The sequence below is a fragment of the Rhizobium sp. SG_E_25_P2 genome (assembly GCF_029892285.1).
Taxonomy (GTDB): Bacteria; Pseudomonadota; Alphaproteobacteria; order Rhizobiales; family Rhizobiaceae; genus Rhizobium_E.
Map to the genome: position 1 here is coordinate 1 of NZ_JARXVM010000030.1, position 43946 is coordinate 43946.

Below are 43946 nucleotides of genomic sequence, written 5' to 3' on the forward strand. Positions count from 1 at the left end.
GCCTCATCCCATCCCCGAAAACACCACCTGAACGAGCAGACCAAAAAACGCGAAAACCCGCCGGGAAAAACGGCGGGTTTGTCAGCGGTCTGAGGTAATGCAGATGCATTACTTGCGCAAGACCTTTGCTAACGCCCGCTTCACCCTCCCGCAGAGTTTCGCCGCCGCAGGTTGCAAAACGCGCTATAGCATCTGCGACTGCCATTGCCATCACGTTTCCCTTTTCAGCCGCAGGACCGCCGAAGCCCGATGAGCCTCTATCCTCAACTCGATCCCGTAAGACCAGCCCAAAAAGGGCCAGGCGCGGACTGGCGAGCGCTGGCGCGACACTGGCTGCGCAGGCTGGCGAAGGCGGTTTTCGTCGTTGCGATTCTGACCGTCCTCTGGCGTTTTTTCTATCCCATCTATTCCTGGCGACAGAAGATCGAGGTGACCGTCAGCACGCCGCAGGGAAAGGTCAGCGGCTCCTCGGTGATGGCGGTGACCTGGGGAGACAGCCCGGACATCCTGCCCGATCCCCCGCATGTCTATCATCATTCGAGCGGCGAGGCCGTGGTGATGGAGTTGCCCGGCAATCGCCATCTGTTCGCGTTGATGACGAATTCGGACAGCCTGGCGCTCAGAGTGTTCGGCAAGGACAAGTTCCCGAAGCAGACACCTTATGCGACCGACTCCCTGCTGCCGGCGGCGGAGGAGGTGAACGGTCATTTCGGCGAAACCCGCAGCCTCACGCCTGATCAATACCCGCTGCTGGTCACCTTCGGCGACATCAACGACCCCGCCAGCGTGCGCCGCGTCGATCCCGCAAATCTCGCCGCCAGCTTCGGCGCGGGCTACCGGCTGGAGGGCATCACCATCACCATCACAGACGAGCCGTTGACGGAGGGCAAGGTGGAGGCGGTGCTGGGGTGGTGGACGAAATACGTGGATTCCAAACATCGCATGATTTCACTCCGGTATCCGAATTCCAGCCCAAGGGGCTATGACACGCTTACCCCTCTGGACTTTTGGTCACTCAACAACATCCCGAAGTAGAGGAAAATCCTATAGCAATCGATCCAGATCCGTTCATGGCTATGCTTTCCGTGGACGCATACAACAGAGATTACTTGCCTTGATCGAGGACGGAACGTTACGTCGTTACGGGCTGCCTGACGGATTGGGCAAGGCAGCCCTCCCGGCGGCTTTCATGAAAGGAACGCGATGAAACGATTGTTTGCGGTTTTGGCCATATCGCTCTTGTCGGCGCTGTCTGGCTGCGCAAAGCATCTTGAGTGGCGTCAGAAGATCAGCGTGATGGTGCAGACGCCGGACGGTCCCAAAGCAGCGTCGAGCGTGGTGTCGGCGCTGATGACGAACACACTGGGCATGTGGGTTCCGCCTGAGGGGAAAGGCGTTACCTACAAGATCACCGGCGAAGCTGCGGTTCTGGAATTGGCGCCCGGAAAATACCTGTTTGCGTTATTGAACCTGCCTTCCGCGCCGTCGGTTTTCCTGCCGGACGCGCCGCGTGAAGAGGCGATTGCACAGATTCCCTCTATGATCGGCCAGACCCGCAGCCTCAGGCCCGATCAATACCCGCTGCTGGTCACCTTCGCCGACATCAACGACCCCGCAAGCGTGCGCCGCGTCGATCCCCAGAATCTCGCCGCCAGCTTCGGCGCGGGCTACAGGCTCGAAGCTATGACTATGACCATAACCGACGAACCCGTGACGGAGGGCAAAGTGGAGGCGGTGCTGGGGTGGTTGGGCGAATACCCCGAACCCAAACTTAGTCCCGCTACGGGCAGAACCACCGATATTCCATTTTCTAGAAAAGTATCCCACGGCGATTTTATTCGGAGATAGTAATGATCGCTTCTCCAGAATTGTTTGTGATCAACTATTCAATGGATGGCTGCAACCGAGGCTATGGCGCTGGCATTGGCGGTCTTGCAGAGGCTCGTCTGTCAATCGAACGGCCAGACAGTGATATCATTCTTGGGCTCGGATTCGTCTGGCGGGATCGCCCGTGGCGCGTGATCTTGAAAGCGTAAAGGGGCGCTAAAGATGAGAACAGCACTCGGCTTCATCATTGGGATTATCGCTCTCCTCGGACTGCTCTATCTGTCCGGGACCCGGTTTGCCGCGCATCAGAAAATCACCCTTTCAGTCGCCACGCCTGCCGGCGTGAGGAGCGCGTCGGCGGTCCAGAAACTGTCCTTTGAAAAATCGCTGCCGGATTGGGTGGTTCCCGGCGACGCCGGGGGAAGCAGCATCTGGCTTTCCGGCGAGGCCGTGGCGCTGGAGATCGCTCCCCAAAAGTATCTCTTCGCCCTGCTGACAGACACGCCGCGAGCCTGGGATGTGTTTTTTCCCCATCAATCGCCGGCATCCGTCGGGCCGGTCATGGCCGCCAGCATCGGCAAAGTCCAAACCCTCACCCCCGATCAATATCCGCTGCTCGTCACCTTCGGCGACATCAACGACCCCGCCAGCGTGCGCCGCGTCGATCCCGCCGATCTCGCAGCCAGCTTTGGCGCGGGCTACAGGCTCGACGCCATCACCATGACCATCACCGACGAACCGGTGACGAAGGGCAAAGTGGAGGCGGTGTTGGGGTGGTTGGAAACAGTAGGACGTACCCGTCCTAGTCTGAAAGGTAGGCCCGAGAATGGCCTCGTAAGCCAACAGCCCGACCCAGAACTATACATGATTACGTCTGGCGACTTCTCAACAGAGCTTTTCAAATGACCGTTTCTCCAGAATTGTTTGTGATCAACCTTTCAATGGATGGCTAAAACCGAGGCTATGGCGCCGGCATTGGCGGTCTTGCAGAGGCTCGCCTGTCAATCGAACGGCCAGACGCTGATTTCATACCGGGGCACGGACCTGTTGAGTCTCAACGCAATCAACGACGCCTCGTCGGGTTGGCTTCTTGGCGCCAGCGGCGCCTCACATCCCCGCCCGGCGCTCCAGCGCTTCGACCCGCTCGGTCAGATCGCTGAGCGCGATCGTGTTCTGAAGACCGCCCTGCAGCGCAGTCAGAATATCATTGTATTGGCTGCGGAGCTCGATGCGCATCTCGCGGATATGCTCCGAATTGCCGTCGATTGTGTTTTCGATTTCCTCCATGCGGTGAAGAAGCGCCTCCAGACGGTGCACGAGCGCCTCGAAACGATGCGTGATATCCGTCTGAAACTGCGCGAAATCCGACCGGAATTGTGCGATCTCCGACCGAGTCCTGGTGTGTTCCGATTTCATCTCGAGCACATCGCTCCGCACTTGCGTGTTCTGGCGCGACAGTTTGGTGAATTCCGACTCGAAGCGCCCGATGGCGCTGATGTTTTCGGAAATATTGCTGTTCAGCGTCTTCATGCCGTCGAGAACGGCAGAGAACTGGTGGATCAGGCGCTTCTGAAACTCAAAATCTTCAGACATCGGGCGATCTCGGCGTTGACGAAAAGGATCATACAACGTTGCGATGATCGAGACAACAAGGACAACCGGCCGAGCCTCAACACCACTCGAACCTTTTCGCCCGCCTCCCTCCCCCTTGCCCCCGCCCCGCATTCGCTCTATCCAGCCCGCTCCCCTTTCCCCCGCCCCGGAGGCCTAGACCATGCTCCCCTGGATCACCCTGGATACGGCCGAGATCCCCGGCGGCGGCGAGACGTTGCGGCTCAAGCAGCGGGGGACGGAGTTTTCGATCATGCTCGGGGCCAATGAGCTGATGAACAGCCGGCTCTATGGCTCGGAAGAGGCGCTTGCGACGCTGTCGCTCGACAAGCTCACTGGGCGGCCCAAGCCCAAAGTGCTGATCGGCGGGCTCGGCATGGGGTTTACGCTGCGCGCCGCGCTCGGGCGGTTGGGGCCGGAGGCGAAGGTCGAGGTGGCGGAGCTCGTGCCGGAAGTGGTCGACTGGGCGCGCGGGCCGATGGCGGCGCTGCATCAGGGCGCGCTCGATGATCCCCGGGTGACGATTACGCTGGGCGATGTCGGCGCGGTGATTTCGGGCGGCAAAGCCTATGACGCCATCCTGCTCGATGTTGACAACGGCCCGGATGGCCTCAGCCGCACCGCCAATGACGCGCTTTACAATGCCCGCGGACTGGGGCTCGCCAAGGCGGCGCTGACGAAAGGCGGCGTGCTCGCCGTCTGGTCCTCGGGCCGCGATCCCGGCTTTACCCGCAGGCTCACGCAGGCGGGATTTCAGACCGAGGAGAAGATCGTACGCGCCACCGGCAAATCGGGGGCGAAGCACATGATCTGGCTGGCGGTGAAGCCGTAGAGCGCTGCCTCAGAAGATGAAATCGCTCGCCTTGAAGTCGGCGAGCTTGACGTTTTCGATCGTCACCTGGTCGTCGCCGGGCAGGTCGATGATCACATTCTTGCCGCTCTGGCGCATGGAATTGGTGTTGAGATCGACGAAACTGTCGAAGGCTTCGTTCTCGGCGAAATCGCTGAGATCGATGCGGTCGTCGCCCGTCCCCGAGATCTGAAAGCCGCGGATCCTGTCGGCGCCGCAGTCGAGGCTGAAGATGAAAGTGTCGCGCGCGCCGTCTTTCGCCGAGCCGCCGATCAACAGATCGTCGCCGCGGCCGCCATTCAGCGTGTCGGCGCCGGCGAGACCTTTCAACGTGTTGTCGCCGCGATTGCCGGTGATGAGATTGGCGGCGCTGTTGCCGACGCCCTTGAGCGCGTCGCCGCCGCGCAGGGTCAGGTTCTCGATATCGAGGCCGAGGGCGGTATTGCGGATGACGGAGAGCGTATCGGTCCCCTCGCCGCCCGAGACCTCGATATCGACGGCCCCCATAAAGATGAAATCGTCGCCGGCCCCGGTGGTCGCATCGCCGCCGACCACGCCGGCGAGAAGCTTCAGCGTGTCATTACCGGCGCCCAGATCGACATCGCCGGTGATGACGCCGGTGTTGATCATCGTCGCATTGCCCAAGGTTTCGGTGATCGAGCCCTGGATCGTTCCGGAATTGACGATGCGGGCGATCGCGTCGGTCTCGCCCGAGATCTGCGCCGCCACGCCGCTGTCCACCGCGATCACGCCGGAATTGTTCAGCGACAGGCCTGCGCCCGACAGCTGGACGGCGACGCCGCCCGAGGCGATTTCGCCGCTGTTGGCCACCGCGCCCTCATCGCCGAACAGGGCTACCCCGAAGGAGGCGCCGGTGATCACGCCGCTGTTGACGACGGTGTTGCCGGTTCCCGCCACATTGACGCCGCCAGCGCCGGTGATGGCGCCGGCATTTGTGAGCTTGAGGACATTGGCGTTGCCAATGACGCCGTTATCCGCCGCCAGGATGCCCCCGCCAGCGCTGATCATGATGTCGTCGCCGGAACTGAAGATCGGGTCGAAGGTGAACTCGTCGAAGGAGCCCAGCGAGACGCCATCGTCGCCGCCCGACACGATCCGTCCGTCGATCAGCACATTGCGCCCGACAAAGGCGCCGGCAAGCTCCACCGCGTCGAAAGACGTGATCAGCGATATGCCGGCGGCGACCACCAGCGTGTCGGAACTGCGCGTGAGACTGACGGCGGTGGTGGAATTGGCGGTGAGGACGGTGATGGCCATGGATCAGCTCCGGTGAATTTGCTGGACGGCAAGACGACAGGCCGCTTGCCATCGGATTAACAAACACTAAATTGAAAACTCAGCGGGCTTCAAAGCCCAAAAATGGGGGCATCCGTCCCAATTCTGGGCGGACCGGACGGCGAGAGGCGAGATGGACCAGATGAACCGCAGTCTGCAGCCGGACACGCTGCGCGCCCGCAGCCAGGCGCTCGCCGCCCATCCCGGCTTTCTCGCCGTGGCCCGGGCCGGCGCGCAAGGGCTGCTGGCCATGTATGACCAGCACCCGGCTTTGGTGCGGCTGATCGGCAATCACCAGAAATGGCTGCTGACCGGGCTGATCTACGGCGCCTATCTCAAATCGGTCGCGCCCGGGGCCTTCCGCCCCTTCTGCGCCGCGCAGGTGATCGAGGATGCGCAAGCGGCTGACATTCTCAGCCGCAACACGGTGCAGCAGACGCTCGATGCGATGGCCGGCTATGGACTGCTCGGCAAAAGTGAGCATGGCGACGACGGACGGGTGACCTTGCTTCACATTCCCGACCATATTCACGGCTCGACGCGCGGCTGGGTGGCGCTGCATTGCCAGGCTCTGGATGGGCTGGACGGCGGCGACCGCGCATTGCGCTTCACCTCCCAACCAGACCGCTTTCCCGCCATTCATCGCGGCCTGCTGGCCGGGCTGACCCTGCCAGGCGGCTGGCGCGATCCGCCCGAGGATGTGGCGCTGTTTCTGGACGCCCGCCACGGTTTCCTGATCGCCGAACATCTGGCGGCGACCGCCGAGCCGGATGGCGAGCGCTATATCGTCACGGGCCTCAGCCGCAGCGGCGTCGAACGTCGCTACGGTATCGGCCGCTCCACCGTGCACCGGCTGTTCCAGTCGGCGGAGGCGAAAGGGCTGATGTCGCCCCTCGACGGCGGCGTCGCCGTCTCGGGCGACTTCATGGCCAGTTACGCCGGCTGGCAGGCGCTGAAATTCGCGGCGCTCGATCTGGCGGTGGAGGCGGCGCTTTCCGGCTCCGCCTGATCCCTCACCAGGAGGTCAGCGCCCTCAGCGTCGGGGTTTTCTTGAAAACGTGATCGTCCATGCGGGTGAACAGCCGGTCGATCAGGCCGACGGCCTCGACCACGGCGGGGCCCTTGTTGAGCATCACGCATTCGGCGCGGGCGGCCATGGCGGCGTCGGTCATTTCGCCGCGCGAGGGCACGCCGTCCTTGACCAGATCCTCCAGCACCTGGGTGGCCCAGATCACCGGGGTGGCCGCCGCCTCGCAGATCCACAGGATCTCCTCCTGCATTTCCGCAAGCCGCTCGAAGCCGATTTCGGCGGCGAGATCGCCGCGGGCGATCATCACGCCGAGGGGCCGGCGGGCCCGGGCGATCAGCGCCGGCAGATTGCGCACCGCCTCCGGCTGCTCGATCTTGGCGATCAGCGCGAGCGGCCGGGCCGGCTCGCCGGCGCGGATGAGCGCGTCCTCGAACAGGTCGAGATCGTCGGGACGGCTGACAAAGGAATAGCCGATCATGTCGGCGATGCCGATCACGGTGCTGAGATCGCTTTCGTCCTTGGCGGTCAGCGGCGACAGACCCAGCGCGGTGTCGGGCAGGTTGACGCCCTTTTCCGCCTTCAGCTTGGCGCCGCCGGCCTTGGCCTTGACGACGCGCAGCAAGACTTCGCCGTCGCGCTTCTCCTCCACCACCGCTTCGAGCTTGCCGTCGTCATAGCGGACGCGATGGCCGACTTCGAGCCGGGTGACGATGTCGGGCAGCGACACCGAGGCGGCGAAGCGGGCGCGGCCGTCGATCTCGGGCGCATCGATGGTCAGGCGGAAGAGATCGCCGGGAGCGAGTTTTCCGGCTTTCTTCTCGGACACCACCGTCTCCACCCGGATCTTCGGGCCGGCGATGTCCATCAGCACGGGAATGTCGCGGCCAAGGCTCTGGGCCGCAGCGCGGACATGGTCGGCGATGGCGCGCCAGACATCGGGGCCGTCATGGGCGCAATTGATGCGGGCGACATCCATGCCGGCTTTGGCCAGCGCCAGCACGAAATCGGCGTCGCCAGCCGCCTCACTGGGCATGGTGACCATGATGCGGCCGCGCCGATAGGATCGCGGCGCGCCGAACAGCAGGTCGGTCGCCTCGATCAGCCTGGCTTCGCCGGAAAAGAACTCCTCTTCAGACGGCGCGGCGTGTTCGGTCAAACCGCCTGAAAGCGCGGCAAGCGCATGCGCCACCGCGTCCAGCGTCGGCAGCACCCGGCTTTCCATGCGCCCGAGCGAGGAGAGGCCGCGCGCCATCAATTGGCGCTGCAGCGGCCGGAGATCGCGATGGCGAATGGCGAGATAGGCGGCGAGATTGAACAGTTCCGGCTTTGCGGCGGCGGGATCGAGGCCGAATGCGGCGATAAGACCGGGGGCGGCCTCAGCCGCTTCGCGCCTGACAGCCTTGATCTCGTCGAGAAGGGCGGCGTTTTCAATGTCTTCGGGAGCAATGTCTTTGGGGGCGATATCGACCTGGGCGTCCATGGCTTGTTTGTCCTCGTGGCTTTGGCCGGCATACTAGCTATGCCCGATGATGCGCCCATGACAGGGATCAACCGGCCGGGACGAAAAAGCCGGCGCATGATGACGCGCGCAACCGGATTTTCCAGCTTCGCCATTTGCTTGCCCCGGAATCAGTGTTAACCCTCGCGGAAGTAGTTCACAGGATCGCCCGCCGTCGATGTTTCGCCTGCCCTTCCTCGTCGCGCTCGCGCTCCTCGCCGCTTTCGGCCTCGGCATCGGCTCGACGGTGATGATGCTCGACGCCTCCTCCGGTTTCGGCGCCATCCGCATCGGCGCCTGGAAGGCCTTTCCCGAAGCGCAGACGGCGGATGCCGATCCTTACGCCCGCTCGCACCGCGCCCGCGCCGGAAGGCTGCTCTATGGCGCGGCCGAGGGCCTGACCTTCACCGCCGACAGCGACGATAGCGGCCAGGGGCTTTCTCCCGCCTGCACCTATCGCATCACCGGCCAGACGCCGCCGGCGCGCTTCTGGACGCTCTATCCCGCCGACGCCAAGGGCGAGCCGATCGCGGCGGATGCGGCCCTGCCGGGCGCGCTGAATTCGGCGACGGCGCTCCGGCGCGCCGATGGCGGCTTCGACATCCTCGTCTCGGCCCGGGCGCAGCCGGGCAACTGGCTGGCTGCCCCCGCCGACCGGCCCTACCGGCTGGCGCTGACGCTGTTCGACACGCCGGCGGCCGGCTCTTCCGGCCTGATCGACGTGGTCATGCCCAAGGTCGCGAAAGTGAGCTGCCCATGATCCGCGCCTCGCTGTTTTCGCTTCTGGTCGGCGTGGTGGGGGCGGCGCTGCTGCATGTCATCATCGTCCTGGCCCTGCCCGCCTTCACCGGCATCGACGCCTATACCAAGCTGACGGCCTATGACGCCGACCAGCGCTTCGTGCGGTTCAGGGCGAAACCCGACGCCATGGGCTTTTCCAACGGCGATCCCTTCCTGCGCGTGGCCGCCTGCCTGGTGTCGGTGGCGCAGCGGCCGGTCAGGCTGACGGCGCCGGCGGGGCCGGTGTTCTGGTCGTTTGCCGTGTTTGATTCCGATTCCAACGAGATCTTCTCGATGAACGACCGTTCGCAGGCCGGCGGCGGGCTGGACGCCATCATCGGCTCGCCCGAACAACTGGCCCGCATCCGCCGCGACAATCCCGACGCGGTCGCCGACAATGTGCTGATCGAAATGCCCAGGCCGGAAGGCTATGTCGTTATCCGCGCGCTGGTTCCGACGCCGAGCCAGGAACAGGCGGCGCGAGACTTTCTCGACGGCGCGACCTGCGAAGGCGCCTGAGCTGGAGGGCAAAGCAAGCCCTTCGACCAGCCAAACCATTGCTATCATATGATTTTTTTAAACTCAAAGTTAATGCGCAATAAACTTTTGAGACTTGTATAAACTATTTTGGCACATCTTCTGATACCACCAAAAATGATCAGGCCAAACATAAATTCTGGAGTCCTTTTATAAGAAACCCTTAAGAGTCGGCATCGCTAATAAAGCCATCGAACGAATTACTGATGTTTGAGGCGGCCGACAAACGCTCCCTTCAGGCCCGGTGAACAGACTCCGGAAAATCATTTCCGTCAACGGCGCGACATCATGTTTCGCCGACAGCTTGGCTATGGCCGCGTGCAAGCGCGATGCCTAAGCCGCCTTGCTTCGTTGCGGCGATGACTGCCGCTCGCGCTCCCCAACATAACAATTCTTGGCAAGCCGGTCTTTCAACAGACGCGGCGCGAGCACCTGCGCATAGGAAAAACCCATGACGACCTATAGTGAAATCCTCACCCTTCTCGGTTCCGGCAATTCCGTCGATCTGCCGGACGACGAGGCCTCGATCACGTTGGAACAGGCGATCTCGCTCGCCGACGCAGGCGTCAGCTTCGACGAAGGAGACGTGCTCACCGTCGCCGACACCGCCGCCAACCTTGAGCTGATCGACGATGAGGGCATCGCCAAGATCTCGACCTTGGGCGTGTCGCTGATCAAGGCGACCGACAGCGCCCTGACGCTGAGCCTCGCCCAGGTCAATGCGCTTGCCGCCGCCGATATCGGCGCGGGCTACAGTTCCGGCGAATATTCCTGGACGTCGGACAGCGACACCAAGGTCGCAACCACATCATCGACCTATGACTCGAATGTGACCGCCCTGACAGGCGGCGGCTATGTCATCACCTGGGCGTCCTACGACTCGTCGGAAACCGGATATGTCAACTATTTCGAGATCCTGAATTCGGACGGCTCGGTTGCCGGCGAACCGACCGTCATATCCAGCACGTCCTCGAATGGCGGTTGGGCGTCGGCCGAAACGGCGGCGCTGGCCGATGGTGGTTTCGCCATCGTCTGGACCGATTATACGACAAACGAGATCAAACTGGGGACGTATACCGCCGACGGCGTCAGCGATTTGGTCGTGACGGTCGCCGATGCGTCGTCGCAATATTCCTACTCGTATAACGATGTCAGCGTTCTGCCCGACGGAAACCTCGTGGTGAGCTGGGCGGACTACACCAAGGACGGCTCCAGTTACGGCGTCTACATGAAAATCCTCGATGCGTCCGGCGCCGAGGTGCTCGGCGAGACGAAGGTCAACGATTATACAAACAACAGTCAATACAATCAGAAAGTGACGCCGTTGGAAAACGGCTCCTTCGCGATCGTCTGGACCTCCTACGGTCAGGACAGCAGCGGCGAAGGCGTCTATATGAAGATCTATTCGGCGGATGGCGCCGAGATCCTCGGCGAAACACGCGTCAACGAATATACGACCAGCGCGCAATATCTCCCGCGCGTCATCGCGCTCGCGGAGGGCGGCTTCTCCGTAACCTGGTCGTCCGAGGGGCAGGACGGCTCGAGCTATGGCGTTTACACCAAGGTTTACGACAATAGCGGCAGCGTTGTGCTCGGCGAAACCCGGGTCAACGACACGACAGAAGGCTACCAGTACTGGTCAGACGTCACCCCGCTCGCAAATGGCGGTTTCGTGTCGACCTGGATGTCCTATGACAACTCCTCCAATTATGAGATTTTCTGCAAGCAATTCGCAGCCGATGGCACGACGGTCACCTCAGAATTCCAGGTCAGCAGCGGCTCCAACACCTATGACATTTATCCGTCCGTGTTGGCACTGAGCAATGGCGGCTATGCCGTCGCCTGGTATTCTCTCACATCCGGGACCTGGATACCCACGGTTCAGGTCTATGACGAAGACGGCAATGCGATCGGCGGCGCGATGCCGTCGTCACTCACGCATTCGGCGACGGATTGGGGCTATGGAAATGGCGAGGATTACGGCGTCAACCTCGTCGAACTCGACAATGGCGACATCGTCGTCGCCTGGGGCTCTTCCGACGGCGTCTATACACAGACATTCGAAATTGGCATCGAAGCCCCCAGCCTGAGCGAGCCGGCCGCGACGATCGACAACCTCTCGCAGTCCGACGTCGCCGACCTGATCGAACTGGGCGTCAAGACGATCTATGTCACCGACGCCGGCGACGTCACGCTGTCCACCGATCTCGCGACTTCGCTGATAGGCATCAGCGGATTGACGATCCTGGAGGCCGCCTCGGTGACGGTGTCGGCCGAAGGCGGAGCGCTCGATGATTTCAGCGACAGCGACATCGCCAAACTCGGAGCAATGGGCGTCACCGCCATGGACGCCACCGACGACGCGGCGACACTGAGCCTTGACCAGGCCAACGCCTATGTGAGTGCGGAAATCTCCTTCGCAGACGGCGATATGGTCACGGTGCAGCTGGCTTCAACGGATCTCGCCGAACTCGACGCCACCGCCATCTCCGCCCTCACCGGCATCGGCGCCGATGTCTTCGATCTCACCGACGACGCCGCCACTCTGTCCACCACGGGCGCGCAGACCCTGATCGACGCCGGCGTCACCTTTGCGGACGGCGACGCGATCACGGTGTCGGGAACAGCCGCCGACCTCGACGCCTTCATCGCCGCCTATGTCGAAGGCGACGCGACATTCGTCGACATGTTCGACGTGTCCGACGACGGCGAGGTGACGCTGACCGTCTCCGAATGGCGCGCCTTGTCGGATCTCGGCGCGGCTTTCTCCGAGGGTGACTCCGTCGTGATCGCCGACGGCTCGGAAGGTCTCGACACGCTGACCGCCGACGATATCGACAGTCTCGCCGATTTCGGCGTCCAGACCATCACCTTCACCGGCGGCTCGACCAATATCGATGGCGACGTCGTGCGCGAAATGGCGGTCAAGGGCCTGGCCTTCGCTTATGACGACGCCTCCGTGGTGCGCATGACGGTGAGCGCCGAGGATATCTCCGGCTTGACGACGGACAGCATCGCCGACCTTGCCTCGGTAAAAATCGATGCGTTCTTCGTCGAAGAATACGCCAGCGTGTCGATCGACCAGGTCAACGCCCTGGTGGACAATGGACTGAGCATCTATTCCACCGCTTCGCTGGCGCTGTCGATCAGCGTGGCCGAAGCGACAGACTTCGACGCCTCCATCGTCGAAAAAGGCGAAACCATCGGCGTCAACGCTTTGGAGATCTCGGACTCCGCCGCCGAACTCGCCACACTCTCGAGCCTTTCGCCCGAAGCCCTCGCTCCGCTTGACGGCGCAACATTGAATGTCACGGGCGGCAGCGGCGTCTTTACCCTAACCCAGGCGGGCGACCTGATCGACGCCGGCTTCACCTTCGTCGACAGCAACACGATCGTCGCCACCGTGAGCTTGGCCGAAGCCCAGGCTCTGGCGGCGGAAACGGCCGAGACGCTGGACGCCGGCGGCGTCGACATCATCGAACTCGAGGCAGCGCCCGACGACATCAAGGCGCTGAGCGTCACCGATATCGCGGCGCTCGGAGAGGCGGGCGTCGACGTGGTCGATCTCGACCCGGACCGCGTGTTGCTGAGCGCGGCCCAGATCGCCGCATTCACTGCCGCCGGTATCACTTTCAATGATGGCGACACGGTCGTCGAATACGCCGCCCTCCAGTCGGCGAGCGACGCCACCACCGTCACCGAACACGCCGCCGCCGAGGTGGATGTGACGGCCAACGACACCGTCACCGACGGTTTCGACATCGACGTCACCGCTGCGGTGATCTCGTCGGGCGACGGCGTCGTGACGCTCAATGACGACGGCACATTGTCGGTCTCCTATACCGGCGCCGATATCGACGGCTCCGACACGGCGGTGGTCAAGGTGACCTACACGGCCACCGACGGAGAAACGACCGCGTCTTCTGAACTGACCGTCACCTTCACCGCCACAGCCGAAGCCGGCGACGACATTGTCGGCACGCCGAAGGCCGACACGCTCACCGGCACCAGTTCCGGCGAGCGGATCTTCGGTCTGGCCTCCGATGACGTCCTGTCCGGTCTCGGCGGCGACGACACGCTGTATGGCGCGGCGGGCAACGACACGTTGAATGGCGGCGAAGGCGACGACAGTCTCGACGGCGGCGAGGACGACGACAGGCTCGTCGGCGGCGCGGGCAACGACACGTTGGGCGGCGGGGCCGGCAAGGACCAACTCTATGGCGACGCCGGCAATGACACGCTGGATGGCGGCAAGGGGGTGGACAAGCTCTATGGCGGCGCCGGCAAGGACAAGCTCTATGGCGGCACCAGCGACGATATTCTCTCCGCAGGCGCCGGCAATGATACGCTGACCGGCGGAGCCGGCGATGACGTTATGTCCGGAGGAAGCGGCGCGGACACCTTCGTGTTCATCAAGGAAAACGGCGGCCATAAGGAAATCGTCACCGATTTCACCGCCTCCGGTTCGGCCCATGACGTCATCGATCTCTCCTATTTCGACATTGCCAGCTTCAAGACCCTGAAGGCGATGATGGACGAGGACGGACAGAATACCGTCATCGAGTTCGAGCCGGGCGAGACCATCACACTCAAGGGCGTCGACATCGGCGATCTCGGCAAGAGCGACTTCCTGCTCTGAGAGCGGATCAGCAACCAATCGCAAACGCCGCCCCGCGAACCGGGGCGGCGTTTGACCAGAGACAAGAGATCGACCTCAACCGGAATGGGCGCGAAACAGGCAATTGTTGAAAAAATCGCCTTGAGCAAGGGCTACAACCTTTCGATCTGCTTAACACTCCCAATAATGATCAGTTTTTGGGCTATATTTTTTGTTGCGCAAACGATGAATCACGCGTAATTTATTCTTGACCTTGCAGCGAACGACTTATTTATACAAGCTTATGCATATGCGCCGATGCCGTGCGCAATACGGGTTCATGAAGGCCTTTTCATCACGCCGTTTGGATGACCTAAGCCTTTTCATTCTTTTTCCTATCCTGCGCGGTTTCGCGCTCCTCCATCTGCTGATCGACGAGACGCGCCGTGCTTAGGGGCGCCGTGAGCCTGTCCGGCCGAATGGGGTCTGTCGGACAGGCTCCTTGCCTTCACGGCAGGCCTGCCGCAGCGCCGCGCATCACGCGATGGCCGGAGGCGAGACCTCGGCGCGGCTGACGCAAGGTCGGACATTTGAGCGTGTCTCAGTTTTCCCACTGTAATTTTAGCTATTCAAAATACACTGTTCATAAACGAAGACTTTGTAAGGTTTTCCAGCGACATGATCCGAAATGCGAAAGGCGCGTAGTCGGCCCATTTCAACCATGGCGGACGCCGACGCCTCGCGCCGACCGAAGCGGCGCGCAGTGAGTGTCATGTCCCGTCCAAGCTGCGGGCTTTCACGACGGGATATGCAGTTGAAACAGAGGCCTGGGGCGATGTCTTCATTGCTCTGAATCGGGCTGGCGCGCGGGGGCGCGCGTGAAAGTGGGGAATTCGATGCTCGACGGATTGTTTGCAAAACACGGCAAGGCCAAGCTCGCCGCGCTTGATGCGCTCGGCGCCAATGTCATGCTGGCCGACGCCCAGCTCAACATCACCTATATGAATGACAGCGTGCGCGACCTGTTGCAGGAGGCCGAAAGCGACCTCAAGAAGGAATTGCCGCGCTTTGCGATGTCGACGCTGATCGGCTCGTCCATCGACATCTTTCACAAAAACCCCAGCCATCAGCGCAACATGCTGTCGGCGCTGAAAAAGCCGCACAACGCCACGATCTGGGTCGGCAAGCACGCTTTCGACCTGAAGGTCACGCCGTTGGTCGACAATGGCAAGACCTTCGGCTTCGTGGTGGAATGGGCCAACGCCAGGGAGCGTCTGCTCAACCTCGATTACAACAACCAGATGACAGCGCTGAGCCGCGTGCAGGCGATCATCGAATTCACCGCAGACGGCAAGGTCGTCTGCGCCAACCAGAATTTCTGCGACGCGCTCGGCTACCGGCTGGACGAAATCGCCGGCCAAAACCACAGCCTGTTCGTCGACAAGGATTACGCCGCCACGCCCGCTTATACAGAATTCTGGAATGCGCTGCGCCGCGGCGAAGCGCAGATCGCCGAATTCACCCGGGTGGGCAAAGGCGGCAAGAAGGTGGTGATCAACGCCTCCTATAATCCCATTGCCGACGCCCAGGGACGGGTGGTGAAGGTGGTGAAATTCGCCACCGACGTTACCGAACGCGTCCGCGCCGTCGACGAGATCGGCGAAGGCCTGGGCCGGCTGGCCGGTGGCGACATCTCCTTCGAGATCACCAAACCTTTCGCCCCGGATTTCGAAAGCCTGCGCATCAATCTCAACAATGCGCTCAAGCAACTGTCCGACACGCTGGGCGCGGTGGCGCAATCGACATCCGAAATCGACGGCGGCACGCAGGAAATCTCGCGCAACGCCAATGACCTCGCCCGCCGCACCGAACAGCAGGCCGCCTCGCTGGAGGAAACCGCCGCCGCGCTTGACGAGATCACCGCCAATGTCACCAATTCCTCCAAGCGCGCCGAGGAAGCCCGCCACGCCGCCGGCGAAGCCAATGACAGCGCCGCCCGCTCCGGCAAGGTGGTGGCCGACGCCGTCGGCGCCATGGCCCGCATCGAAGCCTCGTCCAACCAGATCTCCAACATTATCGGCGTGATCGACGAAATCGCCTTCCAGACCAATCTGCTCGCCTTGAACGCCGGCGTCGAAGCGGCCCGCGCAGGCGACGCCGGCAAGGGTTTCGCGGTCGTCGCCCAGGAAGTGCGCGAACTCGCCCAGCGCTCGGCGCAAGCCGCCAAGGAGATCAAGGATCTGATCCGCAACTCGTCTGAAGAGGTGAAAACCGGCGTGCGGCTGGTCAGCGAGACCGGCGAGGCCCTGAAGACCATCGAGACCAATATCGTCACGGTCAACACGCATATGAACGCCATCGCCATCGCTTCGCGCGAGCAATCGGTCGGCCTGTCCGAGGTCAACACCGCTGTCAACCAGATGGACCAGACCACCCAGCAGAACGCCGCCATGGTGGAGGAATCCAACGCCTCCAGCGCCACGCTGGCCAGCGAGACCGAACGTCTGCGCTCGCTGATTTCACGCTTCAAACTGTCGGGCTCGGCTATGGCCGCCCCCCGCGCCGCCTCGCGCGCCTCCCGTCCCGTCGCCTCCCCGGCCCGGGCGCTGACCGCCAAAGTCGCCCGCAGCGTGGGCGGCGGGGCCACAGCGGAAAAATGGGACGAATTCTGAGGCGCCCAGCTTCCCGGAACAGACAGACAAAGGCCGGCGAACAAAAGTCGCCGGCCTTTGAAATTTCAGCTTTGTTCACCGCCGCCCGCTGTCAAGCGGGGCCGGAACGTTCGGTCCGGAGTGCGGCGATCTCGTCGCGCAGCGCCCTGATCTCGCGCAGCAATTCGGCATTGTCGACATGGATCGTCTTCAGCTCGGCGTCGGTGTCGGCATTCTGGTCCTGCATGGCCGAGACGATCACCCCGATGAACAGATTGAGCACCGAATAGGTGCTGAGCAGGATGAAGGGCACGAAGAACAGCCAGGCGTTGGGGTGCTGCTCCATCACCGGCCGTACGATGCCCATCGACCAGCTTTCCAGCGTCATGATCTGGAACAGCGAATAGAGCGAGGCGCCGAGACCGCCGAACCAATCGGGGAATGTCGCGCCATAGAGATTGGTGGCCATCACCGCCGACACATAGAACAACAGCACCATCAGCACGATGATCGAGCCCATGCCGGGCAGCGCCGCAATCAGCCCGCCGATCACCCGCCTGAGCGACGGCACGACCGAGATCAGTCTGAGCAGCCGCAGGATGCGCAGCGCGCGCAACACCTGGAACGGCCCGGTGGCCGGAATGAGCGCGATGGCGACGATGCCGAAATCAAACAGGCTCCAGGGATCGCGGAAAAAGCCCAGCCGGAAGGCGTAGAGCCGCATCAGGATTTCCAGCGCAAACAGCGCCAGGATCAGCTGATCCAGCCCATGCAGCAGCGGCCCGGCCGCCGCCATCGCCGCCGGATTTGTCTCCAACCCCAGCGTGACGGAATTGAGGAGGATGAGACCGACGACGAACCGCTCCCAGCGCTCCGACGTCAAGATACCGATCAGTTTTTCACGCATTAACGACCCCTGGTTTCAGCCGGCAGGAATTGCCGATGCCCTGGTCTCCGTCAAGCCCCCCTTCCAGCCTGGCCTGCCGCACGATTGCACGTTCCACGCCCGCCGACCGGCGCATGCGCCTGCCCTTGGCGTGAAGCGGCTTCACGGGCGGGATATTCGATGCAGCCGCTGCGGCGCGGCGCGAGGTTGCGCGCCCACTATTGACAGTATCGTCCATGTTGCTACCTTCACCGAAAATGGAGACCGAATGTATAGAATGGACGAACTCAGACAACGAGCGGCGCACAAACAGTCGACTGCGGATATTCCGGTGTTCACACACGCGATCACGATAGATCTTGATGAGAAGAACAGCGCGACACTGCAAGACTACGGTGTGAAAATTGTTGGGGCTGGGTCCGGAAATTCGATCACTCTCGAAAAGGATCAAAGGGCGCTCGATATCCAACTCGAATTCGCCCAGGCTTCCGACTGCCATGTGGTTCTCGGCCGCAGCAAGCCGATTTCGCTTCGGCTCACCGTGCAGGGCAAAGACAATCTCATCTGCCTTGCCGGCGTCAGCGATCGGCAGTCGCATAATCGCGTCACGGCCTTGATCAAGGGCAACCGCTCATTGCTGCATCTGGGGTCGGATTTCACCAGCGTGAACTCGACCCTCGCCTTGTTCGGCGAGGACCGGATCATGTCTTTCGGGCCGGATTGCATGCTGTCCTGGAGCATCCACATGATCAATTACGACCAGCACACGCTCTTCGACATGGAGACGGGGGACGTGATCAACGACCCCACGGATATGAGGATCGGACGGCATGTGTGGATCGGCCAGGACGCGCTGTTCACGCGCGGCGTCTCGGTCGGCGACGGATCGATCATCGGGGCGCGCGCGCTGGTCGCCTCCGACATCCCGCCGACATCGCTGGCGGTCGGCGTTCCCGCGAAAATTCTGCGCAAAGGCGTGTCCTGGACCCGCGCCTGGATGGGGCATCGCCCGTCGATCGAGGAGACGCGCACCCTGCTGATGGGCCAAATCGATGGAACCGGGCAGGTCGCGTCGGGGGAAAATCTCAAGTGATGTTCACATATGCGCCAGGGGTCTATCCCATCACTCCATCCAATGATGCCCCGCCGCCAACAGCTGCGCCTTCGCCGGGTCTATGGCGGCGCGCTTGACCAGCAGATGGTCGCCATCGAAGGTGGAGACGACGAACACGCCCAGCCCCGCATTCGACAGCGGCGCGACGACCGACAACACGACGCCCGTCTCATCGAAGGCGAAGGGCCCCTGAAGTTTCAGGCAGGCCCAGCCGCCATCCTGCCGGATATCAGCGGGAACCCGTTCGGCGCGGCAGAGGATCGACAATTCCTCGTCCGATCTCGATATGCTGACGAACCCCTCGCCATCCGCCCAGGCGGGGATGGCAGCCGTCGGCGACAGGCGGGAGACGACGTAATCGCCGTCGAGCAGCTTGAGCGTCACGGAAGGCATGGTCAGGCGCTCTTCTTTCTCGCCGGCTTTTTCACCGGCCCCAATTGATAAGGGCTGGTCAGCACCGACGCCGCGCCGAAATGATGCGACCAGAGTTTCGCGCCGAGTTCGCCGGACACGTCAAGCGAAGAGCCGACGCAAAGCCATTTCAACAGGGTCGGACGCAAGCCCGCGTCGAACAGCATGAAACCCGCCGCCAGCACGCAAGTTTCGGCCTGGATGCCGCAGACGAGGACCTGTTCGACGCCCTCCTCGCGAAAATAAGCGATCATCTCGGCGGGCGGGCAATAGCCGTGTTTGACGAAGACGCGGTCGGTGTTGATCAGCGGATTGTCGTTCGGGGCCGGCTTCCAGCCCAGTTGCGCCTCGAACGGCGTCACCGTCTCGTCATGCCGCTCGACGGTGGCGACGCTCAGATAGCCGGGCGCGAGGTCGCCGATCGCCTTGACCTGCCAGGCGGGCGGAATGAACGAGGGTTGGACATCGACGATCAGCAGGGCTTGTTTCATGGCGGACCTTTGCGGACAGGGCGACTTGCGCAGCGGGAGGAACGGTTTACACTGCATACTTACGCCAACTTGCTTACAGTGTAAACATAGATGACACCGAAACAGGATCTCAGGACAAGCCTGCTGGCCGAGGCCACCGCCCTGCTCGAACGCGGCGACGCCGAGCCGAGCCTGCGCGAAGTCGCCCGCCGGGCCGGCGTTTCCGCCATGGCGCCCTATCGCCATTTCAAGGACAAGGCGGCGCTCATGGACGCGGTGGCGGAGGCGGGTTTCACGCGGCTGTCGGCGGCGCTTGAGGCAGCGGACGCCACGGCGGAGGGCCGCGCCGCGCTGACGGCGCAGGGCCTCGCCTATCTGGCTTTCGCCGAGGCGCAGCCCGCCGTCTTTCGGCTGATGTTCCAGCGCGCGCAAAACGCCGCCGATCGCGACAGCCCGGCTCGCAAGGCGGCCTATGACGCGCTCGCCCGACGCGCCGCGGCGCTTGCCCCTGATAAGCCAGAGGCCGCAGCGCTCATGGCCTGGGGGCTGGTCCATGGCCTGGCCGACCTCCGCCTCAACGGCGCTCCCGCCGCCGCGCGCGCCGAAGACGCGGTCCGGCTGTTGGTGGAACTGCTGGCCCCCGGCTGAGACCTGCGATCCCCGGCAAGATCCCGTCCGGCCGAGGTCAGGCCGGCGCAGACGCGATCCAACGGCGCGTGGCGTTCAGCCGCTCCTTGTCGCGAAACGCCTGGTCGAGATCGATGTCGTAGCGATTGGCGATGGCGCAGAGGTAAATCAGCAGATCGGCGAGTTCGCCGCCGATCGACAGCATCACGCCGCCGGGCTCGATCGGCATCCCTTCCTGCTTGCGCACCGCCTTGAACAATTCGCCGACTTCCTCGCCAAGCAGCAGGCATTTCTCCACCGCCGACTGATGCGAAAAGCCGCGCTCGACCTCCAACTTCGCGACATAGGCCTGCAGCTCGCGCAGGCCCGCCGCTTTCATCAACGCATCGGTCATGACGGGTTTCTCCTTCGCCATCATCATCAGCGCCGCTGAGTTGCGCCGCCAATGTTGCTGGCGTGTGACAGCGGCGGCCGCGCCATTGCCGCGCGCCGCGCGCGCCCTTGACATCAGCCCTGTTCGAGCGCATTTCAGCCTCGACGGCGCAGTCCGTCAGTCTCAAAGGAACCCTCGTCATGGACCCCGACAGTCGATTGTCGACATCGCATAACTCGCGCGCGCGCTGACGGGACCGCTCCCGACGGCGCTAAACGCGCCCGAAGGAGAAGACAATGCTCAGGACCTATTTCCGGGCGGATGACCGCCTGCGCGCCGCAGCTCTGACCGCCGACGCCGCGCCCTCCCCTGAAACCATCCTCGCTGCAGAGACCCAGCCGGCCGTGATCTGGTATGATCTCGTCGATCCCTCGCCGGCCGAGAGCCGGCATGTCGAAGCCTCGCTCGGCGTGACACTGCCGAGCCGCGACGAAATGGAGGATATCGAGCTGTCCGCCCGTCTCTACCAGGAGAACGGCGCGGAATTCATGACCATGACGGCGCTGACCAATCTTGATGGCGATGAGCCGATGAAGACGGCGGTGACTTTCATTCTCACCGATGGCGCGCTGGCGACGCTGCGCTATGGCGAAAGCCGGCCCTTCGCCGCCTTCGCCGCCCGCGCCGTGCGCGGCAATGGCCAGAGCTTTCAGAACGCCGAACTGGTGATGCTCGGCCTGATCGAGGCGATGGTCGACCGCATGGCCGACGTGCTGGAGCGGATCGGCAACGAGATCGACGGCATTTCGCGCAACATCTTCCGGGCGAAAGCGGCGCGCTCCAACAAGAAGCAGCAGGACCTGCAGTCGCTGATCGAGCAGTTGGGGCAGAAGGGCGATTTTCTCTCCGGCATCCGCGAAAGCCTGGTGTCGATGACGCGGCTCGTCGCCTATCACGCCGCCACCGAAAATCCCGGCCGCAAAAGCGGCAAGGAAGCCCGCCAGATGATCAAGCTGCTCGGCCGCGACGCCACCTCGCTCGGCGACCACGCCGCTTTTCTGTCCGGCAAGATCAACTTCCTGCTCGACGCCACACTGGGACTGATCAATCTCGAGCAGAACCAGATCATCAAGATCTTTACCGTCGCCTCGGTGGTGTTTTTGCCGCCGACGCTGGTGGCCTCGGTCTATGGCATGAATTTCCAGCTGATGCCGGAGCTGCAATGGAGCCTCGGCTATCCCTGGGCGATCATGCTGATGATCGCGTCCGCGGCGCTGCCGTTTCTGTATTTCAAGCGGCGGGGGTGGTTGTGAGGGGGCCTCGTCGAAAGATGAAGCATTGCTCAAATACAACCAAATGGGCTTTTAGGAGTTTCGTAAAAGTAGCAGTCCGCCTATCATGAAGCGGTTGCTAGATGAGAATCATATCTCACTAGCCACTGCAAGGACGCGCCCTTTCCCGATTGAGGGCAGACGCGTCAAATTGAGTTCATGACCGTATCAGCGAGACACATGTATGGGTAAGATCAAACTGTATCAGGGCTTTTTCCCCTCGAGCAATTTCCTCGACAAAGCCAGCTTCCGGCTGCGCGAACACGACGCAGACGAGATGCAGTTTTCCGACAAGCGCGGCGCGCATGTCGAGATCCAGGGCAAGGATTTCGCCTACAGCAAGGGCGAACTGGTTGGTGGCATCATCACCGCCATGCAGATCTACGACAAGGAGGGCGACATCACCCTCAGCGCCCGCAATATCAGCATCAAGAGCGACGTATTCAGCTTTTACTATGATCGCGATGGGGCCGGGGCCTTTGATTACGTCCATTCCCTGGGCAAGGACACCGTCATCGGGTCGTCAGGCGACGACATGGTGGCGGGCGACGATGACGATGACGTGCTGTTTGGAAAGGGCGGAGACGACGGTCTTTACGCGCAGTTCGGCACCGACACCCTACATGGCGGGGTCGGAGACGACCGCTTCTACTTCAACTACCGAATATTCGACGACGCTGTGATCGCCGATTTTGACGACACCGGCACGGTTCAGGACACAATGATCGTCAGCTATAGCATGTATAAAAACATGAAGATAAAGCAAGTCGGCCACGACACGGTGCTGCATTTCGACAAACACGACGTGACGCTGCTGGATTTTAAAGCTGATGATATTAATAAGGCTGACTTTGATTTTGCACAGCAATATGGCTGAAGACAGCCGCAGCAGATAAAACTGCCTCAACCAAGCTCGTCTGCGCGCTCGATGCGGAGGATTTTGCGCTAAGACACTGCGGCCTGACCGGTGCTTTCGACAGGCCCGGTCTCGCGCCGCTGATCCCGCAATCGCATAGCTATGTCGGCGGACGCCCGACATTGTGGACGGTGACGGTGGAGCGATAGGGAATGAGAGGATTTCATCGGACCATTTTCTTGCACCAAAGAATGTGTTAGCCGTGCGCTGACACTGTCCGGTTTACACAAATTTCAGATGTGTAAACGAGTGCCGGATCGTCTGCATAAGCCTTAGCCTCAGTATCCAGAACTCTATGTTTCAGGTAAGCCAATGGGAAAGATAAAAGTATTTTCTGGTTATCTTCCATCGACCCTTTTTCAAGACGAAGATCGGTTTAAACTCGGACACCATGATGAAACGACCATTTTTTTTGGAAATGAAAGTCGCGATCACGTCGAGATAGATGGAAAAGGATTCGCCTTCAAAAAGGGGGAACTCGCAGGGGGCACAATTACAGCGATGCGTCTCTACGGCAATGACGGGGATCTTCTGGTCGATGCCCGCAACCTCTCCATAAAGAGCAGCGTCTTTAATTTCTACTATGATCACGACGGCCAAAAGGCTTTTGACTATGTTTTTGCTGTGGGCGCAGATGTGATGGTAGGATCTGACGAGGACGATGTCTTGATGGGTCACGATAAAAATGATCGCCTTTACGGAAAAGGCGGGGACGATTTTTTCTTTGCCCAAGGAGGCGCAGACATATTTTATGGAGGCGAGGGTTCAGATCAGTTTTACCTCGATAGCCACTTCAAACGAGCTACCGTCGCCGACTTTGATGATGCTGGAAATGTTCAGGATCGATTATTTACAAATAAATCAATGTATATACATATGAAGATTGAACAGATAGGAAAGGACACGGTCCTTCATTTTGAAAACAGTGAAGTCACTCTACTCGACTTTAAGGCCAAAAATATTGATCGCAGCGACTTCAACATAAATTTCGATTTAGGCTGAAAAGAACACATACTTGATTTCCATTTTGCGTACGTCTGATGCTGGGCGTCTTACGCTCAATAGCCAAATTCATTGACCTGGATATCTTGGCCGCAGACGTTCAACTCGCCCCGCACCCTCAATCCTCCAGCGCCCCGCCCGGCTTGCGGGGCTTGTTGGACAGCGCGGTTGAGGCGATTTTCATCAGATTGTCGCCGCGGCGGACGAAGCGGGCGGCGACGCGGGTGACGATGGTTCCCTCAACCGGGGCGAGGATGGCCACGTCGTTCTCCGGGAAGCCGGGGGTGGGGATGATCGCAGCCAGGCGGTCGCCCGCTCTCACCTGATCGCCGAAGGTTTTTTCGAACAGCACCGTGCCGGCTTTCGGCGCATCGATCATCTGCACATAGTCGAGGCCGGCGACGGGGCCGGTGAAGGCTTCATGGCGCACGGGCTCGCCCGAGACGACGTTGCGGCGCTGCAGGAAGGCCATCAGGCCCTCGGCGTCCTTGGCGGCGAGATCGGGGCGGACGTCGCGAAGCCCGCGGAATTCCATGGTCAGCGAAATGCGGCCTTCATGCCAGGCGGCGCGGGCGCCGAGATCGCCGGCCTTCCAGGCATGGGTGACGGCTTCCTCGAATGCGGTCGAGCCGCCGTCGGAGAGAAGCACGGCCTCAAGGCCGAAACTTTCGGCGAGATCGATCGCCTCGGGCCAGAAGGAGGCTTCGAGATAGGCGTAGAGCTGGCTTTCGTCGTCGCAATGCAGATCGAGCACCAGATCGGCGCCGAGGGCAAGATGCAGCAGGTGGCGCTTGAGCTGGTCGGCGGCAGGCCGCGCTTCGATGCCGTCGAGCAGGGAAGCGCGGTCTTTAAGCGCGATCAGCGGATAGTCGCGGTTGAAATTCGTGCGGCTGGCGATCTCGAAGCGGCCCTGCAATTCGCCATGCAGCCATTGGCCGGCGCCGATGGGATTGCATTTCGGAACGATCACCACATCGCCAAGCAGACGGCCTTCGCTTTCGGCTGTACGGAGCGCGGGGATGAAAGCGTGCAGGGCTGCGACGCCGGGCAATTCGCCGGCATGCAGAGCGGCCTGGATATAGACGCGAGGCGCCTTGGGGTCAGACCCCTCGAAGGTGAGAACGGGAACGCGCCATTCTCCGGCGACGTCGTCACTGATCACGATTTCGGATGTCTGCATGGTGTGGCTCCCGTCTCGATGCGGGGCCTATGTGCCGCGTTTTCGGCGCGCTGTCCATGGCGTGGCGCGGGCAAAGCGCGGGAGGGTCACAAGCGGGCGGCGACTGCGCCGCAGGTCTCGGTCCATGGCGCGGAGGCCAGGATCCTGCAAGCCGCACGATCGGGGTCGGCGCGCTCAGGCGCGGCCTCGGCCGGTCGTTGAAATCCGCTCAGTGCTTCTTGGCCTTGGAGCCGCTTCGGCGCTTGCGCGGGTGGTCTGTCGCATCGGTCCAACGCTCGTAGCGCACGCCGGTGAACAGCAGGATGCGCGCTTCAACGGGTTGTTCCCGCATGCGTTTTGGCTGTTTGGCCAGCCAGGTGTCCAGTCTAATCACTTCTGCCATTCTCTTCTCCATCAGATGGATCGAGACGGATGAACTGGGAATGATCTCATCCTGCCGTGTCGGGCTGGCGCTTTCCGTCGCCGCGAGGCTCGGGACATATGCGCCTTTCTCCTTTCATCAGCCGCTCCGGTCGTTTTCGAGACGTCCGAAGTGCTTTTTAGTTCCACGAGATACACGATGGATCGCGAAGGTTAACGCGACCTTATGATTTGCGATCACACCATGGCATAGTTAACACCGGCTTAAAATACGCACAAATGATTTCAACGGGTTGGTTTTCACATGCCCGTCAACGCCACGGCGAAACCTCGCTTTGGCGATTTTGGCGCGCAGCCGCGGCAAAAACAAGCAGCCGGCGCGATGACGCGCCGGCTGCTGTTGTCCTTGATGATATCGGCGTCAGTGAGAGGCGTTTGCAGCCAGGCTGGGGCCCTGCTTCTGCTGTGCTGTCCAGAACGTATAATCCTCCTGGAAGACAGCGTCGGCGGCCCGGGAGATCTCCAGATCGAACACGTCCCAATAGGCTTCGAAGAAGTTGAAGCCGTAATTGGCCTGGATGACGGCGCTGATAAAGGCGGTGGCGGCGCTTTCGTGCAGGCTCTCGCCGCGCATGGCCGATACGCAGGACACCACTGCCTTCTGATAGGAAGCGCAGCGTTCGCCGGACCATTTGTCGAGCAGAAACTCGCCCGCCTCACGCGTCGTCCGGATTTTCGCGACCTCTTTTCCCGAGCGTCGATCATGCAGAACGACGCCCATCTTCCACAATCCATTGATCATGGAGCTACCCCATTGGCTATTTCCATGCAGGATAGCTATTTAAGCTTGCGCGAAATTGCTCCCAGAAATGCTCACGGGAGAACAAGCCTGGATGAAGCGGACCAAGCGCCGCAAGACTGCGACAGAACTGGTCTCACGCCCCAAAAATAGGCGATCAGGCGCGGGCGGCCTCGACCGCGTCGCCATACGCCCAATAGGGAAAATCGGCGGCGATCAATTCCTCGGCGGCGCGGGAGATTTCGGCGTCGAAATCGTCCCAGAAAGCGTCGAAGACATTGATCTCATAACGCGCCTCCACGGCGGCGCTGACAAAGGTCGCAGCAGCGGTGGAATGCGGGATCTGTCCCTTCAACGCCTGGGCGCAGGCGCGCACGGCGCGCAGATAGGCATCCTTTCGATCCCGCGCCCAGCCGGACAGCAGAAACTCGGCGGCGGTGCGCGTGTCGGCGATCCTGATCGTTTGACCATCGAGACCTGCGCCGCCTAACAGAACCCCGCTTTGCCACATTTGTATCGTCATTGTTACAATCTCTCGGTTCGCAATAGATCCGGATATAGACGGCGAAGCTTGCGCGGACTGAGCCAACGCCCAAGCCAGATCTTGCAATCGCGGCTTTGCGCGCCTGCCGGCGGCCGATGGTTAACGGCCTGTAAACTGTTTGCCGGTAGTGTTTTCGAAATGGGACAGTATTGCGTAGAGGGCGCCCAGGTGTCTGACGGATTTCGTGATTTGGAGGGTCCGCCGCTGACGCGGACCAAGGATGTCGTGCTGATGGCCACCGTGTCGAGCTTCGAGGCCATGACGCATCCCGGACGCAACGACGTCAGGCAATTTTCCGAACTGTTCGAGCCGGTGTTCCGCGCCTCTAGCCATGAGGCGCAGCGCAACGCCGCCGCAGCGCTGGCGCGTTCGCCGCATGTGCCGCGCAGCGTCGCCTGGTTCCTGGCAACCCAACCGATCGGGGTGGCCGCGCTGTTTCTGGCCGCCTCCCCCACGCTCGACGACGAATTGCTGATCGCCGCCGCCCGACTGAAGGGCCGCGACCACGCCAAGGCCATCGCCGCCCGGCCCAATCTCTCCGTGAAAGTGGTCGATGCGCTGGTGGCCCTGCATCAGGGCCTGCCGGACCGCTCCGCCAAGCCGCGCGCCGACGCCGCGCCCCAGCCAGCCGAACTCGTGACGACCGAACCCGGCCAAAGCCGCGGCGTCCGCGAGGAAGACCTGCGCCGGACGCTGAAATCGCTGGTGGCGCGCGACGCGCTGACCCGCAACGAGGAGAGCGACGACGCCGCCGCTGAGCGCGAAGAGGCGCTGTTGATGCGCTTTGCCCGACTGCGCGAAGCCAAAGCCTTTTCCCGCATGCTGGCCCACTGCCTGGGCTCGAGCGTCTGGCTCACCAACCGCATCATGCTCGATCTATCGGGATTGCAACTGGCCACCGCGCTCATGGCGCTCGGCCTGCATGATGGCGAAACCCGCTTCGCGCTGACGCAATTCTATCCGCATCTTTCGGAAAACGCCGGCGCGGGCACGCGAGCCGAGAGCGTGGTCGCAGGGCTCGACGCGGACGAATGCGCCGACCGCGTCGGCGTGTGGATCCGCGCCGACGCCTATACGGATGGCCAGGCGGAGGAAAGCGCCGCCAACGGCAATGGCGCCGCGCCGCAACGCTTCAACGCTGCGCAAAAGCGGGCGGCGGGGTGACCTCGGACACGGCCAGGGCGCTGCGGTGACGAGAGCATCTGTCAAGGATTTCTTGGCACACCGGCGGCCGATTTGCTGACATCCCTGAAGGCCGGTCGCTTTTTGGCTTCCGGGGTCGTCGAAAATCTTCATGCGGCCTTTTCGTCCAACTGCGGTTCTCTCTCAGTCGGATGTCAAAATTGATCCCGTCATATGAGGTCTGATTAATAGCCCCTGGCATTGCTGGCGCGGTGTTTCCCCGACCCAGACAAAGAAGCGAGCGAATACGAAAGATCGCGACACGCTTTAAGCCGCACGGCACGCTTTGACTTTTCTCTTTGAACCAGGTATTTAGTTTTAAAACTAGGTACCTGGTTTTCTGGGCAGTAGCTTGGGAGCAAGCGAGGATCAAATGGCCAGATCATCCCGAGAAAGCGCGATACGGCGCCCCTTGACCTATCTCCTTGGCGTCGACTCAAACATTCGGGTGTTGCGGGTGCTTTCTCTCCATGGCGGCATGCTAGCCGCCAGCGAGATTGTCCGCCAGAGTAGGCTCGTGCAAGAAAGTGTGAGAAAAGCCCTGATCGATCTGGTTTCCCTGGGGATCGTTTCACCATCCGGAACTGGACGATCGCGACTGTATCGTCTGAATACCGAAAACTACTTTTTCGCCACGCTGTCGCATCTGTTCAAGGCGGAAAACGACCGATTTTCAGAAATTCTAGGCTGCGTGCGCCAGTGCTCCTCAGGTCTGCCGATATTCAGCCTGTTCTACTACGGCAGCGTCGCTCGCGGCGAGGATCGGCCGGATAGCGATTTCGATATCGGCGCCATCGTCGAGACGAATGATCTCGCCTCGGTAATAGAGCGTTTGCGGCAAGCGTTGATATCTGTGTCCGAAACCTATGCATTCACCCCCAATGTCGTCGGAATGGATTTCGCAGATGTCGGGCGATTGGAAAACAGCGCGGATCCCTGGTGGATCAGCGTCAAATCGGAAGCGATCGTCCTGTCTGGAAATCGTCCTGAAGATGCAATCCAGGTCGCTGGAGGCTGTCATGGTTAGAACCGGACCGACGACGAAGAAAGACGAGGCGTTTGCAAGGGCCAGGCTGCTGATTGCCCGCAGCTATCTCAAGGACGCCCGCAACAGCAACGCCGTCGCCGACCCTGATGATATCGGCAATCCGTCGATGTCGACGATCATCAACTGCGCAATCGCGTATTCGGATGCATTGACAGCCAAGTTTCGCGGCGAAATCAATCAAGGCAACCATCAGGCGGTGATCAGCCTTTTGAAAGCGGCGCTGGGAAACCAATTGCCCGCCAAGCAGGTGACCAATCTGCGCGCGCTTCTCGAACAAAAGGATGAAGTGCAATATGGAGCGAGGCTAAAAACACGGATGGAGGCAGAAAGAGCGCTCGAACGCCTCGAAGAGTTCGCGGCCTGGGCCGAACAAACATTCACGCTTTAATTTCAAGGACGGGGAGGACTGGGACGGCGAATAATGACCCGGGCGTGGAGCAAAGCAGCCCCTGCCCTTCGCCTGACAGGCTTCGCGCGATGCCTGCGCCCCAAAACCAAAAACGCCGCCCATGGGCAGGGAATGCCATGGACGGCGCCGGTCAGAAATGAAGTCCGAAGGCTTCGCTCATCCTCTACATCGGCACTACGACAGTTTTGCGATGCAAAAGTAAAAAGCCGACAGAAAGGTTGGGAAGCTTCCGCCCCTAGCAGGCGGGAGCTCCAGGTCTTGGGAGGTGTTTCAGAACACGCGCAGGCGGCGATGCTCCCGCTCGTCGCGGGCTTCGCGCGAGGAGGCGATCACCGACGACGCGAAGGTGGCGATGAACATCGCCGAAATCAGGCTGGCGAACAGGGCAAGCACGAATGTCATGGTCTCATCCTCATGAAAAAGGATCTCTTGTCCGGCGTGAAGCGCGTCGGGTGGGGGATTTTTCGGATTTTCGTCGTGACCGGCGGGCGCTGTCGGGCGTCCTGCGGGTCGATTCCAAGTCTGCTGTCACCATGACAGACTCACATTGCCATCGCGTTGAGGAAGATGGTTAACCGAGCCTGAATCGACATCGGAACATGACCGCAGGATGGGTCGCGCTGCGCAATTCTTGACGAGCGTCAATCCAGAAAGTTGCAATTTCGCAACATCAAACAAGATCTCCCCAGACGCGTTTAGCGTTGTCTAATATATTGATCTAGCGCAAAGAAAGGGGGATCGGCGGGGAGATAGTGCGGATGTGACACACGATGCGGGCCCGCCCTGGGGCGTCTGGCGCGGACCCCTCGCAACGGAAGGAAAAGAACCATGTCCCACGCACACATCGCGCCGCTGATGGCCGCCCTCGCCGCGGCAACCCTGCTTTCCGGCATGCCGGCCAAGGCCGCGGATCTCACCGCCGCCCCTGAAGTCGCGCCGGAAGCCCAGGCCGATGTCGCCGCCGCCTTCAGCCCCTGGCAGGTCCGCCTTCGCGCCCTCGGCGTGCTGCCGACCGATTCCGGCGACGTCGACGGCATTTCCGGCTCCGACCTCAGCTATACCGACAGCGTGATCCCGGAACTCGACATCACCTATTACTTCACCAAGAATATTTCGGCGGAATTGATCCTCGGCACCACCCAATCGTCGATCCATGGCGACGGCTCGATCGGCAGCCTCGGCAAGCTCGGCGACACCTGGATCCTGCCGCCGACGCTGACCGCCCAATATCACTTCACCAATTTCGGCGCGTTCCAGCCCTATGTTGGCGCAGGCGTCAACTACACGATCTTCTACAACCAGGACGCCACCGGCGCGGCAACCGACCTCAAGGTCAAGAACGCCTTCGGCGTGGCCCTGCAGGCCGGCTTCGACTATATGATCGACGAGCATTGGGGCGTGAACGCCGATGTGAAGAAGATCTTCCTGCGCCCTGATTACGAAGCCACGGTCGGCGGCGCCGACGTCAAGGGCACCGCCAAGCTCGATCCCTGGCTGATCGGCGGCGGTCTCACCTACCGCTTCTGACCGGCTTCGGCCGATCCTGCCTGCTTCACGTCATGCGCGCCTTTCCATTCGAAAGGCGCGCATTTTTCGTTGATGGGCGACGGGTTCAGAACACGAAGTCGGCCCCGTCCATTTGCGCCTTCTGCATGTTCTTGATCAGGATCTGGTCCGAGCCCAACGACAGCAGCAAATCCGCGCCCTGATTGACGGCGTGATTGTTCCTGAGATCCGCGATATCGGTGATCCCGGTCCATTCGCTGACGTCGATACGGTCCGTTTCGTCGCGGTAATCCATGATCGTGTCCTTGCCGTCGCCGGAGGCGAAGTGGAATATGTCCGCCGCCTTTCCGCCGGTCAGGATATCGTCGCCGCCATTGCCGTAAAGCTGATCGGCGCCAGCCAGGCCCTTGATCCTGTTGGCGGCCTCGTTGCCGCGCAGCACATTGGCCAGGCCGTTGCCGTTGCCGTTGATGGTCTCGGAGCCGAACAGGATCAGCTGTTCGATATTGGTTCCCAGCGTATAACTGACCTTGGCGCGCACGGTGTCGGAGCCTTGGCCGGCGAGTTCGACCATCTTGAGCCGGGCGCTATCGGTCGTCAGCATATCATCGCCGGCGCCGGTCAGCAGCTTGCCGGTCAATTCGCCGCCAACGCCATTGAAACTGTCGTCGCCCGCCCCAAGCGAGACATTGCCGATCAGAACGCCGCTGTTGACGACCTGAGTGTCGCCGCCCTCCGAAAAGATCGAATAGGTGTCAGAGATGATCGTACCGCGATTGATGATGCTGGAGACATTGTCGGCGTCAGGCGAATCGATGACGCCGTAGCTGGCGCGGATCACGCCTGCCGCCTGGTTGGTGAAGATATTGCCGTTGCCGTCTCCGAAAAAGCCCGCTCCGTCGGTGGCCAGGGCGTGGATGACGCCGCGATTTTCCACCTCGTTGGAGTTTCCGCCGAAACGGACGCCATATTGTTCGGCGACGATCACGCCCCGTACCGACGCGTCGCTATTGCCGCCATCGAGAACGACGCCGTTGCCGCCGCTGATCAGCGCTTCCGCGCCGATCCGCACGGACGAGTTGGAGCCGAGCAGGCTCACGGCTGCGGACGACGCCGAAATATCGCCGAAAATGTTGACGTTGATATTGTTGACGCCGGCTCCGGCGCTGATGCCGGCGTTCGACGCCGCGATGGAAATCGAAGCGCTTTCGACAAGGGTGTAGGTCTCGTTGGACAAGCCCGCCACATAGCCGGCTGTCCGATTGCCGGTAATTTGCTTCGCCATCAGTGCGTCCCCGAAAGTATAGTGAAGTTGTTGAAGCGTCAAAGTGCCGCCCAGGCGTCGCAAGGCCGCGAATCACCGGCACCTTAACTTTAGCGATTATTGCGGTTTTATTTTATTTTACCAGCCCCGGGCGCCGTATGGTCAGCAGCGGCCAGTAGCGATGGCGCGCGCCCATTGCGGGCGGTTCCTGGCGCTGGCGATGGCGGCGGCGGCGGCGCTGTCATAGGCGACCAGGCGAAACTCGACCGTCCAGCCATGGGCGGTCCTTTCGATCACCGCGTAAGCGGCGTGCGGCGCCCCCGCCTCCACCTTGTGGTAATAGGGCAGATCGTCCTCATAGGCCGGGCAGCCAATCGAGCCGGGATTGACGATCAGGCGGCCGTCGGAAAGCCGCACAGTGCGGGCAATATGGGTGTGGCCGCACAGGATCAGCGACTGGCTGACGCCTTCGGCCATGGCCTCGACCTCAGCGAGCGGCCGGGCATGCACAACACCCTCGGGCGAGACGGTCTCCAGCCAGTAGTGATTATCCTCGCGCGGCGTGGCGTGGCAGAGAAAGACATCATCCTTCCAGACGCGCGAAAACGGCAGGCTGGCGAGCCAGGCGTGATGGGCAGGCGTCAGTTCGCGGTAACAATCGGCTTCCCATTCGTGCAGCGCGGCGGGATCGCCGCGCAGATAACGGTCGTGATTGCCCGACACCGACACCATGTCGCGGGCCAGAATGAGATCGGCGGTCCGCGCCGCCTCCAGCGGCCCGGAAAGATGGTCGCCGAGATTGAGGATGTCGGACACGCCCTGCGCGTCGATGTCGGCGAGCACCGCCTCAAGCGCCAGCGCATTGCCATGAATATCGGCGATGACGGCGAAACGCATCACGAACCCCGATAGGTGGAGTAGCCGAACGGCGACAGCAGCAGCGGCACGTGATAATGCAGTTTTGGATCGGCGACGCCGAAACGCAGCGGGATGATATCAAGGAACAGCAGATCCGGCAGCTTCTGGCCGGTCATCTTCAGATAGGCGCCGGCATGAAACACCAGCTCATACTGGCCGCGGGTGAGCTGTTCCTCCGACAGGATCGGACCGCCATCGATGCGGCCGTCGGCATTGGTCCGCACGGTCTTGAGATATTCGCGCACCTCGTCCTGGATCCGGAAGACATCGATCATCACGCCCTTGGCGGGAAGGCCGAGCGCGGTGTCCAGAACATGGGTGGTAAGGCCTGCCATCAAGAAATCTCCGGGATTACAAAGGGGGTTTGATAAAAATATTCCTCAAGGTTACCGCCCGGCCCCTGCCTGTCAACCACGAGAAAGTCGCAAATCCCGCCGAGCGCCATCAGAGGGTGGTGCCAGAGGCCGGCGGGATAATTGACGCCCTGATCACCGCGAGCGAGGAAAACATGCGGTACGCCCGGCCCGCCGCCCTCATCCTCCGCCACCACCACCAGCCAGGGCTTGCCCGAGAGCGGCTGGAAACTCTGGCTGCCCTGGGGATGCCGCTCCATCATGTCGACCGTATAGGGAAGCTGGCGCGGCTGGCCGCGGAAGATGTTGAGGATCACCTCCGCCCCCTCGCCCAAAGCTTCGGCGCGGCCGAGTCCGTGATGCCGCTCGGTGGTTCCGCCATTGATCAGGCGCATTTTGGCGGGGGTGGCTTCGATGACCTGGCCAAAGGGCGCGAAGGAGTCTGCGGTCAGCGGGCGGATGGGGAGGATCTGGGGCAATGGGAGGGTCCTTAGGCGAGAATGGGGAAGTGTTTCAATAGCGCTATAGAAGCGGCTTTATGGTTGACGGCGTGCGCCGCCCCTCATCCGGCTGCCGCCACCTTCTCCCGGCGCATGCGGGGAGAAGGGCGATTGTGGCAAGGCCGGCGCGCCATCCTCCTTCTCCCCGTGTTACGGGGAGAAGGTCCCCGCAGGGGGATGAGGGGCGGCGCACGCCATCAGCCATCATATCGGCCGAGCCTCACGGAAGATTCGAGGGCTCACATCGACGGGAATATCGCCTGGCGTCACGAGATGAATGGATGTTCCTTCGAGAAGCCGCTCCAGAGCATCCTGGAGACCGCCGAGCGTCAGAAGCGTCGAGCCGGCGAGGTCATCCACCAGAATGTCGAGGTCGCTGTCCTCGCGGTCCTCGCCCCGCGCGACCGAGCCGAAGACGCGCGGATTGGCGGCGTTGAAGCGGCTGATGGTGTCGCGGATGGCTTGGCGGTGCGCGTTGAGACGATCGGACGGTTTCATGCGGCGGCTCCCTTCTCGCTTGATGATAGCGCGGGGAGATCTGGTTTTGAAGGGCGGAGTTCGGCATCCATCAAAGGCGACCGAGGGTCGCGGGGCCATGCCCCCAAAACGCAAAAACGCCAGCCGCGAGGGCTGGCGTTTCGCAAATCAGATCCGGCGCGCCGATCAGGCGGCGGCGGAGGCTTCCAGCGACACTTCCGAGATCGTCTTCAGAACCTGGGAAGCGATCTGGTAGGGGCAGCCCTGCGAGTTGGGGCGGCGATCTTCCAGATAGCCCTTATAGTCGTTCTTGACGAAGGAGTGCGGCACGCGGATGGAGGCGCCGCGGTCGGCCACGCCCCAGGAGAACTTGTTCCACGGAGCGGTCTCGTGCTTGCCGGTCAGGCGCAGATGGTTGTCCGGACCGTAGACGTCGATATGTTCCTTCCAGTTCTTGGCGAAAGCGGCCATGAGCTCTTCGAAATAGGCCTTGCCGCCGACTTCGCGCATGAACTTGGTGGAGAAGTTGCAATGCATGCCCGAACCGTTCCAGTCGGTGTCGCCGAGCGGCTTGCAATGGAATTCGACGTCGACCGCATACTTTTCGCAGAGGCGGAGCAGCAGGTAGCGCGCGATCCAGATTTCATCGGCGGCCTTCTTGGAGCCCTTGCCGAAAATCTGGAATTCCCACTGGCCCTTGGCCACTTCGGCGTTGATGCCTTCATGGTTGATGCCAGCGTCCAGGCAAAGGTCGAGATGTTCTTCGACGATTTCGCGGGCGATGTCGCCGACATTCGAATAGCCGACGCCGGTGTAATAGGGACCCTGCGGAGCGGGGTAGCCATTTTCCGGGAAGCCCAGCGGACGGCCGTTCTGGTAGAGGAAGTATTCCTGCTCGAAACCGAACCAGGTGTCGGAATCGTCAAGGATCGTGGCGCGGCTGTTGGAAGCGTGCGGGGTGACGCCGTCCGGCATCATGACTTCGCACATCACGAGAGCGCCGTTGGTGCGGGCCGGATCGGGATAAATGGCGACGGGCTTCAGCACGCAATCCGAAGAATGACCTTCGGCCTGCATCGTGGAAGAACCGTCGAAGCCCCAGAGCGGGAGCTGTTCGAGCGTCGGGAATTCTGCGAATTCCTTGACCTGCGTCTTGCCGCGCAGATTCGGAACCGGCTTGTAGCCATCCAACCAGATATACTCGAGCTTATACTTTGTCATGTCCATCTCTCGTAAAGTGACTGCGCGCATCCTGGCGCAACCGTAGTTCTGATCCTCCGGCTCTCCCGGGGCTCGGAAACATGAATGCATGTTCCGTGCCAGTTTGCCGGCGCATGCTCGCAAACCGCGAAAATGCGGCGTTTTGCGCCATTCAATTAAGCTTTTTGCGAGATACTGGCGGAACTCACGGCCCCCGCGCGGCGTTTCTGCTCAAATTTTAGCGGAAATTGAGAGGCCGATTAGAAAAGCGCCGCAACAAGCTCAGGAACCAGTCAGACTCTGATAAATTTTTGGGCGTTATGCTGTTTTTGTGTGCAAACATGTGAAGTTTCTGTTACAACCAAGATCCGAACCCTTACGGGGTTGATGGAGGAAAGCGAGGCAGTAGCATGACAACGGGCATGATCCGGGAATCGGCGAAAATCTACCAGTTCCCCAAGAGAAACATTCGCGATCCGCGTCTCGGCGCCGGTCTTCCCAAGGTGGTGATCATGGAAAGCGGCGGCAGCTGGTACCATGAGGACGCCATTCGCGAAGACGACGACACGCGCAAGCAATAGTCACTGCTTGCAGCGCGCGACGCGCCCGCGAGGTTTTCGCGGGCGGAGGAAGTTTGACGCGTATCTTCAGCGCCGAAAGCGGGCCAGGCCGTGGCGGACCAGGCGATCGACGAGATCGTCATAAGCGAGGCCGCTGGCGGCGAAGGCGCGGGCATACATGCTGATATCGGTGAAACCCGGCATCGTGTTGACTTCGTTGATCACGAAGGAGCCATTGGCGCGCAGGAAGAAATCCACCCGCGCCATGCCGTCGCAACCGAGCGAGCGGAAGGCGGCGCGCGCCGTATGGCGCATCACATCCTCCACATCATCAGGAAGTCGTGCGGGCGCGATCAGCGCAGCGCCATCCGGGTCGAGATATTTGGCGTCATAGGTGTAGAAACCGTGGCTCGCCGCCGGCGCGATCTCGCCGGGACTGGAGACGATGACGTCGCCCTTCTCCGTCTCCAGAACGCTGAATTCGATTTCGCGGCCGGCGACGAATTCCTCCACCAACACGATCTCGTCATGACGGAAGGCTTCCGCCAGCGCGGCGTCGAATTCGGCCGCGTTCGCCGCCTTGCCGACGCCGACGGACGAGCCCTGCCGGGCCGGCTTGACGAAGACGGGCGCGCCCAGCGCAGCCGTCACGGCGCCGAAATCGACCGGTTCGCCGCGCCGCAGGGTCATGTCGCGGGCGACCGGCAGGCCGCTTTCGCTGAGCAACCGCTTGGCGACGGCCTTGTCGATGGCCGCAGCCGAGCCCAGCAACCCGCAGCCGACCAGCGGCAGGCAGGCGATATCGGCGAGCCCCTGCATCGAGCCGTCCTCGCCATGCAGACCATGCAGCACCGGAAATAGCGCATCCAGCGCCGGAAGCTCGCGCGCGCCCTCGGCGCCGAGCGCCACCAGACGTCCGCGGCCGCCGGGCGGCAGGCACAGTTCCGCCCCGCTCTCCGGCGCCGTCAGCGTTTCGCCGCCAAGGTCCTCGCCCAGCCGGAAACGGCCGTCGCGGGCGACGAAGATCGGCGCGGGCTCATAGCCTGAGCGCATGAGCGCTCTCACCACATTGGTCCCAGAGCGCAGCGACACGTCATGCTCGCTGGAGCGTCCGCCATAGAGCACGCCGATCCGCAATCCGCCCTGTTTGTCCGTCATCGTCCCATCCCTTGTCTTGCCCATGAGTCTGTATACTCGTATACTCGTATACGAGATACATCGAAGCGAGATGCGGCGAAACTATGGAGGCCTGACTTTTGCCGAAGATGCCGCCATTTGCCGAGCCCGGTCTTGCCGGCCGGCGCGCCGCCCCGCCGCGCACCGCCGCCGACGATATCGCCGACAGTCTGCGCGAAGACATCCTGTCGGGTCGGCTCACCGGCGGCGAGATCATCCGCCAGGACGAGCTTGCGGCGCGCCATGGCGTATCGCGCATGCCGGCGCGCGACGCCTTGAGGCGGCTTGAAAGCGAGGCGCTGATCGAGATCCATCCGACCCGCGGCGCCGTGGTTGCGCCTTTCGATCCCGACGCGATCCGCGAGATCTATGCGCTGCGCGCGCTGCTCGAAGGCGAGGCGTTGACGCTCTCCTGCCCACGCCTGAGCGCAGCCGATATCGACGAGGCCGAAGCGGCGCTGGCGCGACTGGAGGCGGAGCGCGACCCCGCCCGCATCGGCGCGCTCAACAGCCGGTTTCATCTGGCGCTCTGCGCTGCTTGCGGCAATGCGCGGCTTCTCGATCTCATCGCCGGCCAGCATGCGGGCGCCGAACGCTATGTGCGCAGGCTGCTGACCGGGCTCGACCATCAGGCGCAATCGCAGGCCGAACATCGCGCCATGCTCGACGCCTGCCGCAGGGGCGACGTCGAAACAGCGGTCGCCACACTTCGCCGCCATCTCGACGACGGCGGGCGCCGCCTGCTGGCGACGATGCGGGAGGGCGGCGCGTGACAGCCGAGCCGGTGATCATCGTTCCCTATGATCCAGCCTGGCCGGTGATTTTTGATGCGCTTCGGCGGCGCATCGAAGCCGCGCTCGGTCCGATCGCGACGGCGGTGGAGCATGTCGGCAGCACCTCTGTTCCGGGTCTGGCGGCCAAACCTATCATCGATATCGACGCGGTCATTGCCGACGACACCGCCCTGCCCGCAGCAATCGCCCGGCTTTCAGCGATCGGCTATGCGGATCAGGGCGAAAAAGGCGTCGCCGGCCGGCGCGCCTTCGCGCCGCCGCCCGGTCTTGCCCGGCATCATCTCTATGTCTGCGCCTCAGATTCCGCCGAACTGCGCCGGCATCTGTTGTTTCGCGACCGGCTCAGGGCGAACCCCGATCTCGCCGCCGCCTATGGCGCGCTCAAGCAGAGGCTGGCGGCTGAGTATGGCCGGGATCGCGAGGGCTACACTGAGGCCAAGACCGGCTTTATTGAAAACGCTCTGGCGGGCGTGGTCTAACCTGTCAGACTGATGCGATCGCTCTTCCCGCGGCCCGGCAGCGTGGATAGAGTGCGGGCATATCTATCTTTGACCGGATTCGCCGACCGTTTCGGCCCAGATCCCAATCCGCCTTACAGAAAGCCCTTTTCATGCGCACCGACGCCTCGCTCAAGCCCGTGTTCGCCGCCGCTCTCGGCGTCGGATTGTTTTCGCTGCTGGACGCGATGATGAAGGTGATCGCCACCACCTATCCGCTGGCGCAGTCTTCCGGCATGCGCTATGCGGCGGGGGCGATGGCCGCGATCGTCTATTACATGCTGACGGTCGGGCGTGCGCCGACCGCTGCGGAAGTGCTGCGCAGCCTGCCGCGCGCCGCCTGCATTCTGCTCGCCGGAACCTGTTTCTTCTTCGCGCTCGCCCGGCTGCCGCTCATCGACGCCATCGCGCTCAGCTTCCTGTCGCCGCTGTTTCTCGGCCTGTTTTCCTGGGCGCTGCTGGGGGAAAAGCTGCGGCTGTCGACCGTGGCCGCCATGCTGATGGGGCTGGCCGGCGTGTTCGTGATCGCCCAGGGACACAGGCTGGACGAGAACAAGGCGTTTGAAATGCTGGGCTTTGTCGCAGCCATCGCCACGGCGGGCTTTTACGCGCTGTCGATGGTGCTGACCCGCAAGCAGGGCGCCAAGGACCCCGTTCCGACGCTGGTTATGCTGCCGGTCACCATCGGCGCGCTGGTGACGGCAGGGCCGATGATCATGGTCTGGCAGCCGGTGGAAACCTGGCACTGGCCGGTGCTGGCGCTGGTGGGCGTGACCGGCACGGCGGCGCATCTGTGCATTTCCTGGGCCTACGCCAATTCACGCGTCGGGCGGCTGGGCCTGTTGGAATATACCGGTCTGGTCTGGGGGGCGCTGTTCGGCTATCTGCTGTTTCGCGAAAGCCCTTCGGCATTCACCATCGCCGGCGCGGTGATCATCGTCGCCGCCTGCCTGCCCGCCTTCCGCAAGGAGACCGCCTGAGCGCGGCGGCCGTCAAAACATCCGGGCCCGGCCATACAGCGCATAGTTCCGGCTGTCGCTGCTCACTGCAGCGCGGGCGCCGTAGAACACCGGGGTTCCGTCGCGATGCAGCGTCGAGGTTTCGAGCGCGGTGATCGCGTGGCCGAGCAGTTCGGGTGGGGCGCCGGCGCCGCTCGAGGCGGCGCAGCCGTAATGACCTGTGAGCACCGGCGCGGTGGCGATGGAATGGCGCAGCGCGCCGACGATCTCGGCGATCGCCTCATGCAGGCGGCGGGTGACGCCCGCGACATAGCTCTCTTCCGTGCCGAACACGATGAAGGCGAGATGCGGCTGGCCCAGCCAGTAGCCGCCTTCGCGGCCTTTCAGCAATTTGCGGGCGAAGCCGCCGAAACGGGCGAGGAAATAGGCGCGCGCCTTGGCAAGTTCCGGCCGGTCGAACTGTTCGAGGCCAGAGATGCGGCAGAGGATCAGCGTATAGCCGTCGATGCCGCGATCGCCATGGAAGATTTCGCCCAGCCGCCGATTGAAGGCGCGGCGATTGCCGAGCGCGGTGGGGCCGTCGGTGAATTTGGCGCGTTCGGACTGGTCGATCGTATGGCGAATGGCCTTGACCGTCTCGATCCGCTCGCTGACCGACCGCATCATCCTGTTGGTGGCGACCTTCTGGGCGGCGGTGGCCTGGCTGACATGATCGATGGCGCGGCGGATGGCGATGGAATCGCGCGGATCGGCGCGGGAAAACTGCTCGCTGGCCTGAGTGAGCACCGTGGCATAGGCGCTGAGCGCCTCCTGACCGTTGGACAGCGCATCCTGAAACCCCTGCAATTCCTCCGAAAACAATGAGGCGGAACTGTCGAGCGCCGAATGGCCGAAATGATGCGGCAGAAAATTCCGCGCCAGCCGCTCGACATCCTCTGCCGTCACATGCTTGCCGAGGGTGATGAATTGCTGGCGGAGATCGGGATTGTCGCCCGAAAGCACCTCATGCATCAGCTCGAAACTGACCGGCGTCACCTCAAGCCCCATACGCAGGAGCTGGATGATCACCTGCTGGGCGAAGTCTTGCCGGTTTGAAACTGTGTTCATGGCGCGCGTCCTCGGATTCAGGACGAATCATAGAGGTTCGCGGAAAAGGCTTGCTTAAGGGGAATGGTAAATGTCGAGTGAATCCGAACGATAAATTCCGGTTCACGCGCCGCCCGTCGCCCGCAGGCCCTCGGCGAGCGCCCGAAACGCGGCGACCGCCTTGGGCAGCGCCATATCCGGCGCCGGGCTGGCGGCGACCCAGAGGGCGGCGTTGAGGGCCGCGCCGGTCAACAGGCGGGCGGCGGCGTCAGGGTCGACGGATTTGAGCACACCCTCCGTCATCAGCGCCGCCACCGCATGGCGGGTCTCGATCAGGCAACTGCTCTGGCTCGGCCATTGCGAGGGATCGCCCAGCACGGCGGGGCCATCCAGCAGCACGATGCGTTGCACATCGGGATCGAGCGCCATTTCGATATAGGCGGCGGCTTCCGCAAGCAGCGCCTGCCAGCCATCATCGGCCTGGGCGGCAATCGCCCGGGCGCGCGCCGCCATTTCGGAATCCACCTGATCGACCACGGCGGCGAACAGGCCGCGCTTGTCGCCGAAGGCGTGATAGAGCGCGCCGCGCGTCAGCCCGGCCTCGGCGGTAAAATCATCCATGGAGGCGGCCATATAGCCTTTTTCCGCAAAGGCCTTGCGGGCGGCGGCGAGCAGCCGGGCCCGGTTTTCCTCCATGCTTTCGCTGCGTTTTTTGGCCATGCCGCTCCATTTCACATACGCGACGTATGTTTTTGATTGACATACGTCGCGTATGTCGCCTAATTTTACATACGCAACGTATATCAAGCGGAAGGCCCGAGCGGAAGCCCGCAGCCGGCTTTCAAACAGGAGAGATCCGATGACCAGACCGGAACCCATCTTCCCGGCAAACCGCCACGCGCTTTACCAGGCGCATGGCTATAGCGCCGCCATCCGCTCCGGCGACCTGTTGTTCGTTTCGGGCCAGGTGGGCAGCCGGGCCGACGGCTCGCCCGAGCCGGATTTCGAAAGCCAGGTGCGGCTGGCCTTTGGCAATCTCCGCGACACGCTGGCCGCCGCCGGCTGCACCCTGGACGACATCATTGACGTCACCAGCTTCCACACCGATCCCGAACGGCAGTTCGCCACCATCATGGCGGTGAAGCAGGAGGTGTTTCCCAAAGCGCCCTACCCCAACTGGACGGCGCTCGGGGTGACCTGGCTGGCGGGATTCGATTTTGAGATCAAAGTCATCGCCCGCATTCCTGAGAGTTTGGATCGCGCCTGAAGCCTCAGGCATATCCCTCCAGCTTGGCCAGATCCTCAAGCAGTCCGGGGCCTTCCGGCGCCCATCCCAGCCGCGCGCGGGTGAGCGTGCTGGAGGCGGGCATGTTCAGCGTCACGAAATGGGCGAGCCAGCCGAAATGGCGGGCGGCGTCTTCCGGCGCGATCGAGATCGCCTGTAGACCCAGACGTTCGGCCAGCGTTTCGGCGATGGCGCGCAGCGACACAGCCTCTTCGGCCACCGCGTGATAGCGGCCGCCGGCGACGCCCTTTTCGATCGCCAGGCGATAGAGCCGGGCTGTATCGTCGACCGGGCAGGCGCACCAGTCGACCGCGCCGTCGCCGACATAGGCGACGACGCCTTTCTCCACCGCCAGATCAATCAGCGGGGTGATCAGCCCCTGGCTGCGGCGGTCATGAATCTGCGACAGGCGCATGACCAGCACCTTGACGCCGCGATCGAGCAGCTCGCGCCCGGCCAGTTCGGAGGCGATGCGCGGATTGGGATAATTGGGATCGAACATGTCCTCATTGGCCTTTTCTCCCGGCCCCGGTTTTCCGACCCCGACGGCCGAGGTGATCAGCAGCGGCCTGTCCGAACCAACCAGCGCCTCTCCGAGCGCCAGGATGGCCTTGTGGTCGCGGGCGCAACTGTCGGCGAAATGGGCGAAATCATGGTCGAAGGCGGTGTGAATAACGGCGTCGCAGGCCGCCGCGCCAGCCCGCAGGCTGTCGAGATCGTCGATGCCGCCATGATGGATCTCCGCGCCGAGAGCGGCGACCTTGGCGGCGCTGGCCTCGGAGCGGACGAGGCCGAGCACCTGATGGCCGGAGGCGATGAGTTCGGCAATGATGTGGGAGCCGATGAATCCGCTGGCGCCGGTGAGGAAGATGCGCATGAAATGTCTCCTTGCTTGTTGCTGCCGAGGGCGTAAACAGGAGATCTATCGTGTTAAAGCCGGTAGCTTATCCTATTATAATGCTTCACAGGATCAGGCGATGGACGAGAACAATGCGCTGGGACGTTTTCTCAGGGACCTGCGCGCCCGCCGCGATCCCGCAAGCTTCGGCTTCACGTCGAGCCGGCGGCGCACGCCCGGGCTCAGGCGCGAGGAAGTGGCGCAGCGCGCCCATATCAGCCCCGCCTGGTACACCTGGCTCGAACAGGGCCGCGGCGGCCCGCCCTCCGCCGACGTGCTCGACCGCATCGCCCGGGGGATGCTGCTGACCGAGCCGGAGCGCGAGCATCTGTTCATTCTGGGTCTCGGCCATCCGCCGCCGGCGCATTACCGCGCGCCCGAAGGCGTATCCCCACGTCTGCAGCGGCTGATCGACGCGTTGGAGGTCAGCCCGGCGATCGTGCGCACCGCCACCTGGGAGGTGCTGGCCTGGAACCGGGCGGCGGCGCTCGTGCTGACCGATTACGCCAGACTGCCGCCCGACGGGCGCAATCTGCTGCGGCTGATCTTCTCCAATCCCGACATCCGCGCCAAGCAGACCGACTGGCGGGCGATGGCGAGCGGCGTGGTCGCCGCCTTTCGGGCTGATGCGACCCGGGCCGGCGCTTCCGCTGAGATCACGCGCTTGGTGGAGGAACTTTCGGCGCTCAGCCCCGATTTCGCCGAGATGTGGGCCGACGCCTCGCTCTTGCCGCATGGCGACGGCGCCAAGCGGCTCAACCATCCCAGACTGGGATTGATCGAACTGGAATATTCGAGCTTTGCAGTGGATGGCCGGCCGGACCTCGGACTGATCGTCTATAATCCGGTGACGGACGAGACGGCGGCGCGGATCAGGGAATTGGTCAGGGGGATGGCGGGCTGAGCGCAGCGCCAAAGGCAGTTTTTTCTGAGTGTCCTTGACGGCGTGCTCCGCCCCTCATCCGGCTGCCGCCACCTTCTCCCCGCGCCTGCGGGGAGAAGGGCGATGGAGCGCCGTCATTGCCACATCCTCCTTCTCCCCGCAGGCGCGGGGAGAAGGTCCCGGCAGGGGGATGAGCATCTGTGTTTGAAGTCAAGGGGCGTTTGGGGACCAGGGGCGGTTTTGTGTGATGAGAGTGTTTGC

49 protein-coding genes are annotated in these 43946 nt (G+C 62.3%); 25 read left to right on the forward strand and 24 right to left on the reverse strand.

The genetic code is table 11. The annotated features are described in order from the left end of the window. On the reverse strand, nt 1-211 hold a 211-nt coding region (locus M2360_RS26320), incomplete at its 3' end, for a hypothetical protein (protein WP_280778354.1). Between the two features lie 38 nt (nt 212-249). Between M2360_RS26320 and M2360_RS26325 the strand changes: the two genes are divergently transcribed. From M2360_RS26325 to M2360_RS26340, 4 genes are all read left to right on the forward strand, one after another. Further along, on the forward strand, nt 250-1035 hold the full coding sequence (locus M2360_RS26325; protein WP_280778355.1) for a hypothetical protein: 786 nt from the start codon (nt 250-252) through the stop codon (nt 1033-1035). A 168-nt stretch (nt 1036-1203) separates the two neighbouring features. Further along, entirely contained in the window at nt 1204-1848 is a 645-nt protein-coding gene (locus M2360_RS26330) for a hypothetical protein (RefSeq protein ID WP_280778356.1), read from the forward strand. Nucleotides 1849-1850: 2 nt separating this feature from the next. Next, entirely contained in the window at nt 1851-2036 is a 186-nt protein-coding gene (locus M2360_RS26335) for a hypothetical protein (protein ID WP_280778357.1), read from the forward strand. 13 nt (nt 2037-2049) lie between these two features. Further along, nucleotides 2050-2733: a hypothetical protein gene (locus M2360_RS26340; protein ID WP_280778358.1), complete on the forward strand. Its 684-nt coding sequence runs from the start codon at nt 2050-2052 to the stop codon at nt 2731-2733. 201 nt (nt 2734-2934) lie between these two features. Here the strand turns inward: M2360_RS26340 and M2360_RS26345 are convergent, their stop codons facing one another. Continuing rightward, nucleotides 2935-3420: a hypothetical protein gene (locus M2360_RS26345; RefSeq protein WP_280778360.1), complete on the reverse strand. Its 486-nt coding sequence runs from the start codon at nt 3418-3420 to the stop codon at nt 2935-2937. A 181-nt stretch (nt 3421-3601) separates the two neighbouring features. Here M2360_RS26345 and M2360_RS26350 point away from each other — a divergent pair, with 181 nt between their 5' ends. After that, the gene (locus M2360_RS26350; protein WP_280778361.1) at nt 3602-4270 is read left to right on the forward strand and encodes a hypothetical protein; all 669 of its coding nucleotides are present in this window, start codon (nt 3602-3604) and stop codon (nt 4268-4270) included. A gap of 9 nt (nt 4271-4279) precedes the next feature. Here the strand turns inward: M2360_RS26350 and M2360_RS26355 are convergent, their stop codons facing one another. Then, nucleotides 4280-5566 (reverse strand): hypothetical protein, encoded by a 1287-nt coding sequence (locus tag M2360_RS26355; RefSeq protein WP_280778362.1) that lies wholly within the window; start codon nt 5564-5566, stop codon nt 4280-4282. A 151-nt stretch (nt 5567-5717) separates the two neighbouring features. On the opposite strand from M2360_RS26355, the gene M2360_RS26360 reads away from it, so the two are divergent. Continuing rightward, nucleotides 5718-6593 carry a hypothetical protein gene (locus M2360_RS26360; protein ID WP_280778363.1) on the forward strand — a complete coding sequence of 292 codons (876 nt, stop codon included), beginning with the start codon at nt 5718-5720 and terminating at the stop codon, nt 6591-6593. A gap of 4 nt (nt 6594-6597) precedes the next feature. On the opposite strand, the gene M2360_RS26365 is transcribed toward M2360_RS26360, so the two are convergent. Then, complete coding sequence (locus M2360_RS26365) at nt 6598-8094, reverse strand: pyruvate kinase (protein ID WP_280778364.1); 1497 nt, start codon at nt 8092-8094, stop codon at nt 6598-6600. 196 nt (nt 8095-8290) lie between these two features. Between M2360_RS26365 and M2360_RS26370 the strand changes: the two genes are divergently transcribed. From M2360_RS26370 to M2360_RS26385, 4 genes are all read left to right on the forward strand, one after another. Then, a complete protein-coding gene (locus tag M2360_RS26370; protein ID WP_280778365.1) occupies nt 8291-8872 on the forward strand; it encodes a DUF1214 domain-containing protein in 582 nt (193 codons plus the stop codon). Further along, nucleotides 8869-9411: a DUF1254 domain-containing protein gene (locus M2360_RS26375; RefSeq protein WP_280778366.1), complete on the forward strand. Its 543-nt coding sequence runs from the start codon at nt 8869-8871 to the stop codon at nt 9409-9411. The genes M2360_RS26370 and M2360_RS26375 overlap by 4 nt, the downstream gene beginning before the upstream one ends. 469 nt (nt 9412-9880) lie before the next feature. After that, nucleotides 9881-14068, forward strand: a complete 4188-nt coding sequence (locus M2360_RS26380; RefSeq protein WP_280778367.1) for a calcium-binding protein — start codon at nt 9881-9883, stop codon at nt 14066-14068. 854 nt (nt 14069-14922) lie between these two features. Beyond that, a complete protein-coding gene (locus M2360_RS26385) occupies nt 14923-16698 on the forward strand; it encodes a methyl-accepting chemotaxis protein (protein ID WP_280778405.1) in 1776 nt (591 codons plus the stop codon). Between the two features lie 91 nt (nt 16699-16789). Here the strand turns inward: M2360_RS26385 and M2360_RS26390 are convergent, their stop codons facing one another. Continuing rightward, nucleotides 16790-17584 (reverse strand): ion transporter, encoded by a 795-nt coding sequence (locus tag M2360_RS26390; protein WP_280778368.1) that lies wholly within the window; start codon nt 17582-17584, stop codon nt 16790-16792. Next, on the reverse strand, nt 17577-17801 hold the full coding sequence (locus tag M2360_RS26395) for a hypothetical protein (RefSeq protein ID WP_280778370.1): 225 nt from the start codon (nt 17799-17801) through the stop codon (nt 17577-17579). Before M2360_RS26395 ends, M2360_RS26390 begins: the two co-directional genes overlap by 8 nt. A 30-nt stretch (nt 17802-17831) precedes the next feature. Between M2360_RS26395 and M2360_RS26400 the strand changes: the two genes are divergently transcribed. Then, on the forward strand, nt 17832-18656 hold the full coding sequence (locus tag M2360_RS26400; protein WP_280778372.1) for an acyltransferase: 825 nt from the start codon (nt 17832-17834) through the stop codon (nt 18654-18656). Between the two features lie 30 nt (nt 18657-18686). Here M2360_RS26400 and M2360_RS26405 read toward each other — a convergent pair whose 3' ends face one another. Further along, nucleotides 18687-19070 carry an ACT domain-containing protein gene (locus M2360_RS26405; RefSeq protein ID WP_280778373.1) on the reverse strand — a complete coding sequence of 128 codons (384 nt, stop codon included), beginning with the start codon at nt 19068-19070 and terminating at the stop codon, nt 18687-18689. 2 nt (nt 19071-19072) lie between these two features. Next, nucleotides 19073-19579 carry a cysteine hydrolase family protein gene (locus M2360_RS26410; protein WP_280778374.1) on the reverse strand — a complete coding sequence of 169 codons (507 nt, stop codon included), beginning with the start codon at nt 19577-19579 and terminating at the stop codon, nt 19073-19075. 90 nt (nt 19580-19669) lie between these two features. Between M2360_RS26410 and M2360_RS26415 the strand changes: the two genes are divergently transcribed. Further along, nucleotides 19670-20206, forward strand: a complete 537-nt coding sequence (locus tag M2360_RS26415; RefSeq protein ID WP_280778375.1) for a TetR/AcrR family transcriptional regulator — start codon at nt 19670-19672, stop codon at nt 20204-20206. Nucleotides 20207-20243: 37 nt separating this feature from the next. On the opposite strand, the gene M2360_RS26420 is transcribed toward M2360_RS26415, so the two are convergent. Then, the gene (locus M2360_RS26420; RefSeq protein ID WP_280778376.1) at nt 20244-20693 is read right to left on the reverse strand and encodes a MazG nucleotide pyrophosphohydrolase domain-containing protein; all 450 of its coding nucleotides are present in this window, start codon (nt 20691-20693) and stop codon (nt 20244-20246) included. 161 nt (nt 20694-20854) lie between these two features. Between M2360_RS26420 and corA the strand changes: the two genes are divergently transcribed. From corA to M2360_RS26435, 3 genes are all read left to right on the forward strand, one after another. Continuing rightward, nucleotides 20855-21871 carry a magnesium/cobalt transporter CorA gene (gene corA, locus M2360_RS26425; RefSeq protein ID WP_280778377.1) on the forward strand — a complete coding sequence of 339 codons (1017 nt, stop codon included), beginning with the start codon at nt 20855-20857 and terminating at the stop codon, nt 21869-21871. A gap of 202 nt (nt 21872-22073) precedes the next feature. Then, complete coding sequence (locus M2360_RS26430) at nt 22074-22766, forward strand: hypothetical protein (RefSeq protein WP_280778378.1); 693 nt, start codon at nt 22074-22076, stop codon at nt 22764-22766. A gap of 351 nt (nt 22767-23117) precedes the next feature. Continuing rightward, nucleotides 23118-23807 (forward strand): hypothetical protein, encoded by a 690-nt coding sequence (locus tag M2360_RS26435; protein WP_280778379.1) that lies wholly within the window; start codon nt 23118-23120, stop codon nt 23805-23807. 118 nt (nt 23808-23925) lie between these two features. Here the strand turns inward: M2360_RS26435 and M2360_RS26440 are convergent, their stop codons facing one another. From M2360_RS26440 to M2360_RS26455, 4 genes are all read right to left on the reverse strand, one after another. Next, the gene (locus M2360_RS26440) at nt 23926-24987 is read right to left on the reverse strand and encodes a succinylglutamate desuccinylase/aspartoacylase family protein (RefSeq protein ID WP_280778380.1); all 1062 of its coding nucleotides are present in this window, start codon (nt 24985-24987) and stop codon (nt 23926-23928) included. A 208-nt stretch (nt 24988-25195) separates the two neighbouring features. Continuing rightward, complete coding sequence (locus M2360_RS26445; RefSeq protein ID WP_280778381.1) at nt 25196-25369, reverse strand: hypothetical protein; 174 nt, start codon at nt 25367-25369, stop codon at nt 25196-25198. 399 nt (nt 25370-25768) lie between these two features. Beyond that, nucleotides 25769-26149 (reverse strand): DUF982 domain-containing protein, encoded by a 381-nt coding sequence (locus M2360_RS26450; RefSeq protein ID WP_280778382.1) that lies wholly within the window; start codon nt 26147-26149, stop codon nt 25769-25771. A 154-nt stretch (nt 26150-26303) separates the two neighbouring features. Further along, on the reverse strand, nt 26304-26669 hold the full coding sequence (locus M2360_RS26455) for a DUF982 domain-containing protein (protein ID WP_280778383.1): 366 nt from the start codon (nt 26667-26669) through the stop codon (nt 26304-26306). 189 nt (nt 26670-26858) lie between these two features. Between M2360_RS26455 and M2360_RS26460 the strand changes: the two genes are divergently transcribed. The 3 genes from M2360_RS26460 (at nt 26859) to M2360_RS26470 (ending at nt 29308) form a co-directional block, all read left to right on the forward strand. Beyond that, nucleotides 26859-27854, forward strand: a complete 996-nt coding sequence (locus tag M2360_RS26460; protein WP_280778384.1) for a DUF2336 domain-containing protein — start codon at nt 26859-26861, stop codon at nt 27852-27854. A gap of 430 nt (nt 27855-28284) precedes the next feature. Further along, nucleotides 28285-28899: a nucleotidyltransferase domain-containing protein gene (locus M2360_RS26465; RefSeq protein WP_280778385.1), complete on the forward strand. Its 615-nt coding sequence runs from the start codon at nt 28285-28287 to the stop codon at nt 28897-28899. Then, nucleotides 28892-29308, forward strand: a complete 417-nt coding sequence (locus tag M2360_RS26470) for a hypothetical protein (RefSeq protein ID WP_280778386.1) — start codon at nt 28892-28894, stop codon at nt 29306-29308. The genes M2360_RS26465 and M2360_RS26470 overlap by 8 nt, the downstream gene beginning before the upstream one ends. Nucleotides 29309-29599: 291 nt before the next feature. Here the strand turns inward: M2360_RS26470 and M2360_RS26475 are convergent, their stop codons facing one another. Beyond that, nucleotides 29600-29731, reverse strand: coding sequence for a hypothetical protein (locus M2360_RS26475; RefSeq protein ID WP_280778387.1), 132 nt, complete (start codon nt 29729-29731; stop codon nt 29600-29602). Nucleotides 29732-30184: 453 nt separating this feature from the next. Between M2360_RS26475 and M2360_RS26480 the strand changes: the two genes are divergently transcribed. Next, nucleotides 30185-30856 (forward strand): OmpW family protein, encoded by a 672-nt coding sequence (locus M2360_RS26480; RefSeq protein ID WP_280778406.1) that lies wholly within the window; start codon nt 30185-30187, stop codon nt 30854-30856. An 85-nt stretch (nt 30857-30941) separates the two neighbouring features. On the opposite strand, the gene M2360_RS26485 is transcribed toward M2360_RS26480, so the two are convergent. The 6 genes from M2360_RS26485 to M2360_RS26510 all read right to left on the reverse strand — a co-directional run bounded on the left by M2360_RS26485 (nt 30942) and on the right by M2360_RS26510 (nt 35568). Next, nucleotides 30942-32120, reverse strand: coding sequence for a hypothetical protein (locus M2360_RS26485; RefSeq protein ID WP_280778388.1), 1179 nt, complete (start codon nt 32118-32120; stop codon nt 30942-30944). Between the two features lie 141 nt (nt 32121-32261). Then, nucleotides 32262-32996: a metallophosphoesterase family protein gene (locus M2360_RS26490; RefSeq protein WP_280778389.1), complete on the reverse strand. Its 735-nt coding sequence runs from the start codon at nt 32994-32996 to the stop codon at nt 32262-32264. After that, nucleotides 32996-33352 carry a hydroxyisourate hydrolase gene (gene uraH, locus M2360_RS26495; protein WP_280778390.1) on the reverse strand — a complete coding sequence of 119 codons (357 nt, stop codon included), beginning with the start codon at nt 33350-33352 and terminating at the stop codon, nt 32996-32998. Before uraH ends, M2360_RS26490 begins: the two co-directional genes overlap by 1 nt. Beyond that, a complete protein-coding gene (locus M2360_RS26500) occupies nt 33352-33849 on the reverse strand; it encodes an ureidoglycolate lyase (protein WP_280778391.1) in 498 nt (165 codons plus the stop codon). Before M2360_RS26500 ends, uraH begins: the two co-directional genes overlap by 1 nt. Before the next feature lie 225 nt (nt 33850-34074). After that, the gene (locus M2360_RS26505) at nt 34075-34368 is read right to left on the reverse strand and encodes a nucleotidyltransferase family protein (RefSeq protein WP_280778392.1); all 294 of its coding nucleotides are present in this window, start codon (nt 34366-34368) and stop codon (nt 34075-34077) included. Nucleotides 34369-34533: 165 nt separating this feature from the next. Continuing rightward, nucleotides 34534-35568, reverse strand: a complete 1035-nt coding sequence (locus M2360_RS26510) for a glutamine synthetase beta-grasp domain-containing protein (protein WP_280778393.1) — start codon at nt 35566-35568, stop codon at nt 34534-34536. A gap of 389 nt (nt 35569-35957) precedes the next feature. On the opposite strand from M2360_RS26510, the gene M2360_RS26515 reads away from it, so the two are divergent. Then, the gene (locus M2360_RS26515; protein ID WP_280778394.1) at nt 35958-36128 is read left to right on the forward strand and encodes a DUF2735 domain-containing protein; all 171 of its coding nucleotides are present in this window, start codon (nt 35958-35960) and stop codon (nt 36126-36128) included. A 66-nt stretch (nt 36129-36194) separates the two neighbouring features. Here M2360_RS26515 and M2360_RS26520 read toward each other — a convergent pair whose 3' ends face one another. Next, the gene (locus M2360_RS26520; protein ID WP_280778395.1) at nt 36195-37265 is read right to left on the reverse strand and encodes a D-alanine--D-alanine ligase family protein; all 1071 of its coding nucleotides are present in this window, start codon (nt 37263-37265) and stop codon (nt 36195-36197) included. Between the two features lie 107 nt (nt 37266-37372). Here M2360_RS26520 and M2360_RS26525 point away from each other — a divergent pair, with 107 nt between their 5' ends. From M2360_RS26525 to M2360_RS26535, 3 genes are all read left to right on the forward strand, one after another. After that, nucleotides 37373-38056, forward strand: a complete 684-nt coding sequence (locus M2360_RS26525; RefSeq protein ID WP_280778407.1) for a GntR family transcriptional regulator — start codon at nt 37373-37375, stop codon at nt 38054-38056. Further along, nucleotides 38053-38556: a GrpB family protein gene (locus M2360_RS26530; RefSeq protein WP_280778396.1), complete on the forward strand. Its 504-nt coding sequence runs from the start codon at nt 38053-38055 to the stop codon at nt 38554-38556. Before M2360_RS26525 ends, M2360_RS26530 begins: the two co-directional genes overlap by 4 nt. A gap of 131 nt (nt 38557-38687) precedes the next feature. Further along, entirely contained in the window at nt 38688-39554 is an 867-nt protein-coding gene (locus tag M2360_RS26535) for a DMT family transporter (RefSeq protein WP_280778397.1), read from the forward strand. A 12-nt stretch (nt 39555-39566) separates the two neighbouring features. Here M2360_RS26535 and M2360_RS26540 read toward each other — a convergent pair whose 3' ends face one another. Together M2360_RS26540 and M2360_RS26545 are read right to left on the reverse strand one after the other, a co-directional pair. Then, nucleotides 39567-40640 carry a hypothetical protein gene (locus M2360_RS26540; protein ID WP_280778399.1) on the reverse strand — a complete coding sequence of 358 codons (1074 nt, stop codon included), beginning with the start codon at nt 40638-40640 and terminating at the stop codon, nt 39567-39569. A gap of 102 nt (nt 40641-40742) precedes the next feature. Next, the gene (locus M2360_RS26545) at nt 40743-41339 is read right to left on the reverse strand and encodes a TetR/AcrR family transcriptional regulator (RefSeq protein WP_280778400.1); all 597 of its coding nucleotides are present in this window, start codon (nt 41337-41339) and stop codon (nt 40743-40745) included. 139 nt (nt 41340-41478) lie between these two features. On the opposite strand from M2360_RS26545, the gene M2360_RS26550 reads away from it, so the two are divergent. Then, on the forward strand, nt 41479-41886 hold the full coding sequence (locus M2360_RS26550; RefSeq protein WP_280778401.1) for a RidA family protein: 408 nt from the start codon (nt 41479-41481) through the stop codon (nt 41884-41886). Nucleotides 41887-41890: 4 nt separating this feature from the next. Here M2360_RS26550 and M2360_RS26555 read toward each other — a convergent pair whose 3' ends face one another. Further along, nucleotides 41891-42781 (reverse strand): SDR family oxidoreductase, encoded by an 891-nt coding sequence (locus M2360_RS26555; RefSeq protein ID WP_280778403.1) that lies wholly within the window; start codon nt 42779-42781, stop codon nt 41891-41893. 100 nt (nt 42782-42881) lie between these two features. Here M2360_RS26555 and M2360_RS26560 point away from each other — a divergent pair, with 100 nt between their 5' ends. Then, a complete protein-coding gene (locus M2360_RS26560; RefSeq protein WP_280778404.1) occupies nt 42882-43706 on the forward strand; it encodes a helix-turn-helix transcriptional regulator in 825 nt (274 codons plus the stop codon). Nucleotides 43707-43946 lie beyond the last annotated feature (240 nt).

Coding starts and splice junctions, on each gene's coding strand:
- M2360_RS26325 (WP_280778355.1), top strand. CDS start 250: ATGAGCCTCTATCCTCAACTCGATCCCGTAAGACCAGCCCAAAAAGGG.
- M2360_RS26330 (WP_280778356.1), top strand. CDS start 1,204: ATGAAACGATTGTTTGCGGTTTTGGCCATATCGCTCTTGTCGGCGCTG.
- M2360_RS26335 (WP_280778357.1), top strand. CDS start 1,851: ATGATCGCTTCTCCAGAATTGTTTGTGATCAACTATTCAATGGATGGC.
- M2360_RS26340 (WP_280778358.1), top strand. CDS start 2,050: ATGAGAACAGCACTCGGCTTCATCATTGGGATTATCGCTCTCCTCGGA.
- M2360_RS26345 (WP_280778360.1), bottom strand. CDS start 3,420: ATGTCTGAAGATTTTGAGTTTCAGAAGCGCCTGATCCACCAGTTCTCT.
- M2360_RS26350 (WP_280778361.1), top strand. CDS start 3,602: ATGCTCCCCTGGATCACCCTGGATACGGCCGAGATCCCCGGCGGCGGC.
- M2360_RS26355 (WP_280778362.1), bottom strand. CDS start 5,566: ATGGCCATCACCGTCCTCACCGCCAATTCCACCACCGCCGTCAGTCTC.
- M2360_RS26360 (WP_280778363.1), top strand. CDS start 5,718: ATGGACCAGATGAACCGCAGTCTGCAGCCGGACACGCTGCGCGCCCGC.
- M2360_RS26365 (WP_280778364.1), bottom strand. CDS start 8,094: ATGGACGCCCAGGTCGATATCGCCCCCAAAGACATTGCTCCCGAAGAC.
- M2360_RS26370 (WP_280778365.1), top strand. CDS start 8,291: ATGTTTCGCCTGCCCTTCCTCGTCGCGCTCGCGCTCCTCGCCGCTTTC.
- M2360_RS26375 (WP_280778366.1), top strand. CDS start 8,869: ATGATCCGCGCCTCGCTGTTTTCGCTTCTGGTCGGCGTGGTGGGGGCG.
- M2360_RS26380 (WP_280778367.1), top strand. CDS start 9,881: ATGACGACCTATAGTGAAATCCTCACCCTTCTCGGTTCCGGCAATTCC.
- M2360_RS26385 (WP_280778405.1), top strand. CDS start 14,923: ATGCTCGACGGATTGTTTGCAAAACACGGCAAGGCCAAGCTCGCCGCG.
- M2360_RS26390 (WP_280778368.1), bottom strand. CDS start 17,584: ATGCGTGAAAAACTGATCGGTATCTTGACGTCGGAGCGCTGGGAGCGG.
- M2360_RS26395 (WP_280778370.1), bottom strand. CDS start 17,801: ATGGACGATACTGTCAATAGTGGGCGCGCAACCTCGCGCCGCGCCGCA.
- M2360_RS26400 (WP_280778372.1), top strand. CDS start 17,832: ATGTATAGAATGGACGAACTCAGACAACGAGCGGCGCACAAACAGTCG.
- M2360_RS26405 (WP_280778373.1), bottom strand. CDS start 19,070: ATGCCTTCCGTGACGCTCAAGCTGCTCGACGGCGATTACGTCGTCTCC.
- M2360_RS26410 (WP_280778374.1), bottom strand. CDS start 19,579: ATGAAACAAGCCCTGCTGATCGTCGATGTCCAACCCTCGTTCATTCCG.
- M2360_RS26415 (WP_280778375.1), top strand. CDS start 19,670: ATGACACCGAAACAGGATCTCAGGACAAGCCTGCTGGCCGAGGCCACC.
- M2360_RS26420 (WP_280778376.1), bottom strand. CDS start 20,693: ATGTCAAGGGCGCGCGCGGCGCGCGGCAATGGCGCGGCCGCCGCTGTC.
- corA (WP_280778377.1), top strand. CDS start 20,855: ATGCTCAGGACCTATTTCCGGGCGGATGACCGCCTGCGCGCCGCAGCT.
- M2360_RS26430 (WP_280778378.1), top strand. CDS start 22,074: ATGGGTAAGATCAAACTGTATCAGGGCTTTTTCCCCTCGAGCAATTTC.
- M2360_RS26435 (WP_280778379.1), top strand. CDS start 23,118: ATGGGAAAGATAAAAGTATTTTCTGGTTATCTTCCATCGACCCTTTTT.
- M2360_RS26440 (WP_280778380.1), bottom strand. CDS start 24,987: ATGCAGACATCCGAAATCGTGATCAGTGACGACGTCGCCGGAGAATGG.
- M2360_RS26445 (WP_280778381.1), bottom strand. CDS start 25,369: ATGGCAGAAGTGATTAGACTGGACACCTGGCTGGCCAAACAGCCAAAA.
- M2360_RS26450 (WP_280778382.1), bottom strand. CDS start 26,149: ATGATCAATGGATTGTGGAAGATGGGCGTCGTTCTGCATGATCGACGC.
- M2360_RS26455 (WP_280778383.1), bottom strand. CDS start 26,669: ATGACGATACAAATGTGGCAAAGCGGGGTTCTGTTAGGCGGCGCAGGT.
- M2360_RS26470 (WP_280778386.1), top strand. CDS start 28,892: ATGGTTAGAACCGGACCGACGACGAAGAAAGACGAGGCGTTTGCAAGG.
- M2360_RS26475 (WP_280778387.1), bottom strand. CDS start 29,731: ATGACATTCGTGCTTGCCCTGTTCGCCAGCCTGATTTCGGCGATGTTC.
- M2360_RS26480 (WP_280778406.1), top strand. CDS start 30,185: ATGGCCGCCCTCGCCGCGGCAACCCTGCTTTCCGGCATGCCGGCCAAG.
- M2360_RS26485 (WP_280778388.1), bottom strand. CDS start 32,120: ATGGCGAAGCAAATTACCGGCAATCGGACAGCCGGCTATGTGGCGGGC.
- M2360_RS26490 (WP_280778389.1), bottom strand. CDS start 32,996: ATGCGTTTCGCCGTCATCGCCGATATTCATGGCAATGCGCTGGCGCTT.
- uraH (WP_280778390.1), bottom strand. CDS start 33,352: ATGGCAGGCCTTACCACCCATGTTCTGGACACCGCGCTCGGCCTTCCC.
- M2360_RS26505 (WP_280778392.1), bottom strand. CDS start 34,368: ATGAAACCGTCCGATCGTCTCAACGCGCACCGCCAAGCCATCCGCGAC.
- M2360_RS26510 (WP_280778393.1), bottom strand. CDS start 35,568: ATGACAAAGTATAAGCTCGAGTATATCTGGTTGGATGGCTACAAGCCG.
- M2360_RS26515 (WP_280778394.1), top strand. CDS start 35,958: ATGACAACGGGCATGATCCGGGAATCGGCGAAAATCTACCAGTTCCCC.
- M2360_RS26520 (WP_280778395.1), bottom strand. CDS start 37,265: ATGACGGACAAACAGGGCGGATTGCGGATCGGCGTGCTCTATGGCGGA.
- M2360_RS26525 (WP_280778407.1), top strand. CDS start 37,373: ATGCCGCCATTTGCCGAGCCCGGTCTTGCCGGCCGGCGCGCCGCCCCG.
- M2360_RS26535 (WP_280778397.1), top strand. CDS start 38,688: ATGCGCACCGACGCCTCGCTCAAGCCCGTGTTCGCCGCCGCTCTCGGC.
- M2360_RS26540 (WP_280778399.1), bottom strand. CDS start 40,640: ATGAACACAGTTTCAAACCGGCAAGACTTCGCCCAGCAGGTGATCATC.
- M2360_RS26545 (WP_280778400.1), bottom strand. CDS start 41,339: ATGGCCAAAAAACGCAGCGAAAGCATGGAGGAAAACCGGGCCCGGCTG.
- M2360_RS26550 (WP_280778401.1), top strand. CDS start 41,479: ATGACCAGACCGGAACCCATCTTCCCGGCAAACCGCCACGCGCTTTAC.
- M2360_RS26555 (WP_280778403.1), bottom strand. CDS start 42,781: ATGCGCATCTTCCTCACCGGCGCCAGCGGATTCATCGGCTCCCACATC.
- M2360_RS26560 (WP_280778404.1), top strand. CDS start 42,882: ATGGACGAGAACAATGCGCTGGGACGTTTTCTCAGGGACCTGCGCGCC.